The organism is Citrobacter sp. CK181, from assembly GCF_030333595.1.
Taxonomy (GTDB): domain Bacteria; phylum Pseudomonadota; class Gammaproteobacteria; order Enterobacterales; family Enterobacteriaceae; genus Citrobacter_B; species Citrobacter_B koseri.
This window is the reverse complement of sequence record NZ_JAOWFN010000014.1, coordinates 653,989-709,675: the sequence shown is the minus strand read 5'-3', so window position 1 is coordinate 709,675 and position 55,687 is coordinate 653,989. Positions and strand designations below refer to the sequence as shown.

Annotated in this window: 62 protein-coding genes (2 of these 62 running past the window's edge); 30 read left to right on the top strand and 32 right to left on the bottom strand. The window is 52.1% G+C overall.

All coding sequences use genetic code 11. The annotated features are described in order from the left end of the window. The 15 genes from OGW17_RS16875 to OGW17_RS16805 all read right to left on the bottom strand — a co-directional run. On the bottom strand, positions 1–266 hold the 5' end (the start) of the coding sequence (locus OGW17_RS16875; RefSeq protein ID WP_071260031.1) for a phosphate/phosphite/phosphonate ABC transporter substrate-binding protein. Its footprint begins 541 nt before the window's first position; the window shows 266 of its 807 coding nt (coding positions 1–266); the start codon lies at positions 264–266; the stop codon falls past the left edge of the window. Then, on the bottom strand, positions 263–1,267 hold the full coding sequence (locus OGW17_RS16870) for an ornithine cyclodeaminase family protein (RefSeq protein ID WP_071260029.1): 1,005 nt from the start codon (positions 1,265–1,267) through the stop codon (positions 263–265). Before OGW17_RS16870 ends, OGW17_RS16875 begins: the two co-directional genes overlap by 4 nt. Beyond that, positions 1,264–2,235 (bottom strand): ABC transporter ATP-binding protein, encoded by a 972-nt coding sequence (locus OGW17_RS16865; protein ID WP_071260027.1) that lies wholly within the window; start codon positions 2,233–2,235, stop codon positions 1,264–1,266. Before OGW17_RS16865 ends, OGW17_RS16870 begins: the two co-directional genes overlap by 4 nt. A gap of 12 nt (positions 2,236–2,247) precedes the next feature. Next, on the bottom strand, positions 2,248–2,880 hold the full coding sequence (locus OGW17_RS16860) for an ABC transporter permease (RefSeq protein WP_071260025.1): 633 nt from the start codon (positions 2,878–2,880) through the stop codon (positions 2,248–2,250). After that, a complete protein-coding gene (locus OGW17_RS16855) occupies positions 2,877–3,500 on the bottom strand; it encodes an ABC transporter permease (protein WP_071260023.1) in 624 nt (207 codons plus the stop codon). The genes OGW17_RS16860 and OGW17_RS16855 overlap by 4 nt, the downstream gene beginning before the upstream one ends. After that, on the bottom strand, positions 3,500–5,044 hold the full coding sequence (locus tag OGW17_RS16850) for an HAL/PAL/TAL family ammonia-lyase (RefSeq protein WP_081353226.1): 1,545 nt from the start codon (positions 5,042–5,044) through the stop codon (positions 3,500–3,502). Before OGW17_RS16850 ends, OGW17_RS16855 begins: the two co-directional genes overlap by 1 nt. A 9-nt stretch (positions 5,045–5,053) precedes the next feature. Continuing rightward, positions 5,054–5,935 carry a glycine betaine ABC transporter substrate-binding protein gene (locus tag OGW17_RS16845; RefSeq protein WP_071260020.1) on the bottom strand — a complete coding sequence of 294 codons (882 nt, stop codon included), beginning with the start codon at positions 5,933–5,935 and terminating at the stop codon, positions 5,054–5,056. Positions 5,936–6,114: 179 nt separating this feature from the next. Then, positions 6,115–6,702, bottom strand: a complete 588-nt coding sequence (locus tag OGW17_RS16840) for a LuxR C-terminal-related transcriptional regulator (RefSeq protein ID WP_071260017.1) — start codon at positions 6,700–6,702, stop codon at positions 6,115–6,117. A 45-nt stretch (positions 6,703–6,747) separates the two neighbouring features. Further along, the gene (locus OGW17_RS16835; RefSeq protein ID WP_071260014.1) at positions 6,748–7,413 is read right to left on the bottom strand and encodes an EAL domain-containing protein; all 666 of its coding nucleotides are present in this window, start codon (positions 7,411–7,413) and stop codon (positions 6,748–6,750) included. 52 nt (positions 7,414–7,465) lie between these two features. After that, a complete protein-coding gene (locus OGW17_RS16830; RefSeq protein ID WP_123907353.1) occupies positions 7,466–8,248 on the bottom strand; it encodes a hypothetical protein in 783 nt (260 codons plus the stop codon). Positions 8,249–8,565: 317 nt separating this feature from the next. After that, positions 8,566–9,657, bottom strand: a complete 1,092-nt coding sequence (locus OGW17_RS16825; RefSeq protein WP_047458669.1) for a fimbrial protein — start codon at positions 9,655–9,657, stop codon at positions 8,566–8,568. A gap of 15 nt (positions 9,658–9,672) precedes the next feature. After that, positions 9,673–12,111 (bottom strand): fimbria/pilus outer membrane usher protein, encoded by a 2,439-nt coding sequence (locus OGW17_RS16820; RefSeq protein ID WP_071260011.1) that lies wholly within the window; start codon positions 12,109–12,111, stop codon positions 9,673–9,675. Between the two features lie 31 nt (positions 12,112–12,142). After that, complete coding sequence (locus tag OGW17_RS16815; RefSeq protein WP_049009526.1) at positions 12,143–12,841, bottom strand: fimbrial biogenesis chaperone; 699 nt, start codon at positions 12,839–12,841, stop codon at positions 12,143–12,145. Positions 12,842–13,022: 181 nt separating this feature from the next. Then, a complete protein-coding gene (locus tag OGW17_RS16810; RefSeq protein ID WP_024130637.1) occupies positions 13,023–13,601 on the bottom strand; it encodes a fimbrial protein in 579 nt (192 codons plus the stop codon). A 773-nt stretch (positions 13,602–14,374) separates the two neighbouring features. Beyond that, positions 14,375–14,758, bottom strand: coding sequence for a nuclear transport factor 2 family protein (locus OGW17_RS16805; protein WP_225622040.1), 384 nt, complete (start codon positions 14,756–14,758; stop codon positions 14,375–14,377). A 106-nt stretch (positions 14,759–14,864) separates the two neighbouring features. Here OGW17_RS16805 and OGW17_RS16800 point away from each other — a divergent pair, with 106 nt between their 5' ends. Next, positions 14,865–15,620 carry an AraC family transcriptional regulator gene (locus tag OGW17_RS16800; RefSeq protein ID WP_071260007.1) on the top strand — a complete coding sequence of 252 codons (756 nt, stop codon included), beginning with the start codon at positions 14,865–14,867 and terminating at the stop codon, positions 15,618–15,620. A gap of 76 nt (positions 15,621–15,696) precedes the next feature. Here OGW17_RS16800 and OGW17_RS16795 read toward each other — a convergent pair whose 3' ends face one another. After that, a complete protein-coding gene (locus OGW17_RS16795; protein WP_049009530.1) occupies positions 15,697–15,888 on the bottom strand; it encodes a hypothetical protein in 192 nt (63 codons plus the stop codon). A gap of 422 nt (positions 15,889–16,310) precedes the next feature. Here OGW17_RS16795 and cueP point away from each other — a divergent pair, with 422 nt between their 5' ends. Beyond that, the gene (cueP, locus tag OGW17_RS16790; RefSeq protein WP_071260005.1) at positions 16,311–16,859 is read left to right on the top strand and encodes a copper-binding periplasmic metallochaperone CueP; all 549 of its coding nucleotides are present in this window, start codon (positions 16,311–16,313) and stop codon (positions 16,857–16,859) included. Positions 16,860–16,974: 115 nt separating this feature from the next. On the opposite strand, the gene OGW17_RS16785 is transcribed toward cueP, so the two are convergent. Further along, the gene (locus tag OGW17_RS16785; protein ID WP_012133729.1) at positions 16,975–17,505 is read right to left on the bottom strand and encodes a hypothetical protein; all 531 of its coding nucleotides are present in this window, start codon (positions 17,503–17,505) and stop codon (positions 16,975–16,977) included. A gap of 311 nt (positions 17,506–17,816) precedes the next feature. Here OGW17_RS16785 and OGW17_RS16780 point away from each other — a divergent pair, with 311 nt between their 5' ends. After that, on the top strand, positions 17,817–18,161 hold the full coding sequence (locus OGW17_RS16780) for an anti-adapter protein IraM (RefSeq protein ID WP_047458657.1): 345 nt from the start codon (positions 17,817–17,819) through the stop codon (positions 18,159–18,161). Between the two features lie 233 nt (positions 18,162–18,394). Continuing rightward, positions 18,395–19,855, top strand: a complete 1,461-nt coding sequence (locus OGW17_RS16775; RefSeq protein ID WP_175479754.1) for an EAL domain-containing protein — start codon at positions 18,395–18,397, stop codon at positions 19,853–19,855. A gap of 126 nt (positions 19,856–19,981) precedes the next feature. Here the strand turns inward: OGW17_RS16775 and OGW17_RS16770 are convergent, their stop codons facing one another. After that, a complete protein-coding gene (locus tag OGW17_RS16770; protein WP_024130634.1) occupies positions 19,982–20,239 on the bottom strand; it encodes a hypothetical protein in 258 nt (85 codons plus the stop codon). Positions 20,240–20,407: 168 nt separating this feature from the next. Here OGW17_RS16770 and OGW17_RS16765 point away from each other — a divergent pair, with 168 nt between their 5' ends. After that, positions 20,408–21,397, top strand: a complete 990-nt coding sequence (locus OGW17_RS16765; protein ID WP_012133726.1) for a lysozyme inhibitor LprI family protein — start codon at positions 20,408–20,410, stop codon at positions 21,395–21,397. A gap of 60 nt (positions 21,398–21,457) precedes the next feature. Here OGW17_RS16765 and OGW17_RS16760 read toward each other — a convergent pair whose 3' ends face one another. The 7 genes from OGW17_RS16760 to OGW17_RS16730 are packed head-to-tail and all read right to left on the bottom strand — an operon-like array spanning position 21,458 to position 27,753. After that, positions 21,458–23,554 (bottom strand): flagellar biosynthesis protein FlhA, encoded by a 2,097-nt coding sequence (locus OGW17_RS16760; RefSeq protein WP_012133725.1) that lies wholly within the window; start codon positions 23,552–23,554, stop codon positions 21,458–21,460. Then, positions 23,541–24,674 carry a flagellar biosynthesis protein FlhB gene (flhB, locus tag OGW17_RS16755; RefSeq protein WP_012133724.1) on the bottom strand — a complete coding sequence of 378 codons (1,134 nt, stop codon included), beginning with the start codon at positions 24,672–24,674 and terminating at the stop codon, positions 23,541–23,543. The genes OGW17_RS16760 and flhB overlap by 14 nt, the downstream gene beginning before the upstream one ends. Beyond that, complete coding sequence (gene fliR, locus OGW17_RS16750) at positions 24,674–25,447, bottom strand: flagellar biosynthetic protein FliR (RefSeq protein ID WP_049009537.1); 774 nt, start codon at positions 25,445–25,447, stop codon at positions 24,674–24,676. Before fliR ends, flhB begins: the two co-directional genes overlap by 1 nt. A 6-nt stretch (positions 25,448–25,453) precedes the next feature. After that, entirely contained in the window at positions 25,454–25,726 is a 273-nt protein-coding gene (fliQ, locus tag OGW17_RS16745) for a flagellar biosynthesis protein FliQ (RefSeq protein WP_012133722.1), read from the bottom strand. A 2-nt stretch (positions 25,727–25,728) separates the two neighbouring features. Beyond that, positions 25,729–26,481, bottom strand: coding sequence for a flagellar type III secretion system pore protein FliP (gene fliP / locus OGW17_RS16740; protein ID WP_047458650.1), 753 nt, complete (start codon positions 26,479–26,481; stop codon positions 25,729–25,731). Further along, the gene (fliN, locus tag OGW17_RS16735) at positions 26,478–26,876 is read right to left on the bottom strand and encodes a flagellar motor switch protein FliN (protein WP_012133720.1); all 399 of its coding nucleotides are present in this window, start codon (positions 26,874–26,876) and stop codon (positions 26,478–26,480) included. The genes fliP and fliN overlap by 4 nt, the downstream gene beginning before the upstream one ends. After that, positions 26,869–27,753, bottom strand: coding sequence for a FliM/FliN family flagellar motor switch protein (locus OGW17_RS16730; protein WP_071259999.1), 885 nt, complete (start codon positions 27,751–27,753; stop codon positions 26,869–26,871). Before OGW17_RS16730 ends, fliN begins: the two co-directional genes overlap by 8 nt. Before the next feature lie 509 nt (positions 27,754–28,262). Here OGW17_RS16730 and OGW17_RS16725 point away from each other — a divergent pair. The 10 genes from OGW17_RS16725 (at position 28,263) to OGW17_RS16680 (ending at position 38,314) form a co-directional block, all read left to right on the top strand. After that, a complete protein-coding gene (locus OGW17_RS16725) occupies positions 28,263–29,294 on the top strand; it encodes a sigma-54 interaction domain-containing protein (protein ID WP_049009539.1) in 1,032 nt (343 codons plus the stop codon). Between the two features lie 19 nt (positions 29,295–29,313). Then, positions 29,314–29,682 carry a flagellar hook-basal body complex protein FliE gene (gene fliE, locus OGW17_RS16720; RefSeq protein WP_047458644.1) on the top strand — a complete coding sequence of 123 codons (369 nt, stop codon included), beginning with the start codon at positions 29,314–29,316 and terminating at the stop codon, positions 29,680–29,682. 10 nt (positions 29,683–29,692) lie between these two features. Beyond that, on the top strand, positions 29,693–31,375 hold the full coding sequence (fliF, locus tag OGW17_RS16715) for a flagellar basal-body MS-ring/collar protein FliF (protein WP_071259996.1): 1,683 nt from the start codon (positions 29,693–29,695) through the stop codon (positions 31,373–31,375). After that, the gene (locus OGW17_RS16710; protein ID WP_012133715.1) at positions 31,347–32,384 is read left to right on the top strand and encodes a flagellar motor switch protein FliG; all 1,038 of its coding nucleotides are present in this window, start codon (positions 31,347–31,349) and stop codon (positions 32,382–32,384) included. The genes fliF and OGW17_RS16710 overlap by 29 nt, the downstream gene beginning before the upstream one ends. 3 nt (positions 32,385–32,387) lie before the next feature. Continuing rightward, positions 32,388–33,146, top strand: coding sequence for a flagellar assembly protein FliH (gene fliH / locus OGW17_RS16705; protein WP_049009546.1), 759 nt, complete (start codon positions 32,388–32,390; stop codon positions 33,144–33,146). Then, entirely contained in the window at positions 33,133–34,452 is a 1,320-nt protein-coding gene (fliI, locus tag OGW17_RS16700) for a flagellar protein export ATPase FliI (protein ID WP_058668664.1), read from the top strand. Before fliH ends, fliI begins: the two co-directional genes overlap by 14 nt. A gap of 6 nt (positions 34,453–34,458) precedes the next feature. Then, positions 34,459–34,902, top strand: a complete 444-nt coding sequence (gene fliJ / locus OGW17_RS16695) for a flagellar export protein FliJ (RefSeq protein ID WP_071259993.1) — start codon at positions 34,459–34,461, stop codon at positions 34,900–34,902. Positions 34,903–34,907: 5 nt separating this feature from the next. Then, positions 34,908–36,341 (top strand): glycosyltransferase family 2 protein, encoded by a 1,434-nt coding sequence (locus tag OGW17_RS16690; protein WP_058668665.1) that lies wholly within the window; start codon positions 34,908–34,910, stop codon positions 36,339–36,341. Positions 36,342–36,374: 33 nt separating this feature from the next. Beyond that, a complete protein-coding gene (locus OGW17_RS16685; RefSeq protein WP_071259990.1) occupies positions 36,375–37,316 on the top strand; it encodes a hypothetical protein in 942 nt (313 codons plus the stop codon). A 110-nt stretch (positions 37,317–37,426) separates the two neighbouring features. Then, the gene (locus tag OGW17_RS16680) at positions 37,427–38,314 is read left to right on the top strand and encodes a glycosyltransferase family 9 protein (protein ID WP_175479753.1); all 888 of its coding nucleotides are present in this window, start codon (positions 37,427–37,429) and stop codon (positions 38,312–38,314) included. 99 nt (positions 38,315–38,413) lie between these two features. Here OGW17_RS16680 and OGW17_RS16675 read toward each other — a convergent pair whose 3' ends face one another. From OGW17_RS16675 to flgA, 5 genes are all read right to left on the bottom strand, one after another. Then, positions 38,414–39,487 carry a glycosyltransferase family 2 protein gene (locus OGW17_RS16675; protein ID WP_071259984.1) on the bottom strand — a complete coding sequence of 358 codons (1,074 nt, stop codon included), beginning with the start codon at positions 39,485–39,487 and terminating at the stop codon, positions 38,414–38,416. Positions 39,488–39,505: 18 nt separating this feature from the next. Further along, the gene (locus tag OGW17_RS16670) at positions 39,506–40,753 is read right to left on the bottom strand and encodes a class I SAM-dependent methyltransferase (RefSeq protein WP_175479752.1); all 1,248 of its coding nucleotides are present in this window, start codon (positions 40,751–40,753) and stop codon (positions 39,506–39,508) included. 73 nt (positions 40,754–40,826) lie between these two features. Next, positions 40,827–41,264, bottom strand: a complete 438-nt coding sequence (locus OGW17_RS16665; RefSeq protein WP_071259981.1) for a flagella synthesis protein FlgN — start codon at positions 41,262–41,264, stop codon at positions 40,827–40,829. A gap of 2 nt (positions 41,265–41,266) precedes the next feature. Continuing rightward, a complete protein-coding gene (gene flgM, locus OGW17_RS16660; protein ID WP_012133704.1) occupies positions 41,267–41,539 on the bottom strand; it encodes a flagellar biosynthesis anti-sigma factor FlgM in 273 nt (90 codons plus the stop codon). A gap of 131 nt (positions 41,540–41,670) precedes the next feature. Beyond that, the gene (flgA, locus tag OGW17_RS16655) at positions 41,671–42,462 is read right to left on the bottom strand and encodes a flagellar basal body P-ring formation chaperone FlgA (RefSeq protein WP_081353224.1); all 792 of its coding nucleotides are present in this window, start codon (positions 42,460–42,462) and stop codon (positions 41,671–41,673) included. 78 nt (positions 42,463–42,540) lie between these two features. On the opposite strand from flgA, the gene flgB reads away from it, so the two are divergent. Genes flgB through OGW17_RS16595 form a run of 12 tightly spaced genes read left to right on the top strand, consistent with a single transcriptional unit; the run spans position 42,541 to position 52,322 of the window. Beyond that, positions 42,541–42,891, top strand: coding sequence for a flagellar basal body rod protein FlgB (gene flgB / locus OGW17_RS16650; RefSeq protein ID WP_012133701.1), 351 nt, complete (start codon positions 42,541–42,543; stop codon positions 42,889–42,891). A 23-nt stretch (positions 42,892–42,914) separates the two neighbouring features. Then, positions 42,915–43,340, top strand: coding sequence for a flagellar basal body rod protein FlgC (gene flgC / locus OGW17_RS16645; protein WP_012133700.1), 426 nt, complete (start codon positions 42,915–42,917; stop codon positions 43,338–43,340). A 2-nt stretch (positions 43,341–43,342) separates the two neighbouring features. Then, positions 43,343–44,026 carry a flagellar hook assembly protein FlgD gene (gene flgD, locus OGW17_RS16640; protein ID WP_071259978.1) on the top strand — a complete coding sequence of 228 codons (684 nt, stop codon included), beginning with the start codon at positions 43,343–43,345 and terminating at the stop codon, positions 44,024–44,026. A 34-nt stretch (positions 44,027–44,060) separates the two neighbouring features. Next, complete coding sequence (gene flgE / locus OGW17_RS16635) at positions 44,061–45,251, top strand: flagellar hook protein FlgE (protein WP_012133698.1); 1,191 nt, start codon at positions 44,061–44,063, stop codon at positions 45,249–45,251. Next, the gene (locus tag OGW17_RS16630) at positions 45,251–45,982 is read left to right on the top strand and encodes a flagellar basal body rod protein FlgF (RefSeq protein ID WP_012133697.1); all 732 of its coding nucleotides are present in this window, start codon (positions 45,251–45,253) and stop codon (positions 45,980–45,982) included. Before flgE ends, OGW17_RS16630 begins: the two co-directional genes overlap by 1 nt. 21 nt (positions 45,983–46,003) lie before the next feature. Beyond that, complete coding sequence (flgG, locus tag OGW17_RS16625; protein ID WP_012133696.1) at positions 46,004–46,789, top strand: flagellar basal-body rod protein FlgG; 786 nt, start codon at positions 46,004–46,006, stop codon at positions 46,787–46,789. Between the two features lie 26 nt (positions 46,790–46,815). Continuing rightward, positions 46,816–47,481: a flagellar basal body L-ring protein FlgH gene (gene flgH / locus OGW17_RS16620; protein WP_012133695.1), complete on the top strand. Its 666-nt coding sequence runs from the start codon at positions 46,816–46,818 to the stop codon at positions 47,479–47,481. Next, positions 47,481–48,584 carry a flagellar basal body P-ring protein FlgI gene (locus OGW17_RS16615; RefSeq protein ID WP_012133694.1) on the top strand — a complete coding sequence of 368 codons (1,104 nt, stop codon included), beginning with the start codon at positions 47,481–47,483 and terminating at the stop codon, positions 48,582–48,584. Before flgH ends, OGW17_RS16615 begins: the two co-directional genes overlap by 1 nt. Positions 48,585–48,593: 9 nt before the next feature. Further along, positions 48,594–48,983, top strand: a complete 390-nt coding sequence (locus tag OGW17_RS16610) for a rod-binding protein (RefSeq protein ID WP_071259975.1) — start codon at positions 48,594–48,596, stop codon at positions 48,981–48,983. A 3-nt stretch (positions 48,984–48,986) separates the two neighbouring features. Continuing rightward, positions 48,987–50,372: a flagellar hook-associated protein FlgK gene (gene flgK, locus OGW17_RS16605; RefSeq protein WP_012133692.1), complete on the top strand. Its 1,386-nt coding sequence runs from the start codon at positions 48,987–48,989 to the stop codon at positions 50,370–50,372. A 22-nt stretch (positions 50,373–50,394) separates the two neighbouring features. Next, a complete protein-coding gene (gene flgL / locus OGW17_RS16600; RefSeq protein WP_071818870.1) occupies positions 50,395–51,312 on the top strand; it encodes a flagellar hook-associated protein FlgL in 918 nt (305 codons plus the stop codon). A gap of 5 nt (positions 51,313–51,317) precedes the next feature. Beyond that, positions 51,318–52,322, top strand: a complete 1,005-nt coding sequence (locus OGW17_RS16595) for a hypothetical protein (protein ID WP_049011795.1) — start codon at positions 51,318–51,320, stop codon at positions 52,320–52,322. A 40-nt stretch (positions 52,323–52,362) separates the two neighbouring features. Here the strand turns inward: OGW17_RS16595 and OGW17_RS16590 are convergent, their stop codons facing one another. Continuing rightward, entirely contained in the window at positions 52,363–52,833 is a 471-nt protein-coding gene (locus tag OGW17_RS16590) for a hypothetical protein (protein ID WP_012133689.1), read from the bottom strand. Beyond that, positions 52,805–53,758 (bottom strand): winged helix-turn-helix domain-containing protein, encoded by a 954-nt coding sequence (locus tag OGW17_RS16585; protein WP_071259973.1) that lies wholly within the window; start codon positions 53,756–53,758, stop codon positions 52,805–52,807. Before OGW17_RS16585 ends, OGW17_RS16590 begins: the two co-directional genes overlap by 29 nt. Before the next feature lie 743 nt (positions 53,759–54,501). Between OGW17_RS16585 and OGW17_RS16580 the strand changes: the two genes are divergently transcribed. The 3 genes from OGW17_RS16580 to OGW17_RS16570 form a co-directional block, all read left to right on the top strand. Next, positions 54,502–55,380, top strand: a complete 879-nt coding sequence (locus tag OGW17_RS16580) for a flagellin N-terminal helical domain-containing protein (RefSeq protein ID WP_024130628.1) — start codon at positions 54,502–54,504, stop codon at positions 55,378–55,380. Between the two features lie 43 nt (positions 55,381–55,423). Next, positions 55,424–55,558 carry a hypothetical protein gene (locus OGW17_RS16575; RefSeq protein ID WP_258525368.1) on the top strand — a complete coding sequence of 45 codons (135 nt, stop codon included), beginning with the start codon at positions 55,424–55,426 and terminating at the stop codon, positions 55,556–55,558. A gap of 69 nt (positions 55,559–55,627) precedes the next feature. Beyond that, positions 55,628–55,687, top strand: the 5' portion of a protein-coding gene (locus OGW17_RS16570; RefSeq protein WP_071259971.1) for a flagellin N-terminal helical domain-containing protein. It continues 834 nt past the right edge of the window; the window shows 60 of its 894 coding nt (coding positions 1–60); the start codon lies at positions 55,628–55,630; its stop codon lies off the right edge, out of view.

Below are 55,687 nucleotides of genomic sequence, written 5' to 3'. Positions count from 1 at the left end.
TGCCCTGGAATCCCTTCCCTGGCGGCCTCTTCCGTAACCGGCGCGGCCACCGGGCGTACCGGAAAGCGCCGCTGCGCGAAGGGCCAGCCGCACATGAATACCGCCAGCAGATCGGAACGAGCCCATAGCCCCTCCAGTCTGGCCGGGGCCGGGTAGTCAACAATCTCTGCCGTCAGCCCGGCGCGGCGCACGGCTTCGGGCAGGAGTCTTTTCCACCCCTCCGCCGCTGCCGGAGTTACCGAGTACATTCTTGCGTTAACAATCATCGGTAACGTAGCTCCTGACCAATACCCAGCGCACGCGCTTTCTTCAGCATCGTATGCCCCAGTGCAATATCGCTTAGCGACAGCCCCCGGTGCCAGAAGAGGATGGTTTCATCATCATTTTCACGGCCTGGCTTCGTGCCCGCGACAATGTCGCCCAGCTCGGCATGCAGGGTATGCTCACTTAATTTTCCCGCTTCTACGTGGGCTCGCAGTGAACCAAACATGCCGCCTTTGCACTGCCCCCAGTCGTCCACCACCAGCTTGTCCATCATGTCGGTGAGCGACAGCTCCACGGCGCTCATGGTGCCGTAGGGCACAACAAAGGTGCCGGGCTTTATCCATTCTGTTTTTAACAGCGGCGTCGGCGCATTAAGACGCGAGGCTTCGACCACAATATCCGCGCCGCGCACGCAGCTTTCCCAGTCATCGGTAACGATGATTTTTTTGCCGAGATCCTGCTCCAGACGGCGGGCAAATGCGGTACGGCTTTCCGGGCGACGCGAATGAATGCGGATTTCATCAAAATCATAAATGCTGTTGAGCAGACGAACGTTCCACCAGGCGGTTCCCCGCGCGCCGATATGTCCCAGCACTTTACTGTTGCGGCGGGCAAGGTGGCGTGCGCCCAGCGCGGTAAGCGCGCCGGTGCGCATATCGGTGATCGCTGACGCGTCCAGAATGGCGACCGGCATCCCGGTGCGCGGATCGAACAGGTTCAGCAGCGCCATTTCCGAGGGCAGCCCGAGCGTATAGTTATTGACGTAATCGCCGACGATTTTTACCCCGGCGAGTCCCAGCGGTTCGATATAACCGCGCAGCACGTTAAAGTGGCCGTTAAACGCTTTATCGGGAATTAAATGCATGCGCGGTTCAATGACTGTTTTTTTCTCTCCCTGTGCCCGCAGCCCGTCCTCCACCGCCGTGAGGATTTCTGTATCCGTGAGCTTCAGTTGGTCAACGTCGGGGCCGTTTAGCCAGGTTAAATGGATGGGTTGAGTCATAAATTTCTCTCACTGGTAGCATGGTTCGCATCGGGTCGTACGTGGGTGAAAAGCCGCTGGCGAGTTAATACGCCAACGGGCGCGCCGCATTTGGTGACGGTGATGCTGTCGGCGCGCCGGGAAAGCATCAGCGCCAGCGCATCTTTCAGAGTAGCGTTGACGTCAAGCCGTTGTGGATGGTCAGCGCTCAGAGACGTTTCCATCGCCTGGGCTACCGGGGTAATAGCAAGAAGTTTCAGCGCCGCATCGCTGCCGACAAAAGCCGCGACGAACTCATCTGCCGGGGCTGAGAGCACTTCAGCGGGCGGGGCATACTGGCACAGGCGTCCTTCGCGCATAATGGCGATGCGATCGCCCATTTTGATGGCCTCATCAAGATCGTGAGTGACGATAATCACCGTCTTTTTCACGCGTTGCAGAATCTGCTTAAACTCGGTCTGTAATCGCCCGCGAACCAGCGGATCGATGGCGCCGAACGGTTCATCCATCAGCATGACCGGCGGGTCCGCCGCCAGTGCGCGGGCAACGCCGACCCGTTGCCGCTGACCACCGGAAAGCGCGGCAGGAAATCGGCTGGCGTATTGCCGGGCATCCAGCCCGACCAGTTCCAGTAATGTTTCCACTCGCGCCTGAATACGCGAGGCGCTCCAGCCCAGCAGGCGCGGCACCGTGGCAATGTTGTCCGCGACGGTCATATGCGGGAACAGTCCGACGTTCTGAATAACGTAGCCGATATGCCGACGCAGCATCACCGGATCTTCCGTTGCGACGTCGCGCCCATTTACCCGGACACGCCCGGAAGTGGGTTGTTCCAGCCGGTTGATTAAGCGCATGGTGGTGGTTTTACCGCAGCCGGAAGGGCCAATCAGGGCCGTGGTGGTTCCCTCTTCAAACGTCATGGAGAGATCGTCAAGCGCTTTACGCGGCGATCCAGGATAAATTTTGCTAATATTTTCCAGTGTAATCATTGTATTAGCCCTTTACGCCGGCTGAGAAAACAGGCGCTCAAGCAGGGAGAAAAGCGCTTCGATAGCCATAGCGAGCAGAATAATCGGCACCGCGCCGACCAGCAGGCGCGACATGTCCATGATGGCAATGCCGGTGGTGACAAAATCCCCCAGACCGCCGCCACCGATAAATGACGCCAGAGCCGCGCCGCCGACAACCTGTACGGCGGCGGTACGGCAGCCGGCGAGAATGCCGGGAGCCGCCAGAGGCAGTACGATTTTGCCTGTGACCTGCCAGGGCGTGAGGCCCATGCCGTGCGCCGCTGAGAGCGTATCCGGGTTCACGGACTGAATGCTGGTGCAGGTGTTGAGCAAAATCGGCGGCACGGCCAGCACCACCAGCGCGACGACTGAAGGCAGCAGGCCAATACCGAGAAACGGCATGACCGCCGCAAGGATCGCCAGACTTGGGATCGTCCGCAGCGTGCTGGCGCCGCTGGTGATGATAAAAGCGAGGCGAGGGATGTTCGCGATCAGCACGCCCGTCGGGATAGCAATAATCAGGGCGATGCTGAGCGCCAGCCCGCACATCATCAGATGCTGCCACACTGCCTGCCAGAACAGCGGCTGGTTATCCAGCACCCATAGCCATGCCTGGATTATCATTGGTCTCTCCCCTGTAAAACGCGCCGCTGTAGCCGGACAAAAAACAGATCCGCGCCGATCGCCAGCAGCGACGTCAGGCCGCCGCCGATAAATATTTTCTCTGGATAGCGCTGATCCAGCCCGGCGAGAATAATTGCGCCAAGTCCACCGGCGTTGATATATGCCGCGACCGTAGCGATGCCGATAAGCGTGGTAGTGGCAATGCGCAGTCCGGTGATGATGAACGGTAGCGCCAGCGGCAGTTCCACTTCGCGCAGATTGCGCCAGGCGCCATATCCCATTCCGCGCGCCGCTTCGCGGACGTCCAGCGGAATGGCATGAAAACCGGTGGCAATATTGCGGGTCAGGATCATCAGCGCATAGGCTGTCAGCCCGACAATCGCCGGGAGCATTCCGATGCCGAGCCACGGGATGAGCAGTGCGAATAGCGCCAGCCCTGGAATGGAAAAAATCATGCCGGTGACCGCCATCACCAGCGCATACAGTCGCGGGCGGCGGGCGGTGGTAATGCCGAGAAACAGTGAAATAGTGAACGCCATCAGCATTGCGGCGCCGACCAGTACCAGATGCTGCCAGAGCGCCAGCAGAATGTCGTCATAGTGTCGCGTCGCCCAGCGCATCAGGAGGTCTCCAGCAATACGGTCTGGCCTGCAAGCCATTCCGGCTGCATTATCGCGTCGGCCAGAACGGAAATATCGCCAGCGCTGGCGCGATCTTCATCCAGCGGCGCCACCCGAGCGCGAATCTTGTCGTGTAATGCCGTTGCATAGCGTCCTGGCCGTGGCGACGCCTGAAGATCCAGCGCCTGCGCGGCGACCAACAGTTCAATGGCCACCAGATAGTGCAGGCTTTCCAGTAGTCGTGTGGTTTTGGCGACCACCCCCATTGCCTGCGAGGCGTAATCTTCAATCCGATCGGCTACCGGCATCGTCAGCGGGGAGAGCGGCTGGGCATGATGGGCGATATCGCTGACCAGCGCGGAAACCGTCTTTTGCAGCGTGGCGAAGCCTGTCTGCCCGGCGTGGCGGGTGAGAAAACGCGGCAGGCCGCTGGCGGCGGGTGACATCAGTTTCATGATGCGTTCGCCGCTGCATGCGGCATGGCGGGCGAGAGCCAGCCCGAGGCTTTCCAGTGCCAGTGCCAGATGCGTGGCATCAAAATTGGCATTTGCCAGGACCTGTTCAGACTCAGCCAGCAGGCCGGGATTGTCGTCGGCGCTGTTGAGTTCCAGTTCCACCGCCGCGCGGGCATTCAACCAGGCATGGCAAACGCAGGCCAGCACCGGCGCGACGCAGCGGAAGCTGAGCGGGTCCTGCAACGAACGCGCGCTGCCGGGCTGGAGTAGCGGGCTGCCTTCCAGCAGCGCCAGCAGATACGCGGCGGTCTTAGCCTGTTGTGGTGCGGGGCGCATCCGCGCCGCCCAGGGCGTCAGCGGCGAGATATTAGCGCGAAACGCTTCAAACGAGAGCGCGATAGCGCCCGCGTGGGCGTTCATAAGCCGGGCGGCGTCGTGCAGCAGCAGCGCGGCGAGGCCGACGCTGGCGGCGTTAGACGACACCAGCGCCAGCCCGTCTTTTCCACGCAGCGGCGCAGGCGTCAGACCCGTCTGGTTCAGCAGTGCGGAGACCGGCGCCACCGTACCCTGATATTCCGCTTCGCCATCGCCGATGAGCGCGCGTCCGATATGCGCCAGCGGCGCGAGATCCGCTTCGCCAATAGATCCGATAAGCGGAACGCGCGGATGGATGCCTTCGTTGATAAAGGCCAGCAGCGTCTGCGCCACGGGCAGAGAAATACCCGATGCGCCCTGCACGAAACCCGCAAGACGCGCCAGCATGATCGCGCGAACCTGTGCGGGCGTTGCCTGCTGGCCGACGCCGACCGCCCGCGCCAGCGGGATTCGTCGCTGAATCGCCTGTAGCAGATCCTCATCGTGACGGTCATTTTGCGTGTGCAGCAGCGTCGTATCGACATTAGCGCCAAGCCCGGTGGTGACGCCATAGATATGTTTTCCGGCGCTGATGCTGTGCAGCAGAAAATCAAAGGACGCGCTGATGGCCTGCTGCGCCTGCGCCCCCAGCGCGACAGTCTGGCCGCAGCCAGCGACAGCTCGCATGTCATCAAGCGTGAGCGGCGCGTCGCCCAGAAAAAGTGTCGTTGTCACGGTCGTACCCTATTTAATTACGCCTTTTGCGCGCAAAAAGTCTTCCGCCACATCGCGCGGTTCTTCTTTATTCTTTTCCACTTCCGCATTCAGTTTTTGCATCGTGGCGTTATCAAGCAACTGGCTGATGTTATTTAAAATGTCGCGAACCTGAGGATGTGCCTGTAGTGCTGTATCGCGCACGACCGGCGCAACTTCGTAGGGAGGGAAGAGTTGTTTGTCGTCTTCCAGTGCGACATACTGGTTTTCCGCGATTTGCCAGTCGGTTGCGAAGCCGTTTGCGACGTCTATTTGCCCGGCAGCAAGGGCGTCGTAGCGCAGGCCGACTTTGGCAAACTGGCGGAAGGCTTTAAATTTAATGCCGTAGGTCTGCTCCAGCCCTTTCAGGCCGTCCTGACGGTCGCCAAACTCCGCACCTGCGCCGATGGTCAGTTCCGGCGCGGCTTTGGCGAGATCGGAGAGCGTTTTCAGGTGGTATTTCTCTGCGGTTTGTTTGCTCACCAGCAGTGCGTAGCCGTTGTTCACGCGGGCTGGTTGCAGCCAGGTGAGATGATATTGCTGCTGGTAGGCGTCGCTGACCTGCTTAAACACCTGTGCGGCATCGGAGGAGGGCTTTCCTTTGACCACTGCGCTGAGCGCCGTACCGGTATATTCCGGGTACATATCAATTTCGCCTTTCAGCAGCGCGGCGTGGGCGATTAGCGTCCCGCCCAGGTTTGTTTTGCGTTCAACGGAAAGACCGGATTGCTCCAGTGCCTGGGCATAGATTTCCGCCAGAATATATTGTTCGGTAAAGTTTTTGCTGCCCACAACGAAATCCGCTGCCTGCGCCTGCGCTGCGAACAACCCCAGCGCCAGCCAGGAGGCTGCCAGTTTGTTTTTTATGCTCATCCCCGTTTCCCCGCAAAGAAATGCATGAATTTACTTGTATATACAAACCAGCGAAGCTAGCAGCATATTGACGGCGCATGAAATAGGGATTCGTTCTTTCTTATAACGAAACTTTAAATGTTTACTATTTGGCTGACTTCTCCTCGTACCAGCATCGCCAGACAAGTTTCAGACGGGGCTCAGTGCCGTTGAATGGTCTTAACGGCGGAGAGTGCCGGGTGGATACATAAGTAATTTTGGCTGCTCAGTAATCCCATCTTTTTTAATGCCGACCTCTTGTAGTAAGAGACCGTTTTTTCAGAGATGTTTATTGCGCTGTACATTCGTTTCACATTCCCGGCGCGGACTAACTCACTGAGAATAAAAAACTCTTTGTCAGTGATGGTGTTACTTTCCGTATTTTTTCTATTTGAAATAGCTATCAGAATATCGTTTAATTCTGATAATGTTTTGTTTTTATTGAAGTAATATACACCGTACTGGCAAAAGAAATGGCGACGGGAATGCAGGCCTGACGGTGATATGCACAGCGTAACCTTACTAAAGAAAAAGGTTATTAACCTGTCGAGTAAACCCGGCTCTCTGACGGAGAGCAACACAACGGTATCTTTTGATAGCGAAAAAGAGGTGGTTAGTGTGAAACGTTCAAACTCGGCAGCATCGCTTAAAAAAATGCTTTCAACACGCGTACCTGACTCTTTCATCCCTTTCGATATACCCGTCAGATAATAGACGTCATCAGACACTATCACTATTTTCGACTTCATTTGAATCCCTTTTTTATATTTGAAATATGCTGGTTTCCTTAATATTTAAATCGTTATTACGAATGATTCTCGCTCATCAACGGGCCAGAGAAATCCCTGGGCATAATGTACGTCGCTCTCCGAAATAAAGCGGTGCTGGTATTCATTTTCAACGCCTTCCACCAGAACATGATCCGTCAGATATTCCACCTGCTTTACCAGCGTTGTCATTGCTGGGGTATCCTGTTCAGCGGATATTCTCCAGAGTTCATGTTTATCAATCTTAATCCCATCAAAGCGAAAGGGGAGTTGCGCAATTAACGGAATATGCCTGACATAGAGATCGTCCAGCCAAAGTTGAGTATTAAAAGCGCGCATTAGGGTCAGAATTGCATCAATATGCGGTACAAGTCGCGGAAAATAAGACTCGCTTTGCTGGCAATCAATTTCAATGACCTTTGGGCCGGGTAACATGGCAAGAATCGATCTGAGCCACATCAGATTCATAAGCAATGGAGTCGTAATATTCAAAAATAAAATGCCATTGCGATCGTGCTGATTTGCTACTCCCGTGCATATCTGTTCCTGAACAATATGTGACAGGAGTTCTGGCGAAACAGAGCGGAAAAATAGCTCTGGATCTGCCCCTTCCGGCTGGCAGAGCACCTCACCGCCAATCCGTCTACCGGTCTGGACATGAATGATAGGTTCGATACGGCACATGAGTTTCATAATAATGGCATATCCTTTTTAATTATAAACGGTGCATCGGGCTTTTCTGGGATTAATTAAATCGGTCGCGATAAGATATGCTTGCACTTTTTAGTGGATTACTGTTTATCGCTTTCAGCATTTTTATGTGTTCATTTTTAGTGCTTAGATGCAGCTTTTTATTGATCTTTTTGATGTAGTAAAAAAGCGTGTGATAGCGTTTATTTATTATTTTTGCGATGTCATGGGTAGGCGTGCTGTGGGCCAGTTCGGTCAGCACGGTCCATTCAATGTCGTCAAAAGAATCCGGCTGTTCTATTTCAGCCATGAGATCGTTAATGTACTGGCTGTAAAAAGCCTCATCCAGCCAGCAGGCATGAACGGCATGATTAAGCTCAGACATGGGTTCATACTTAGAAACGATATTGATATAATGAAAACTTCGCAGAACCTGAAGCAGGTAACTGTTACGCGTAAAAGTAAACACCGTTAAGCGAATGCCAGGATAGTTTATCTGCATATCATAAATGAAATTAAGCGCCTCCAGCGCACTCTCCTCCAGAGTAAAAACTTCCATGACGACATTATCAATAATATGGTTTTCTATTTTGTATTTTGCTTCTCTGAATGTCGGGCTGGTGTGTAGTACTAAAGGGTTGATCAGGTGTTTGCAAAGAAAATTAATCATATAGTTATCGGTATCAATAATTAACGTTGAATGGAGCGGCTGCGTAACGCTATTTAATGACTTGACAGAGTTTTCTATCATGACTAAATCAAATCTTGCAGTGGAAGGATTACAGGGGGAGTCCTCACTGCTGAGATAAAGAAATTGATCGTTCTGTAGTGTACGCATTATATTTTTCGATCCGCATATCATTTACAATAATGACAAGATGTAAAATTTAACTGTAACTATTTATAAAATAAGAAAATAATAGTGATGCTATTAAAACACACCATGATAAGGTGTTGATATACACTTCATCCTTCAGGCTGCCTCTTTGTTGGCTGCGCTCATTCACCCCGGTCACGTACTACGTGTACGCTCCTGGGGGCTCATTCACTTGCCGCCTCGATGCTTCTCAAATGATTTTGTGTATAAATATCTTTCTTTTTTTGTTGAGGCTTCTGATTATTTCAGTAGATGACTATTCTGTTTCTCGCCTTTTATCATGGGTAAATGATATTTACTTTCGCTGTGGTCTGTATTCTGCCTTCCGTCGGTTTTGCACCATAGATGTAATAATATGCTCTCAGTGGAATATCAAAATTGCTTCCCCACTGCGCAATCTTATAGAGCTCATACTCGCTGGTAATATTACCTGCGGTAAGCTCTGTCTGGCTGATGGCAATTTTTTTACTGGTATCGGCACGCATAATTCGCACTCCAATATTCCTTGCCGTTCCCTGGGTGTTTTTCAGGGTGTATTTATCCGTATCGACGCTGGCGCTACTGAGATAAAACTGAATGGTGCGTGTGCTCATGCCTTCTAACAGGTCGCTACATTCGGCATGCAGAGTGAAGTTTTCATAAAACTGCGCTTCCTTTCCTGCGGATATCAGGCTGGTAAGATCGGTTTCCGGTAGCGTGACCGTCGTATCCGGGATGCTACAGGTGCTGACATGAGGACGATAATTGATCGTGATATTCTGGTAGAACAGGCGTTTCTCTTCGTCAGAACCGATAAGGCCTAATATCCATTTAATGAATTCAGCTAAATTAACGCCGGGAAACCAGAAATCGATACCTGAAGCATCAACAACGGATATAGCGTGAGCAAGAGTAATACTGGTTGCGTCCGGGCCAACGTTATAGACATAGGCCGGGTTGGCGCCGCTCGGTACGCTTTTGAGTAACTTAGCCTTATAGGTATAGACCACGTTATTCAGCGAAGTACCGGGAATATGACTTTCTCCAGAGCGACTATAGTCTTTTTTCGTGGGTACAATATTGCCGATGGTGAATTGCAATACATAGTTACCATAATTGATATAGGCCGTGCTGTTGGCCATTTCAGAGATAATGGCAACACGGTTAGCATAACCAATCCATTCGCCGGTACAGCTAAACGTACCGGATGACAGCGACAGGTTCTGCGAACCTGTGGTTTCGCTGCTGAGGGAAAGTGAATCCAGGTTGAGCACCAGATTGCTCTCTTTTTGCGCGCCGGAATCGCTTTTACAGGAGGCCTGTACGCCATAGCTTATCGATCCCAGTAGCCAGGCAAGAATTAACGTTATTGTACGGATAGTGATTTTCATCCTCTGCTCCTGCCATTAGCGGCAAATATTTATCTGACCATCGTGGGTCGGCTGGCTAATAACACAGCTTTGGCGGCCGTCACTGCTGGTTTTGATATGTAAACGTGACGGGAGCTGTTCCGTTTTCAGGTACAACATTCCTCCCTGGGCGACATATCCGACGCTGGCGCCAGCATCGTCAAAAATTTCGGTGCCGAAGGGGAGAGGGCGCCCGTTAACGGCCCGTGCTGGCAACATGAACTGCCGCCGTTGGTCGGTATCGAAGCGCACATAGGTGACGGAACCCGCATAAGGCACCACTTCCTGGATATTGCCTTTCAGCTCAACGCCTTCCTTCATATGGGTGGTATCTAACTGGATTCGGTTTTTACGGTACGGGGACAGGTAAGGAACCAACGCTTTCCCGGCGGTATTCGTGGTGCGTGTGCCGTCGCCGCCCAGCGTGGCCCCTTGAGCGCCTGGCGCGTCGATAATTGCGAAGGTATCGCCCAACTGGCTGGACGTCAGCAGGCCGCCCCGATAAGCCACCAGGCTACCGCTGGCTCCCGCGCCGATCTGACGATAGTCTCCTGACTCGCTATAGCTACCGTTTAAGGTGGTAAACGCAGTGCGATAGCTCAGGCTGCTGCTGGCCGAGTTATTTCCACCGCGACGGTTGCTGCCGCTGACGCTATAGGTCGCCTGATTAAATTCGCCTGCGGTTCCGCTGATCCCCACGTTCGTGTCGGAATAGCCGTCACGATTAAATGTAACGCTGCTGTTGAGGAAAACGGGCCGTTCAAAGAGACTCAGGGGCACCGAGAATGTGAGGTAATAACGTCGCTCTTCGCGCTGATTATCGTTACGCATGCTGCTGGCTGAGAGGGTATAACTTACGGCGCCAACGTGGTTGGAATACCCCAGTTGATACTCTTTTGTTGTGCCATGACCATTCCAGTAGTCCCGCCAGGTTCCTGATAAGTAAAGGGAACCCAGTTCCTCACCCAGAGACTGGCTCAGGTTGATATTAAAGGTGTTTTTCTGGCGCATATATCTGGCATTAGGGCTGTCAGCGTTCTCTTTTTGCCAGTTATGCAAAGCGATTGCATCATTGAAGCTGTAATAGTTTTTCGTGGAATAGCGATACGCCGCCAGCGCAAAGTTCGTCCCGGTGACATTAAAGAAACGACTAAAGGCGACTTTGTAACTTTGCCCGCGGACTTTTTTATCTGCCGGAATTTGCGTTTGTGACTGTGTGACGTCAAAAGACAGCGCGCCAAACGGGAGGTTAAGGCCGCTCCCGAGAAGAAACGCGTTATAGTCTTCGCTGTAAATTACCCCGGTATAACCGGTGATCAGGTTATTGATCCCGTATTGATAGCTGCCCTGGGCAAACTGGGGACGATAGCGGCTTTCTTCCGTGCGCGCTTCCCCCAGCAACAGACCATATTTCCCAATCCCTTCTTGCAGCATGTTTGGCACCGAAGAAAAGGGGACGATGAAACTGCTGGTGCGCCCGTCTGCTTCAATGACTTCGACATTCAGATCGCCGCCTGAGCCGGTAGGAAGGATATCCGCAATTTCAAATGGGCCAGGCGACATGTTTTTCTGATAAATAACCTGCCCGTTCTGACTAATTTTAACCAGCGCGTTAGACTGTGCGACGCCGCGTACAATCGGGGAAAAGCCCTGCTGAGAATCGGGTAACATGCGCATATCCGTGCCCATGCTGACGCCGCGAAAACGCAAAGAGTCAAAAAGATCGTTGCTGGAATAGCTGTCACCCATGCGGATGATCGATTTAAGCGCAGCGATCCCGCGCTCAACGTAGCGTGTATTGTTTGTCCATGATCCTTCCACGCCCTTGCTTTTGTTATAGCTGGAGCTATCGCGAAATTGCCAGCCAAACGCATTCAGCCCGCTGTTTAACTGGAAATAGGCGTTTTCCTGATTGCGTCCGCCGCCTTTGGCTTCGTTGTAGTTATAGTTGGCATTGTATCCCAGCATCAGCGCCGGAATGCCTTCATCCCAAAAGACGGGATCGACATAACCGCGCAGCGTCTGGCGAATATACGCCTGGGGAATGGTCAGACGCAGCGACATATCGGCCGCATTGACTTTCATACTGCCTCCGTGCAGTAACGTATTCACATCCACTCGCTCGCTGGCGCTATTTGCGGCAGGGACTATTGAGGGAAGAAGCCCAAGCTGGGCAATATTCTCATGCTGGAAAAACGTTCCTTTATCCGTGATATAAACGGGAAGGCGGCCTTTCCACTCCTCGTTAATAAAAACATCAAACGGGTATTCACCAGGAGGAAGCGCAGAGGCACGATAAAAACGCGACATATCGGCATTTTTAGAGTCACCGGCTAAAAAGTCAGTATTGAAAGCCACGGCATACGCCCGACTATAAATAGACATCATCGCCAGTATTGGCAATAAACATGCGTATTGACTCTTTTTACCAGCCATTGCCATCCCCATTCATTTGGACATTATTATATTATTTTGTGGTGAATGAATATTTTTGATATGAACCGTAATCATCAACTAACAGAATATCCAAAGCCTGCCCCGATAAAACCGCCCCTGTCGTGGGTATTGTCAGTGTTGACAATGGCGCAATCATTTTCGGTTCGCCAGTAAGAGATTTACCTCGTGAACTCATTGTGGCAATCGATGCGAAATAAGGAGCCCGGTTTGTGGCGACAAGTTGATTACCCTGCGCGCTAAACGATAAATACTTATGTAAATCGCTGGCCGGAATCGTGAGTTCGGTCGGGCGATAAAATAATTTGATGCGCGACTTAATGGCGATTTGCATCGTGTTTTTGCCATCAAGATTTTCCTGTTTTGGCGGAATATCCAGCACATTCAGGTAATAAACGGATTCCCTGTCCTGAGGCAGCGCGTTGGCTGAACCGGTATAGCGAATGCGCAGCTGCTGGCCGCTACCGCCTTCAACTTTCACCACTGGCGGCGTCAGCAAAAAGGGAACCTGAGCGGTTTCTGGCGTAGAGTCTGGATTACCTTCGTCTATCCAGGCCTGAATTAACGCCGGACTGTTGCCACGGTTAATCAGCTGAACCGTTGTTTCTTTTTGTTCTTCAGGATAGATAACCCTGGTATTGCTAATAATAACATTCGCCAGACTGCTAAAGCTGAAGGCAATAAGCGTTAGAAAAATGAGAGAACGTTTCATATTAACCTGAAAAAAGAGAGCCTAATCTAATCAATATACCTGGTCGCGTTTATTTTCTCTCTTCCCTCCTGAATTGCAGGTATAAGAATACCTCACCAGAAGGTGAAAATAATTCGCGAATACAATAAGTCAATAATGACGGATCAGGCTCTTTATTTATATGAGTAAATTAACCCGTTGCTTATAAATACGCGACGGTATAAGTCAGCATGGTGTTAACGGCACCGGTATCGGCAGCGTCTGAACCGACTTTATAGTAGTTCGCATACAGATCGACAGTGGCGCTATCACCTTCAACATTCGTATCAAGGTTAGTATGCAGGTTCAGCGGCGTCTGGCTATTGGCCAGCGTACTGAGTGCGATACCCACGTTTTTCTTCGTGCCGTCGGTTCTCAACTGTGTGTTGTTCAGATACAGACCATCGTTAGAAATACTGTCTGAACTCAGGATCAGATTCAGGGTATTTTTATTTCCCGCGCCATCGTCCTGCCCCAGGGAAGCAGAAGTACAGCCGGTAAATTCCAGAGTAAATTGTTTACGGTTTTTCTGGATCAGACCTGCGGTAGATGCATCGCTAACGGCGATGGGATCTAATGGAATCGTCAGGTCAGCAGAGTTTCCGCCGTTAATTGTACAGGTTGTATCAGTAACCTGGCCGGTAAAGGTGATAGTACCGCCAGAAGCCTCGGTTGCAGCGCTGACATTAAAGGCTGCGAAGGATGACGCGATAACGAAAGAAGAGATAGCGAGCTTTTTCATTGATATTAACTCCAGTATGTTTGCTCCCGTCCTGGGGACGAACATTTCATGTCACAAAACCGTCCTGGTCTTGCTGTCTACATCCGTAAAATCCCTGAAAACGGAAAAATGGAGCCTGCATCATTATTTCCATCAGGTTAGGTGATGATCCTAATTGATGTAACACAATCTTAAAATACCAGTTTAAGAATTTACTTAAATTAAGTGTATAAGTCTGCTGTTTTGGTTTTTTTTCTTGTTTATCAGCATATGGCACTGATCGTGTAACTGAGATGTAACTTTAAATTTTAAAATTCTTATAAAACGAAAGGCAAAATGGAAAAAATCTGATGCTTACATTCAGTAATATTGATTTACACAATCAGGTAACGACAAAAAAAGAGAATATTTTGCGCGCTAATGTTATATTTATAAAGAAAAGTAGTTAAATGTTCTTTGTTTGTTTTATTTTTGTTTCATTATTCAGGGTGGATTATTTTAATTAATAAGATTTATTAAAATGAAAGTGGGTGAAGAGGATGAGCAAAAGGGATAAAAACGCCCAGGCATGCAATATAAAATGGCGTTTTAATAAAAAGGAGAGTGGAGGGGGATTGCTGCTTATTCTTACAGGTACGCACTGACGCTAACTAAATAGTGCAATGGCAGGGGAGCAGAGTGTACGGCTTTGCCATATGGGGACTGTTATATACCGCAAACTCCGTATTTTTATAGGCGGGGCTGCGTTCTGTCGTTGCATTCCGGCCTTTATCTGTCCCTTAATTCGCTCCCGATCACCGCAGACTTCCCAGCATTTTATCTTCTTCGGCGCCGCTGATTAACCGGGTTAATTCCTGACAGGCAGCAATACGGCCATTTTCTAATGTGAAACAGGCAAAGACTTCGGTTTGTGCCTGTTCGCCGTTCGTTTTGATGACGGTCACCAGGTGATGGGTCAGAACGTGATTGCCCTGCTGAGCGATGGCCAGAATGTTCACCTTCATGGTACGAGTAACCTGTTTTAGTTTTGCCATGTGCGTGACGAAGTTATCGTAATCAAGGTCGATGCCATTTACCGTCTGGCGATAATCGGGCGTGAAAAATGATTCGATAGTGTGTTCATCGTGCCCGGGTCGGGAAATAACGGCATCAAGCGCCTGAGCAACGCGTTGCATCATATTTTTCAATGTTCTCTTCCTCATCGTGATTGTGTACAGGGAAGATTACCCTCAGACTGAAGTGGCAAAGTAACCGTAGTAAGACAATAAATACGTTAAATCGGCCATGATGATAGAAAGCATTCAACCTTTACATCACTCCTCTAAGCATACGACTCAGTGGCACCATCACCCTGGCGGGCAGTTGTACTGGATCACGCGTGGCATAGTGATGGTCGAAACGGAGCAAGGACAGTGGGCGTTGACGCCCGGTTCGGTAGGGTGGCTTCCGCCGTCGTTACCCCATTGCGCGTGGATGCCGGTGAGTGCATATGGCGCCAGTCTGCACTTCAGCGCGGAATTTTGCGGGGTCTTTCCCTCCTCGCCGTGCGTTCGGGCAGCGTCGCCTTTTTTACTGCTGTTGCTTGAGAAAATTTGTGGGGAGGGAACCATCGGAGAGTCTTCAGAGCGGCTGGCCCACCTGTTGCAGGTTATGGTCGATGAGATTCGCTATGCTGATGCGCTCTCTTCACAATTGATCCTTCCCGACGACAGAAGGGTCAGACAGATTGCGCAAAAAATACTGGCCGACAGGGCCTGTACGCGGAGTCAGGCAGAGCTGGCGAAACAGGCCGGGCTGAGCGTCAGGACGTTGAGCCGCCTTTTTATACAGCAGACGGGATTAACATTCGGTCAGTGGAAGCAAAAAGCGAAAGTCATTTTGTCTCTGGAATATTTACTGCGCGGAGAGCCTGTCAGCCTTGTCGCGCAATTAGCGGGTTATGAGAATGTGAGTGCATTTATTGCCGTGTTCAGGCGTTTTATGGGAATGACGCCAGGGCAGTTCTATCTGCGTTTCGGTCATGGTACGAATGTGGTTTAAAAAAAGGTCGCATAAATAGAGTCACTTATGCGACAAGGCACACGGAGTCAGACATCCCTGCCTGTATAATAGAATCTTATGATTTGTTCTTCGTTTTCTCCAGAATGACGCCTTCCAGAAAAATAATTCTGTTTTCCAGCAGATTAATATAATCCTTCATCAGGACATTTTCTTGTCGCAACGTTTTAAAGACATTAATTTTTAAGTTAAGGTCGTGGTCTATTTTATTTCTTCCTGTTTTTTTTATGTTTAACAGTTCCCTTTCCATAAATATTCCTTATGCTTATAAGGTTATGCCTTTATTTCTTGTTGCTCATATTTATGCTGTGTAATTATCTTGTCAAGATTATTATTTTTTCTCATTGGATTTAAGATGCAAGGACAATGTACCGGAGAGAATAAATGAGACTCTGGACTCAGGCGGTTCTGTTTACATTGATGTATTACGCTTTTATCAGTGTTGACATGTTATCAGTTAGTTGTTTATATAACATATATTTTACAGGGAAAAGTTCATAATTGTGATATGGTCACTTGAACTCTTTTTTATTAGACTGCATGTCTTTCATTTTTTTGCTTATTTAGCACGCTCATACAGATCTTTTCTAAACTTTACCTGATGTGCGCCTGTCTTCTTCTTCCTGAAAAGACGTATAATTGTGAAACACAATTCGTACAAGGATAATAATTATGCCGAAAATCATTCAGTCTTTATTATTATTTATTGCACTAAGTAATATCTCAATGGCATCGACGCAGGAAACGGCGTTTTTGGCTGAACGCGGGCTGGCGGGAAAATCGGTTGAGCAAATGGTGGATGCTATCGATCAAAACCCTCAGGCGCGTCCTTTACCGTATACCGCTTCTGTGACCAGCACGGATCTGAAACTGTCGGCGAATGGCGAAACGTACACCTTTCCGCTGGGTGAGAAATTTTATCTCTCGCTGGCGCCTTATGAATATCAAACCCATCCCTGTTTTAACCACAGTCTTTCAGGTTGCCAGGGAGAAATGCCGGACAGCTGGTTTGATGTGAACGTGACAGATCGGAACGGTACGGTGTTGATACATAAGAAAATGAAAAGTTATCAGAATGGCTTTATCGGGTTATGGCTGCCGCGTAACACTGAGGGGATGATTGAAATCAGTCATGAGGGGAAAAAAGCGGCTTATTCGTTTAAAACCGCGAATGACAGTCAGACTTGCCTGACCGACCTGCAATTACGCGCTGCCTCGTAAAGGGATAAACAGCCTGAAGAGATGACTGACGATGTGCTGCATTCTTCGCCAGTCTCTATCTTCAGGGCGATTCCCTTGCCGGTGACTCAGCCCCGCATCGGGTGCGAATCACGTATCATGTAATGGTGACTTCTTTTCGGATTTTGTTTTGAAATTCCGTAGACAGCGATTTAAATTGCGCTCGCTTTTCTGTCAGTGTGGTAATGACTTTATTGCTGCTGGTACATCTGCCGTAGATAAAGTCAAAATAGATAGAGCAGTTTGAAACTTTACACAGCGTATTATAATCATCCTGTAGATGCGGAAAGTAAATAGATATTAATGCTTTTATTTTGGAGTAAAGTTTGCTGTCGCCGCTTATTGTCGGTTGTGTTATCGGCGTTTCTGTGGCGCTTTTACTCTTCACTTTTGTAATGAAAAACTCAATGGTGGATATTCGATACGTATGCCATTCGATTTCCATTGCTAACAGCTCCTCATATTTTTGCAGAATTTTATTATTCTGATCCTCTTTCCTTTTGAGTTCCAGCCCATCCATTATTTTTTGTTCTATTTTAGCTTCGGCTTTCAGAATGAGTATCCATCCTCCAGACAGCGCCAGGATGCAGCCAATTATGATTAAGGAGATAATAAATATTATGTCCATACATCAGACTCCTTCATTTGTTATTTTGCTCAAATTGCCTGAGTACCATTGCGACACAATCCGGCCTGTACTTAAATCTTATGTTGTATGATTGCTATAAATTCTGTTGATATTTTAAAAAATAGATGCAGGGTTAGCTGATATGTTTCATTAAGTCAAATCAGATCGCCTTGTCAATGTGTAAATAAAGTATTTGTTTTCTGTTCAAGCGTAAGGTTTTTGATTTTTCTTATTTCTGTTAGACATGAGGCAGAGTATTAGTAATTCTCTTAGGGCGTTAATGGACGAACATACAACAAAAGGAGTTTGTTATGGAGTGGAGCGTCGAAAATAACCTGGTGTGCCCGACAACGGGAACCGCCTTTGCGCTGACCAGCGGAGCGGAAAATCTTAAGTTCATTCTGTGGTATAAGGGCGATTATTTTTTACGCACAGGTTCCGTTATCTCCCCGGAGGATTCAGGCGTCCTGGCGAACGGGAAAAAAAGAAACATCAAAATCCTGCACGTTTTCCCCTACAGCAATGCGTTATGGGCCTCTTTTCATAACCGAATTGATTGCCCGGGAAATGGCGTTGTTACCATCAATCACTGTGCGCGACAGCAGCGGTGCGTATTCACGCTTTGTCCGTATGGCGCGAGGACTGTCACCGGATAAAATAATTTATGGCGTGACTATTCTGGCATCGCAGAACGTCGTCGTTACATGCAGATTGGGTATCCATCCTTTGTTATTGCTGTCATTTAAGACGGGCCGGTTTTGTGTCGCCTGAACACAGAGTGCCCTGAGTAGAAAAGAAGCGACCTGATATGTCTTTAAGGTTTATAACAAAATCAGATAAAAGAATCCTTACAGCTTCTGTCTTTCTGTTTTTTCTGGTATTTGCCAGCGTGCTGTGGCTGGAGTTAACGAGCGTACAGCAAAGTAAGCAGGCGCTGCTGCAATCTGAGGTCAAAAGTCTGGCTTTTGTCGTCGATAAAGTATTAGGCGATGCCCGACTGGCGATTGCGCAGGCGCAACCGTTACTGGGTCAGCCCTGTAATACGACACTGGAAAAAAAGCTCAATATTATCCCCACACGCTACCCGCATCTTCAGTCGCTTAACTTTACGCAGGGCAATACGATTTATTGTTCCTCGCTACTCTACAACAAAGGGTACACCCTGAGTCCTGCTCTCTCTTTACAGCAGGGCATAAGGGTTGATCGGGTGATCACCTCTCCGCATGATTTCATCATGATGCTTTATGTTTCTTATCCGGCGGGAAGAATATTTGCGGCTTCTGATGTGCGCATTATTGTTGAGCGCATCAAAAATATGGCGTTCAGCGATCGTATTGTTTTACGCATGAACGATAAAATTTTAACCGCCTCTGGCGTTAAACCGGGGAGTTTGCAGGAGTCGCATTTTTCACACTATATAAAAGCGGAAAGTAATAACAAACTTTATACGATTGCCTGGCGAAAAACCGAACTGGGGGATGCGCTGGTCGTGATCGCCCACTCATGGCGCTATATTGCGATGATTATCGCCAGTGCGCTCGTATCATCCATATTGCTCTGGTTACTGTTATCGCATCGGGCATCATTACCTCATCACCTTGCGGTGGCCATCAGAAGAAATGAAATCCAGCCTTACTACCAGCCGATTGTATGCGCCAAAACAAACCGCGTGATTGGCGCGGAAGTTCTGGCCCGCTGGCAACATTGTGAAGCGGGTTCTGTTTCTCCCGATATCTTTATCCCGGTGGCAGAACGTGCCGGGTTGATTGCCGACCTGACGAAAGGATTACTGGATCTGGTGGTCATCGATATTCAACGCTCGGTCACGGTATTTAAACCGGGTTTTAAATTTAACCTGAACATCAGCCATGCTCATCTGGTGAAGGACTCTTTTTATTCATTCATCGGGACGTATTCAGGCGTGTTTCGCGAACAGAACCTGCAACTTGTTTTTGAAATCACCGAGCGTGGAGAGATCGAAGTGAATGATGATATCTCCAATAAAATTGATTATATGAAGATTCATAATGTCGGGCTGTCGCTGGATGACTTTGGCACGGGATTTTCTAACCTGTCTTATATCACTGACCTGCGGCCAGAGAATATTAAAATAGGTCGCATGTTTATTAATCTGATTTCGGAAGGGAAAAATACGCCGCTTGTTGATTGTGTGGTCGAGATGGCACAAAGAATGCGTATTCAAACGACTGCGGAAGGGGTGGAGCATAAGTACCAGGTTGATTATCTTCGATCTAAAAATGTTGATTTCTTCCAGGGCTATTTCTTCTCCCGGCCACTTTCATTCGCGAATTTTATCCGCTTTATCAGAGGTTATCAGGTTGTCACGTAACATACTGATTATAGGAATTATATCCTGAAGGACTCTGCGCGGGGGAGGGGGCGTGATATGAACGATAAGCTATCTCAAGTGCGTGACAGATTACCGCTCATAATAATTATGCTGTATAGCGATGATTCAGACTGGCGTCTCTTTACCTAAATCATACTGAATTAACTGCCATTGCACGGGCGAGCCCTGATAATAAGGCATCATTTCCCCTTTTTTTAGGTTCACTACAGCCGATACCGCGGTGCTGGACAATTGCCAGTAGCCGCTTTGTGGACTGGCCTGCCCGCTGTTACGCGTGATGCCGAGAGGTTTGCGACTGGCATCGTTTTGTGACGAACCTGAGGAGAGTGTCGAAAGCATGTAATTACTACTGTCTATCTTCATAACCTAACAATCCATGAGGAACACATATTGTTATCAAGCGACATTTACCGGCAACAACTTAAATCAGGGAGGTGATTATTCATAATGTGAATAAAATCTTGTGACTTATTGCAAATAAAACATAATTTAGCCAAAATAAGCCCCTGTATTGGTTAAAGATTATTCATAATGATTGGTCGCCTGATTAACTGTCTGATACTCCTTGTGTCATTCTCCGCTGCCAGCGCTTATGCGGTTAACTGTCAGCGTGCTTCTATGCCTTTAGAAAACACCATTTGTAACAACGACAATCTTCATTGGCTGGACAGCACGATGACGGTTATCTATCACACGATGTTGGTCAGAAACCCTTCTCAACAGGTTCACAAGAAGTACCAGGAATGGGAAAAGTCGCTACAGGCGTGTACCTCCGACAGCTGCATTGAGCGCGCCTACTATCAGGGCATCAGTTCTATTTCAGACGTTGCCCCGGATTTTGACTGGGAAGGGCTGTGGTGGAACACCAGTGTGTCCAATTTAAGTGGCGGAATGATCCAGTTCAGCCGGAGCGCGGAATGGTCAGTCACGACGGATATTCGCGTCTGGTCGGGATTGAATAAAGATGAGTTTACGGCTGAAGCCCGAAAACTGTACGGCATGGCGCTGGTCGAACGTATTGCCGATACCAGTAATTGCAAACTGCTGTTTATCCCCCGTAAAAGCGGCGCGCTTCAGGTCTACAGCAACGCGGACTGGGGATGCCGGATTTCGATGCCGACGGGGGCATTTATTGATGGGCGTTATCTGCGCTCGGATCACGATCCTCGCCCGAAGGCGACGCTGTACTCGCTGGGAATTTTCTCCGACCCCAAAATGGATGAGCGCTTCCGCGCGCTGGTGGGGGATGATTACCAGAAGTTTGTGGATACCGCCAACGTTTACATTTATCAGGATGATATAGATAACATCGGCGCAACGGTCGTCTCTATGTGGGTGCGTGGCGCGGCGAACAACCATACGGCCATTATTATGTACACGCAAAGCAATATCTGGGCGGCGAGGGTAGAACGCGACAGCGCCGGAAAAATGCAGTTGTACTACTTCAGCACCAGAGGTAACGATATCAAGAAAATGCCGCGTACGCTCGCTGGCTGGAAACTGCGTTACCTGGATCAATAAAACCTGTCGTTATGGGAAAGGAGATCGTCATCGCGATCTCCTTTGTCGATCTCCTGCCGGTTATGCCAGCGTCCCTACGACGTTCAGATCCGCGTCATCCGGTACTTCATTATAAGAAAGAATATGCAGCCCGCTGGCGAACAGTCGGCCATAGCGGGAGATCACCGGACGTAGCTGCGGCGTTACCAGCAGCAGCGGCGGCAGCCCTTTCGCCTTCATCTGCTCGTAAATCATCGGCATTGTCGTCTGCAACTGAGTCAGAATGTTCGGATCGACAGGGAAGCTATCCAGCGCCACTTTTCCGGCCTGCTGCGCCTGGTTGAGCGCGCCCAGCAGCATATTCTCCAGCTGGCTGTCGATGGTGTAGGCCGCGAGTTGTTGACGATCGCCGTTAATGGTGTGAACGATGGCGCGGCGCAGAGCATAGCGCACGTCGGAGGTCAGCAGCACGGGATCTTTCGTCACGGTGACGCTTTCCAGCAATGTGGACGCGATGGTGACGATATCCTTCAGTGAAATCTGCTCCAGCAATAACTGGCGATAAATGCGCAGCAGCAGACTGTAGTTAAACGCGGCATTTAAATCCTCCGCCAGCTTTGGCGCCTGGAGCGCCAGGCGCGCATGCAGGTGGGTAATATCGTCATAGTTAAACAGATCTGGCAGATGTTCGCGGGCGACCTTGTTGACGTGCGTCGCCACCACGCTCGCGCAGTCAACCACCTGATAACCAAGATTCAGCGCTTTCGCCTTTTGTTCCGGGTCGATCCAGACAATCGCCATGCCGTAAGCGGGGTCGGTATCCAGTATGCCGTTGATCTCCCCGTACAATTCAGTGCCGGGAATCGCCATCAGTTTTTCAGCCTGGACTTCGCCGAGCGCGGTACGAATGCCGTTGATATGAATCGCGTATTGCGCCGGTTTCAGGCGGAAGTTTTCCCGGATGCGGATCTCCGGCAGCAGTACGCCGCAGTGCTCGGAAATGACCTGGCGAACGCCGCGTATACGTTGTGACAACGGACTGCCCTTCGACTCATCCACCAGCGTGACCAGTTTATAGCCGAGATTCAGGCCAATGGGCTCCACCAATGGAATGCTTTCCCAGGAAACGCCTGGCGTCGCATCCGGCGCGATGGCTTCGGTGATGGCCTCCATATCCGTCTCTTCCTGGGCGGGCTGCACCGCTTTGCTCTGCCGCCAGGCGGCAAACAGCAGCAGGGCGGTGAAGCTCAGGAAGGCGATGTGCGGCATTCCCGGCACAATCGCGAGAATAAACATCACGAAAGCGGCGGTATAGAGCACCTTCGGGCGAGAGAGAAGCTGGATTTTAATCTCATCGCTGACGTCATTGCCTTCGCTGACGCGGGTCACGATAATCGCTGCGGCAGTCGCCAGCAGCAGCGACGGGATCTGGGCGACCAGACCGTCACCAATGGTCAGCAGTACGTACTGGCGGAACGCGTGGCTGGCATCGAGATCGTATTTAAAAATACCGATACAGATACCGCCGATCACGTTGATGATCAGCACCATGATCCCGGCGATGGCGTCACCGCGAACAAACTTCGACGCGCCGTCCATCGCACCGTAGAAGTCTGCTTCTTTCGATACTTCCTGTCGGCGGTTTCGGGCCTGCTGCTGGTTAATCAGACCCGCGTTCAGATCGGCGTCGATAGCCATCTGTTTGCCCGGCAACGCATCCAGGGTAAAGCGCGCGGAAACCTCGGAAATACGTTCCGCCCCTTTGGTGACCACCACGAAGTTGATGATCATCAGGATGATAAACACCACGAAACCGACGACGAAATCGCCGCCGATGACCACCTGACCAAAGGCTTCAATGACCTTACCCGCCGCGCCTTCGCCTTCATGACCGTGCAGCAACACCACGCGGGTAGAGGCGACGTTCAGCGTCAGACGCATTAACGTCGTGATCAGCAACAGCGTCGGGAAAATCGCAAAGTCCAGCGGACGCTGCATATTCACCGATACCAGCAGCACGATGACCGCCAGGACGATATTAAAGGTAAACAGAATATCCAGCATCAGCGGCGACAACGGCAGAATAACCATTGCCAGCACGCAGAGAAGCAGAATAGGCACACCGACTTGCCCCTGACGGAGCACGCTCAGCGCGTTGCGCAATTTACTGTTCGCCATTGGCTTTCAGTACCTCTTGAGGAATGTTGATTTGCCTGTTCAGGCGGGGCTTTTGTTCTACGTTGCCTTCGCGCCAGGATTTTAATTGCATGACGTAGGTCAGTACGTGGGCAATAGCGCGGAAAAGCTGCGTGGGAATCTGTTGGTTAACGCGGGTGGTGTAATAAACTGCCCGCGCCAGCGGCGGAAATTCCACCACCTCGATATTGTGATTAGCGCCCACTTCACGGATCCAGAGCGCAACATCGTCGATTCCTTTAGCAACGATGTAAGGGGCTTCGGCACGCTGTGGATCATATTTCAGCGCAACGGCGTAATGCGTCGGGTTGGTGATGATAACGTCTGCCGTTGGTACGGTTCGCGCGATTTGCCCCATCGCCATCTGACGCTGAAGCTGGCGGATGCGTCCTTTAATCTGTGGATTACCGTCGTTGTTTTTATACTCTTCTTTCACTTCCTGTTTGGTCATGCGCATTTTTTTGGTGAACATGAACTTACTGAGCGGTACATCCAGCAGGGCGAAAATGACGATAACGGCGATGAAGTAGCTGAAGACGTGACGAAAAATGGCAAACCCTTGTCCGATCGCCTGACGAAGATAAAGCTGTTGCAGGTGCAGCAGAGCGTGCATGGAGTCATGCACCATCATGTACAACACGGTAAGAATAATGCCGCACTTGAGCAGCATTTTGCCGACTTCCGTGTAGTGGCTGGCGGAAAACATCCGCTTGATGCCGCTGATGGGGCTGAGCTTTTTAAAATCCGGCTTCAGTTTTGTGGGGGTAAAAATCCAGCCGCCAGGCACCAGGCTTGCCACTATGCAGCACAGCGGAATCGGAATCAGCGTTGCGATAAAGCGCAGTACAACCCAGACGTTCAGCAGCATAAACTGATTCAGCGCCGTGGGATCGTCGAGCCTGCCCGCCATTTCACCGACAGCGGCAAACGATTCACGGATTAACTGCTGGTAATAGGGCAGAAATGCGGCGAGGGTGAAAAACGACGCCAGCAGTCCCGCCGCCATCGTCAGATCTTTTGAGCGCGGGAGGTCGCCTTTTTCACGCGCTTTGCGCAGTTTTCCGGGGGTGGGTTTTTCGCTTTTGTCGCCGCTGGAGGACATTACGGCACCCTTATGGCGTCGAGCTTCGCCAGTATTTCATTGGTGAGATTGAGATAGTGATCAGGAATGTTGGTCACCATCATCGAGATACAGAGCAACCCAAACAGCATACTGATCGGAAAACCCAGCGAGAAAAGGTTCAGCGTCGGTGAAACGCGGTTTAACAGGCCAAATCCGCCCTGCACAATCAGCATGACGAACGTCGTTGGCAGCGCGATAAGCGTCGCGGATGCCATAATCCAGCCCAGTCCCTGAACAATCAGCGTCAGCGTTGGCTGGTTAATCGCCTGACCAATAGGCCAGTAGCTAAAGCCTTTGAACAGAATCGTGACCAGCAGCAGGTGTCCATCCATGATGAAAAAGAGCAGTGCGCAGAAAACATAAATGATCTGCGAAATCACCGTAGTGGAGCTGCCGTTGACCGGGTCGTTCATCATCGCCATCCCCAGCCCCATGTTCATCGACAGAATATGCCCGGCGGTTTGCAGCGTGACAAAGACGAGCTGGAGCGCCATGCCGAACAGGAATCCCCACAGGAGCTGCTCGCCGATCAGCAAGACGGTGCGCATCGAAAGCAGTTCGCTGAGCACAACATTATTGGGCAGCATAGGGGTGATAATGATCGACAGCGCCAGCGCTGCGGCAATCTTAATGCGACGGGAAAAAGCCCGGTTGTCCAGCACGGGCGCGAACTGCAAAAACGCCAGGATGCGGAAAAAGGGCAGCACCAGAGCCATCAGCGGCGTGAACAGCGCCTGTATATCGATTCCCATCGCCGCTTAACCGACCAGCGCCGCCGCCTGGTGAAAGATCTGGATCGTAAAATCCACCAGTTGCGTCAGCATCCACTTACCGGCGAAGATCAGCACGCCCAGGGTGACGACCAGTCGCGGCAGAAAGCTCAGCGTCTGTTCGTTAATTTGCGTGGTGGCCTGAAAAATACTGACGCACAGCCCGACAATCAGGCTGGGAATAATGGCGACGGCGGAAATCAGCAGCACCAGATGGATGCCGGTCGCCATGATGTCGCCTGCCGTGTCCATGTTCATCATCGCTAAAGACCCTGAACGCTGGAGGCCAGCGTACCGACGATCAATGTCCAGCCATCGCACAGGACGAACAGCATCAGCTTAAAGGGCAGCGAGACGATCAGCGGCGAGAGCATCATCATCCCCATCGCCATCAGGATACTGGCGACAATCAGGTCGATCACCAGGAAGGGGATATAGATCATAAAGCCGATCTGGAAGGCGGTTTTCAGTTCGCTCAGCAGATAGGCCGGAGTCACGATCGTGAGATCCTGCTCGCGCGCATCGCCCTCGATCCCGGCGATGCTCATCATTTGCGCCATCGCTTTATTGTTCGTCTGGGCCAGCATGTAGTTCTTCAGCGGCACTTCCGCCTTCGCCAGCGCCTGTTTCAGCGTGATTTCATCTTTTTGAAAAGGGTCAATGGCGTCAGTATAAATCGTGGTCCAGACCGGGCGCATCACCAGCAATGTCAGCGCCAGCGCAATCCCGGTAAGAATTTTATTGGGTGGACTTTGTTGCAGCCCGAGCGCCTGGCGCAGAATCGCCAGAACGATAATGAAGCGGGTGAAACAGGTCATCATCAGCACCATGATCGGCAATAAGCCGAGCAGGGTCATCAGGATCAGGATCTCAATTTTAACGTTGTAATCCTGACCTGCGCCGTTGGCGGCGGTGCTAAAGAGGGTAATGTCGCCATTTGCAGCCAGTGCCGGTTGTGCGACAAGCAGACCCAGGAGCAGCAGAGCGATGCCGCTTCTGTTAAACAAGCGGTTCATCGCGTGAGCTCACCGAGTTCTTTGGCGTTGAATTCAATGATTCGCAGGCCGTATTTATCGTTGAGCACCACCACTTCTGCTTTACCAAACAGAATGCCGTTCACTTTAATGTCCAGCGGCTCGCCCGCCATCTTGTCCAGTTCGACCACCGAATCGCTGTTGACTGACATTAATTCAGCAAGCGAGATATTTACGGAAGCGACTTCCAGCGTCAGCGTCACGGGAATGCGGCTAAACAGCGCCATTTTACGGATATCCGTCATCGCGGTGTTGCGCGTTTCAGGCTGCAAATCCAGGCGGATATTCCCTTCGACGGTGTCTTCCTGCGTCATATCGCTAAGGTTCAGGTCATCCAGGTCAAGAGACTGGCTTAGCTCGTGTTGCAAATCACTCATATTGCTTCTCGGTTGTCTTATCATAGATATCGCACAAAAACAGCTTGCTACGATCTTCAACGATAGCAGCCTCAAAAATCTGTTCTTTGCCGATAAATACCGGTAAAGGTTCGTTAATGGCGATGGGGATGATATCCCCGGGTTTAATATCGGAAATCTGGGCGACGGTCAGGTTCAGGCTGGCCAGACGCCCGCTCAGTTTTAACGGCAGACTGTCGAACAACCGTTCTATCTGCGCAGGGCTCAGCGGCACGCTTTTCACGGCGCGGCTATCGGTCGCATCTGGCGAACGGAGTATCGCCAGCATCTGATCAACATGGTGGTGATCGAGCAGAATGGTAAAAGAGCCGTGATCGTACCCTTCGAGGGTAAAGGTAATGCACCAGGACCAGTGGCTAATGACCGTTGAATAATCGACCTTAATATCGAGATTTTCGCCAAAGGTTTCTTTGCAAATCACCAGTTGCGTGAGTTCCTGACCCAGTTTACTTCTCAGGCGTTCTTCTGTTTTTGTCACGCGCAACGATTCATCTGGCGCAACATGGCTGCTGTCTTTACTTAAACCGTAATAATCATGAAGGATGTTCAGCAATAAGATGCGATCAATAACAAAGGCGACATTTCCGTAAGGCGTCGAAAAAACCTGCGCATTCTTATATTGCTGGTCGATTGCGAAGGTCATCGACTTCAACGCGGCATTAACACGGAGTTTCTTCAGAAAATAAATGCTCAGGCGTGCATCAAGTATGTCAAAACTGTCATTCATCAACTTGGGTAACTTGTGCCACGGCCGACCGAGTTTACTGGTGTCGAGCTTTACCAGAGAAGGTAAATCCTTTCTCTGATGAATTCTGACTCGCTGTGATGCAGGGTTCATGATTATTCCGGGTTACCAAAAGTTTAGATGAAAAATAACGCCACTTTTTGGTTGTTGTGTAGCGTGAACCGTAAAATTTCCTGGAGGTATTTGAGTTTTAAAAATTATGTGTCGCTCTTGAACAACACAGAAGAAACGTCGCTGTCGAAAACTCTCACACATTACGTCAGGATGTAGATTAGACAATCTTAACCCTGCTATTGCAAGCATCCAGGGGTTATTAATCCATTATTTCTCTAGGAATTTTCTCATTAATAACTTTTTTAATTTATTGATTTTTATAGATTAATATTTTAATACCCATTAAAAACAAGACAATTCCTATTCGCTACGTATACTGCCTTTACTTTATGAAAGTTGCCTGATTCATGAGTTAAAAAACTGTTTATTTTTATTAACATCTTATAAAGACCCATTAACAAACTGGGTTTGTGATGTTTTTAAAAGATGCTTTGAATAATGGCTGAACAGCATATTTCTTATTTTGTTTTTTCTGTTGGTACACCTAAATGAGTATTATCATTGAATGCGAAGATCGTAATAGAAATGGCTTTATCGCCGTTTCTCCTGCCAGCGTTAGCGTAATGTCGTTAGCGCGTCGCGTTGCTAAGTATAATGTATCAGTACTGATTACGGGCGAAACGGGAACAGGGAAAGAGTGTATCGCCAAATACATTCACGAGAATGCCTGCGGCAGTGACGCCCCGTATGTCGGCGTTAACTGTGCAGCTATTCCAGAGAGTATGCTGGAAGCCATTTTATTTGGTTACGAGAAAGGCGCGTTTACCGGCGCTGTTGCGAGCGTCGCCGGTAAATTTGAGCAGGCTAATGGCGGCACGCTGCTGCTTGATGAGATTGGCGATATGCCGTTGGCGTTGCAGGCAAAATTACTGCGCGTATTGCAAGAGCAGGAAGTTGAACGTCTGGGAAGCCATAAGCGTATTCCGTTGGATATTCGCCTGATCGCTTCTACAAATAAAGATTTGCAGCAGGAAATTGCCGAAGGCCGTTTCCGCCAGGATCTTTTCTACCGTATTTCCGTCGTGCCTATTCATATTACGCCGCTGCGTGAACGCAGGCAGGACATCCTGCCATTGGCCCAGCGTTTTATCACTAAATACCGCGCTTTTCATAAAGGCGATCTGCGTCTGAGCGATGAGGCGCGTACCGTCCTGCTCAGATACGACTGGCCGGGTAATGTCCGTGAACTGGAGAATGTGATTCAGCGCGGCATGATTTTGTGCAACGGCGAAGAGATTCACGCCGCCGACTTTGGCCTGGCCGTTCGCGCTTCCCAGCCTGAAGCGGCGGTTATCGAAATGATGCCTGCCTATCGCGAGCAGGAGACGGGCAACCCGTCGATCCGCGATGTCAAACTGCACGGACGGCTGGCGGAATACCAGTACATCATCGATCTGCTTAAACGCCATAAAGGCAACAAATCCAAAACCGCAGAGTTTTTAGGCATCACCCCACGCGCTCTACGTTATCGTCTCGCCTCCATGCGCGACGAGGGTATTGATATTGAATGTTATTCCTGAGGCCAGGAAGGATTGATGAATGGATAAGATTACTGCCGCAGGCATTAACACGACACACCAGGCGTTGCTGAACAGAATGCAGCAAACCGCTTCATTAGCGTCAGCCGGTTCGGTTGACGCCTCTTTAACTATTGCTCCCGCCAGCAACGCGTTTGGCGTCAGTGAACCGATTTCCTTTGCGGGCGCGCTGAATAACGCTATCGATAACGTCGATGCGATTCAACACAGCGCAGGCGCAAAGCAAAAAGCGATTGATATGGGGCTGAGCGACGACTTAGCCGGTGCGATGATCGAAAGTCAGAAAGCCAGCGTGGCTTTTTCGGCCATGATGCAGGTGCGTAATAAGCTCACCACGGCACTGGACGAAGTAATGAATATTCCGCTCTAAGGTTTTAACCGTGCTTACTAAGATTAAAAGTCGTCTCCCTTCCGTGTCGGTGCCATCCGGTCTGAATAAGCCCCAGCTCATGGCGATTGTGGGCGGCGTGGTGCTGGCGGCCGCGATTATTCTGTCGCTGTGGAACCGCAATCAGGGTTATGTCGCGCTCTATGGTTCGCAGGAACATCTGCCGGTGTCACAGGTGGTGGACGTTCTGGGGGCAGAAAACATCGCTTACCGCATTAACCCGGACAATGGCCAGATTCTGGTGAGCGAAAGCAAACTGCCGCAGGCGCGAATGGCGCTGGCGGCAAAAGGCATCAGCGCGGCGACGCCCGATGGCTACGAGTTGATGGACAAAGAAGAGATGCTCGGCAGCAGCCAGTTTATTCAGAATGTCCGTTACAAACGCAGCCTGGAAGGGGAACTGGCGAAGAGCATTATGGCGCTGGACCCCGTGGAAAACGCGCGCGTCCATCTTGGGCTTAACGAGTCCAGCTCCTTTGTATTGACCAACAAACCGACCAGCAGCGCATCGGTCATGGTGCAACTGCACTATGGCAGAAAACTGGATGAGCAGCAGGTCGCTTCTGTCATTCAACTGGTGGCCGGAAGCGTACCGGGTATGCAACCTGGCGCGGTGCGGGTGGTCGATCAGAGCGGTAATTTGTTGTCTGACGGCATCGAAGGCCCGGATGGCGGCATGACGAGCAAGCGCATGGGCGATGACGTCATGCAGCGCATTCGCGAGGATACCACGAAAAATATCACCAGCCTGCTGACGTCGTTAGTGGGGCCGGGCAACTTCCGTATCAGCGTCGCGCCGACCGTAGATTTAAGCCGTGTGGAAGAGACTCAGGAACGGCTGGGTAAAGATCCGCGCGTCAGCGATGAACAACTGAGCCAGGAAAACACCACCAATGAAATGGCGTTTGGCATTCCCGGCTCGCTGAGTAACCGTCCGGTCAACCCGACGCCGCAGACTCCCGCCAACCCGGCGGAGGGCAATCCGCCCGCTGCAAACGCCGCGAATAACACCGATCCGCGCTCGCTTTCCAGCCGCAGTCAGGAACAGCGTAAGTACGCGTTTGATCGTGATATTCGCCATATCCGCCACCCGGGTTACAAGCTGGAAAAACTGAGTGTCGCGGTGGTGCTGAACCAGGCCGCTCCTGCGCTGGCGAAAATTACGCCGGAACAACTGACGTCGATGACGCGCCTGGTGGAAAGCGCGGCGGGTATCGAAAAAGCGCGCGGCGATGCCTTAACGCTGGATGTTCTGACCTTCACGGCCCCGGCAGACGATGTCATGCCAGACCTGAAATGGTGGCAGGACCCTTCCATGCAGTACTGGGGACAGAATGGCGGAATTGGGCTGCTGGCCTTGCTGACATTGCTGTTTGGCGTTCGCCCGCTGGTACAGCGCTTTGGACGTCGCGACCCGATCACCCTTGATGGCGAGGCGACGAAGAAAGAGCTGGAAGCGCCTGACAATGGGGTGGTGATGAACGATGACGAGTTCGCCAGCCTGTCGAAAGCGGCGTTCAACAATAATGAAGATCTGCTGCCGCCGCAAAGCTCCGGCCTGGAAGCCAAAGTGGAATTCCTCCAGCTGTTGGCCCAGAGCGAAACCGAGCGCGTAGCAGAAGTACTGAAACAATGGATCAACAGCAATGACCGAAGCAACAGTAAGCCGGAATGATAAAAACCACTCAGCCTCAGCCGGGCGCAGCCGTCTGGAGCAGGCGGCGATCCTGCTGATGAGCGTAGGCGAAGAGGCCGCCGCGCAGGTGATGCAGAAGCTGAACCGCGAAGAGGTTATGTTGTTGAGCGAAACGATGGCGCGTCTCCATGATGTGAAGGTGCATCAGGCGCGTCTGGCAATGAACAATTTTTTCTCTGATTACCGCGAACAAAGCGGGATCAACGGCGCCTCACGCACGTATCTGCGCAGCATTCTGGAAAAAGCGTTGGGCGGTGAGATTGCCCGCAGCGTGATCAACGGTATCTACGGCGATGAAATTCGCTACCGTATGGCACGCCTGCAATGGGTCGATATCCCACAGCTGGCGGCATTGATTGAGCAGGAACATCTCCAGCTCCAGGCCGTTTTTCTCGCCTTCCTGCCACCGGATATTGCCGCCAGCGTGTTAAGCGTTCTGCCGCAAGAACGGCAGGATGAAATTATCTATCGCGTCGCGCGTCTGGACGACATCAACCGTGACGTTATCGACGAACTGGACAGACTGATCGATCGCGGCGTCGCGGTGCTTTCCGAGCATGGTTCAAAAGTGATTGGCCTCAAACATGCCGCCAACATCGTTAACCGTATCCCCAGCAATCAGCAACAGCTGCTGGATCAACTGCGCGAGCGCGACGAGAAAGTGGTCGAAGATCTGAAAGACGAGATGTACGAGTTCTACATTCTCAGTCGTCAGACGCCGGTGACGTTGCAGCGTCTGATGGATGAAATCCCGATCGAAGAGTGGGCGGTAGCCCTGAAAGGGACGGAGCCGGTTCTGCGTCAGGCCATCTTTAACGTGATGCCAAAACGCCAGGTCACGCTGCTGCAAAGCACCACGACCCGCCTGGGGCCAGTGCCGATCAGCCGTATAGAGCAGGTGCGCAAAGAGATCATGCAGGTTGTGCGCCAGCTGGCTGAAGAAGGTGAAATTCAGGTGCAACTGTTTGCCGAGCAGACGGTGGAGTAAACCATGTTCAAGAAACGGAGTTTACCGCTGGATGCCCTGACCGCCAGCCGCCAGGCGGTGGTTAAGCCGCGCTTATACCGCTTCCCGCCCCTGCGTAATCGCAGGATGCCTGCCGGTGTTGTCGCTGATGAAGACGCCGCACCGACGCTGGACCCCGCCGACTACCAGTTACAGGTAAAAGAGGGGTTCCAGGAAGGGATGAACCGGGGGTTTGCCCAGGGGATGGAAGAAGGCCGGGAAGAGGGCTACCAGGAAGGCATTCGTCTTGGTTTTGACGAAGGGATGCGCAAAGGGCTGATTGAAGGTAAACAGCAGGCGCGTCAACAGTTCCTGGACGCCGCCGCCCCGTTTGAGCGCCTGACCGCAGAGGTGCAGAACTACCTGGAGCGTTACGAGCAGCGTCGCCGCGAAGAGTTGCTGCAACTGGTGGAAAAAGTGACCCGCCAGGTGATCCGCTGTGAACTGGCGTTGCACCCGACGCAACTGCTGGCGCTGGTGGAAGAGGCGTTGACCAGCCTGCCGCATCAGCCGGAGCAGGTACGTGTTCAGCTAAACAGCGAAGAATTTATGCGCATCAGCGAGGCCGAACCGGAGAAAGCGCGTGAGTGGGGACTGGTTGCCGATCCTTCTCTGGAGCCGGGAGAGTGCCGCGTTATCACCGATACCACGGAGATGGATGTGGGCTGTCAGCACCGTCTCGATCAGTGCGTAGATGTACTGAAAAACAGTTTGCTGCCGGAATCGCCGCATGAGCAGCCTTGATTTTGAAGAGGCGCTGCGCTCTATCGAGCAGATCGATCTGGCGCGCGTCGCCGGGCGGTTGGTCAGGGTCAACGGCATTCTGCTGGAGTGCGTCGGTTGTCGTCTGGCGGTAGGGCAGATGTGCCATGTTGAAAGCGTCGATCAGGAGATGATGGATGCGCAGGTGGTTGGCTTTGATCGTGACGTGACCTACCTGATGCCCTTCAAGCATCCCTCTGGCCTGATCGCTGGCGCCCGCGTGTTTCCCGCAGGCAAAACTGAAGGGGTTATGATCGGCGATCAGTGGCTGGGACGCGTGGTAAACGGTCTTGGCGAACCCCTTGATAATAAAGGAAAGCTCGGTGGCGATACGCTGTTAGCACAGCAGCTTCCGCAGGTGCATCCGCTTAAGCGTCAGCCTGTTCATGCGCCGCTGGACGTTGGCGTTCGCGCCATCAACGGCTTGCTGACTATCGGTAAAGGCCAGCGCGTCGGGCTGATGGCGGGCAGCGGCGTCGGTAAAAGCGTTCTGCTCGGCATGATCACGCGTTACACCCGGGCGGAAGTCGTGGTGGTAGGGCTGATCGGTGAGCGAGGCCGTGAAGTCAAAGAGTTTATTGAAAATGCTTTGCAGGCTGAAGGGCTGGCGAAGTCGGTGATTGTCGCCGCGCCAGCGGATGAATCGCCGCTGATGCGCATTAAAGCCACCGAGTTATGCCACACCATTGCCGGCTATTACCGCGATAAAGGGAAAGACGTTCTGCTGCTGGTGGATTCCCTCACGCGTTACGCGATGGCGCAGCGTGAAATCGCCCTGTCGCTTGGCGAACCGCCTGCGACCAAAGGCTATCCGCCGTCGGCGTTTGGGATGATCCCGCGGCTGGTTGAAAGCGCCGGAAACAGCGAAAGCGAGGGATCGATGACCGCGATCTATACGGTGCTGGCGGAAGGGGACGATCAGCAAGATCCGATTGTGGACTGCGCCCGCGCGGTGCTTGACGGGCATATCGTGCTTTCGCGCCACCTTGCCGAGGCCGGGCATTATCCGGCGATTGATGTCGGCCAGTCTATCAGCCGCTGTATGAGTCAGGTGACGGAGCGTGAGCACCAGCTCGCCGCCCGCACGCTGAAACAGCTGTATGCCGAATACCAAAGTATTAAACCGCTGATCCCGCTGGGGGGATACGTTGCAGGCGCCGATCCGCTGGCAGACAGAGCGGTACGCCTTTCGCCCGCGATCAATCAATTCTTACAACAGGAAGTCCAGGATGCCGCGCTGCTTGAGCCGACAATCAGCGATCTGTGCGCCCTGGCGCAGGCAGGGTAATGCACGATGAGCAAACTGATTTCTACGCTTGAGCAACTTCACCTGCTGCGCACCCGCGCGGTAGAAGACTTAAGCACGAAGCTGGCATCGCAAAACCAGCTGTGCCAACGGTTTGAGAAAAATATCGATACGCTGACGTCGCTTGCTGCGGGTCTGGTGTCCCAGAGCGCCAACAGTGCGGCCATGATGATTAACCAGTCGAAATATAAACATAACATTCAACGCATTATCGACTGGCAAAAACAGGAGCAGGCGCTGGCGCGCCTGGAAGCGCAAAAAATTCAGGGCAACCTGCTGGCGGAGGCGAAGCGGGAAAAAAGCATTGAGCTGGTTCTCGACGCTAAACGCGCTGACCGGCAGGCTGAAATCAACCGTCGGGAACAGAAAATGACCGATTCACTCTCTGCCCAGTGCTGGCTGCGTCAACAACGTCTGATTCGTCAACGATAAGCGCTATGAAAAGAAACAAACCGGGTTTCCCGAAAACGTCTTCGCGTTCTCTGATGGGGACGCTGATTCACCGTCAGCAGACGGCACGCGTTCACAGCACGCCGTTCGTTAGCGTCGTCTGCCCGACGTATAACCGACGCGAGTTCCTGCCGTATCTGCTGTATATCTGGCAGTACCAGGACTATCCGGCCGACAAACGCGAACTGATTATTCTGGATGATTCTCCGGTCAGCAATGCCGATCTGATCGAGATGATGACGGACCCGTCGCAGCCCAACGTGCGTTATGTTCACAGTGAAGCGCGTCTGGTACTGGGGCAAAAACGTAACATGCTCAATGCGATGGCGCAGGGAGAGTACATCCTGTGTTTTGACGATGACGATTATTACCCGCCGGATAAAATTTCCTGGCAGGTGGCGCAGATGCAGGCCAGCAACGCGTTGTTCTCCGGCAGCGATCAGATTTATATCTGGTACAGCCATCTGGACAAAATCTATATCACGCACCCTTTCGGGCCGAGACATGCTCTGAACGGCACTTTTGGGTATCACCGCAATTTGTTGAAAAAAAATCGTTATGACGACGATGCGACAAAAGCGGAAGAAACGGGATTCCTGAAAGGCTTTACCACGCCGGTTCACCAGATAGATCCGAAGCGTGCCATTCTCTGTATTTCGCACAGCAGCAATACCTATGACAAAGATTTCATCATGGGCAGCTCCACGCCGGTGGATCTGACGCTGGAAGACATTGTCGATGACGCGAACTTGCTGGCGCACTACCGTCGACTGAGTCATGCGCCGCTAAATGTTCAGGTGAACTGGCAGGCTTTTGAAAAGGTGGCGGTGCTCTACGACCCGGCAAAAGAGGCGGAGCTGGCCCGTCGCTGCGAGGCTTTACTGGATTTTGGCCTGCGCGGCGAACAGATCTGGCCGGTAGCGAAAAACGCGGAGGCGTCGGCGGAACGGGCGGAACTGGCAACGCACTGCCAGGTGCTTGAGCGGGCGCAGAAAGAAGGCTGGAAAAATGTGCTGCTGCTGGATGCCGACGTGCAGTTCGTCAAAAAAGAGAACGCCGTTAACGACATCAACAAGCTGCTGAATGGCCTGAACCAGCTTAACTGGCAGGTGCTTCTGCTCGGCGGGCGCTATGAAAACTTTACGCTCACCCAGTCATTGAAGGGCGTAGCGCGGATCTATAACGCGGGCTGCGGCTGCGCGTATGCCGTTAACGCAGGTTATTACGATGCCCTGCTGGACGCCTATCGCCAGGCGATGGACTATCCGGCAAGCCTGGATCGCTGCTGGGCGGCATTAATGAATAAGGGGGATTTGTGGCTGGGATTCAGCCCGAGCTTTGCCTTCCTGCAACATCACCCGGACCCTAAAAGTGGCGAAATCATCGATTGTACGCACTGGTTTTTCCGTAAACACCGCTAACCGCAGGCCAGAATACGCCTGGAGAGAGCAAACATGGAACTGATAGAACATTACCAACCTGAATTTGTGTCACGCTTTGATGCGCGAGAAACCCCGTGCCAGTGCCCGGCTTGCCAGCATGCGCAGCAAAACTGGCCGCGTATTAGCGTGAAGCTGAAAAACCAGCAGCGTGAAAGTCTGGATATCACCTGTGAAGCGGCGGCCAGAGAGATGCTGCTTAACCCGGAGGCCTTTATCCTGCACACCTCGCAAGGGGAGGCGCAGGGCGAAGATGAGTTATCCGCCTGGAGCGAAACCCTGAACCAGCAATGTATTAACCTGGCGGTACATCCTGCGCTGTCGCTGGAAGGCAGCCTGTATGCGATCGGCGTTTTGCTGAGTAAGGCGCAGCAGTATCTGGACGGCGGCGAGCACGATCCGGCCCTGCTGTCCTCTATGGGAGAGCAACTGGCGATGCTGGCAGAGCAGGGCGTGCTGACACAGCAGTTTGCGCTGTTGCCTCCGATTGCTGAAAACCGCATTGCCGCGCTAAAAGAGATGGGCCGGGTACGCCTGAATCTGAATCTGCCGCTGACTGAAAAAATGAGCGTGGCGCTGAAAATGAGCGAGCTGTCGGTGATGCAGCCAGCGCGGTTGGCGGATCGTCTTCAGCAACTGGAATCGCTCTGGTCAACCATTCCGCTGTTTGATGAACAGCCGCACATCCTGCGTAATGCGCTGATTTATCAACTGTATAACGATGTATTCCCCGGCATTCAATGCACCAATTACGGAGAGGCGCTACTGGGGCTGGCCAACCAGTTCTTCCAGATCAAAATGCTGTGCGCAATCCGCCGCGAACAGGGAGCGCTGACGCAGGATGATGTCGTGCTGCTGATTAACGCGCTGAAGGGGTGGCAGCAGCAGAATCCGTTCTCCGCGAATGCGGCGCATACCTCTGACTACAGCCTGCTGTGCGGGTTGTCGCTGTTGTAATAAATCATATGGATACTGTTTATTTACACCTTAACGCTGCAATGGGAGATACCCTGTATCTCCTGGCAGCGTGCAGAGCCATCAAAAATAAAACAGGCGCGAGCATCATTATGTTGAGCCAGCCGCACTTTAGCGCGCTGGCGCGGGCATGCCCGCATATCAGCGAGGTCTGGCCGGTGGACTCTCTTAGTGCGGAGCAGCATCAATGCATTCAGCGGGCGCAGGCGCAAGGGCGACTCTTTGACTTTACGCATTGGGCCCATGCGCTCAGACCGCTACATATGATCGATGCTTTTCTCGCGCAGGCAGGGCTTGAGGCGTCCGCAGCGGATAAACACCTCGATTTGGTCATTCCAGAATCTGCCCACAGTGCCGTTGACGCGTTCTGGCAGCAACATAAATTAGAAAACGCGCCGGTGTTATTAATGCACCCTAATATTGGACACCCAAACCGGACCTGGCCGCAAAATAACTGGCATGAGCTGGCGCAAATGTGGCTGCAAACGGGGTGGCAAGTTGTGTTCATTGGGAGCAATAACAACTCTGAGGCGGGAAAATCGATGGCGGAAGCGTATCCGACCGGGGTTATCAATGCTATTGACCGCTTTTCAGCGCTGGAAACGGTTGCGCTTATGCAGCGAGCGAACATGCTGGTTTCCTGTGATTCAGGGCCGGTCATGCTTGCGGCGGCAACAGATATCCCTGTGGTAGCCCTCTATTCAACCGTGGCTGCGGAACACCGGTTGCCGTTTCGCCGTGGGGAAGCGGGCTGGCGTTGTATGGGAATTGATCTCGCCTGTAGCCATGGGCCATGTGCGCGTTTGCTGATGAACGATGTCATTTTCACCACCGTGCTTAAACGCCCTTTTGATGTGCCGACGACTCAGGAATTTGCAAACTGGTGCGTTCATAAAACCCCTTTCCGTTGTCTGCGACAATATGAACCGGCGATGCTGTATACCCAAATGGTCAGTTTTGTTTTATCGCTCCAGGAATAACGTTATTTCTTGTCGTGCCGGTTCCTGAAGGAATATCTGGTAAAAGCGATTGGCTATGCGGCATAGCCAATCGTATTGCTAAATAGCGTGGTATGAAGACTAAAAACCTTCGGCTAATATTCTTCTTTTGTTCTTTATCGCCAGTTCAATTCTGCCTGATAGCGCGATGAATTCGCTCTCATCAATAATATTGCTGTCGCGAGCAATTTGGTTAATCAAGGCATGCAGCAACACAAGCCCATTCTCTGTTGGCGTGTCTACATACAGTTCATGAAAAATGGATGCCAGATAGTGAATCATCTTCTGTGCGGAAAATAAAGGCAGCGTTTCGGGCAAATTACGGATTATCGCATCCTGATATAGCATACCCGTATATCGGTTTAAACATTGTACGGTTTGGGGATTGCTGATATTTCCGGCCCGGGGAAGCAGCAGTCGGAAGGTATCAAGGATAGCCAGCGCGCGTTTTGCTTTGCTGCTGGAAGTGGTGATTGAGCCGTTACGAATGGTATGGAAATACAGTCTGTCGGCAAGGCACCTTACTTTTGCGTCGGGCACGCTGAGCAGCAATTCGGTGGTGAAGTATTCATCCTCAAAAAACGGTGTCTTAAACCGCATATGAGCATACGTTTTTCGCCGCCAGGCATATCCCCAGACCACAACGGAGTAACCGTGTCCTGTTCGGGCGCGTTCGGTAATGCAGTGATTAAAGAACGTTTCGGCATGAAATGTTTTATTAATCAGATTACGCGGCCGTTGATAATACCCGGAAACCATATTGTTGCTGATATGGTGCAGGTGAAATTCCAGATGGGTGGAGAAAAACAGGACATCCAGGTGATGCTTTTCCATTTCGCACACAATGGTTTCGATACCATCCGAAGCGATATGATCGTCAGAGTCCAGGCAATAAATATATTCACCTGATGCGCTTGCTAACGCGGCGTTGCGGGCCTCGGCGAGTCCTCTGTTTTCCTGGTCAACAATACGCATACCCGGCAGACGGCTCTGATAACGCGCCAGAATATCCCGGGAGTTATCTGTCGAACCGTCATTAACCGCGATAATTTCCAGATGCCGCCAGGTCTGCGCAACGAGTGAATCAAGGCAGCGCTCAAGGTATGCGCTGACATTGTAGACCGGCAAAATAATCGATACGACAGGGTGATTCATTGGCTACTCTCCCTGTTGCTATGATTTCAGCTTTTGGATGATTATCTCAATTGCGGATTCAGCAAACGCCGTCCGCGTTTGATCGAATCGAGGCATACCTTTTAAATGGCTATGATTCAGCCTCTCTATTTTCTCAATACTAAAGTTCCCTGGCAGGGTTTGTAATAACGATAATACGTTGACGGAAACAGGTGACCAGCTCCGATGCTTAAAGGGCGTAAAAGTATGTTTATGATCGTCGTTGAAGGTTGATGGCCAAACGCCTTGCTCGTATAAATCTTCGTCTGGAATGGTTAAAACCAGATGACCGCCGGGTTTTACGACCCTTAACCAATGAGGCAGCGCGACATAGGGGTCCATAACATGCTCCAGGCAATGCCCTGAATAAACGAAATCAAATTCGTTATCCGGTACTCTGGCTAAATACTGCGCGTCACCTTGTTGAAGATCGAATACGGTTATTGATTGGATTAAAGGAAACAGACTTTGATACAACGTAATACTGTCATCGCCGCCGCCAATATCCAGACCTTTTCCTGACAGCCAGCGAGTACTGAAACGCGCATCAAGCAATCTCCTGTTAATTGACATACAGGTTGTTCCTGGTATCCCCGTTCGAAATACGGGGGCGGCAGTCCGGTCTCCTGCCAGAATATGGGTGTTAACGCCGAATTCTCGCCAGCTTTTAGGCCAAAGTACAACGTAGCCCTGGTCATCGGGGTAATGTTTGATGATATGCGTCCCGCTATAGGCCTCAAGCGCTTCCAGAAACGCGTTCTCAGCGTCTTCTGTGGGAGGAGGGAGCGCTTTGCAGCCGGTGGCCTCATGCATGACGCGAAGATAGATACGGCTATCGTCAATAATAATCAGCGCATTATCCGCAAATTCTTTTAGCTGGCGTAACTCATTGAGCAGAGGAAGGCGCGTTTCCTCATTGTATTTATTGCTCTGGTAGTCCTCGAATTTAAAATCCGCGCCGGGGAAGTGTGCATCCAGAAAAACAACGGCGCGCTTGATGAAAAGAGTGCGTTTAATTTCTTCATGGGACAAAAATGTCAGGCTGTCTTCATTGTACAGATGCAGATTGTCTATTTTTGGCGCGGCATCAAATAACGGTTTATAGATTTCACAGGAATAAACTTCTTCAGCACCTGAGCGTAAGGCATATACACTTGATGCACCTTTACCAAAACCTGTTTCAATCACATGAGTAACACGATAGTGACGAATCAGGTGGGGAAGGTTGAAGCGTCGTAATTGCCCCATAATATTGGCCTCGATGAAAATTACGGATAGAACGCAAACGGAACAAAGCTACAAATCAATAAATTACAGTGCATTACCCCTGCTGATACAGCCAGTTTTCGGGTTCGCTGATATTCAACAGATTGGTCAGAATCTCCTGCTGCATATTCATCAGCATGGCGTTGTATTCATTGGTGGCCTGACATTGCGCGACCTGTTGCTGGAGACTTTGCCAGAGAGCGGAAACGGAAGGCTGGTGGGCGGCAGGCAGGCGGGAAATGAGCGTTTGCATGCCCTGCGCGTTGGCGTTAATGCCTAACCGTTCAAGCAGGCGATAACGTTGCTGACTGTGCTGCGACAAGTGCTGGTAGCACGCCATGATTTGCGCGTTCAGCACGTCAAGCTCTGCGGCGCGGCGCGCAATAATGTGGTCGCGCTGCTGTATGAGTAAATCATTCAGGACATGGTAATGCTTACGGTCTTCGGCCATGTCCTGTATCAGTGTTTTAACGCTCTGAGCGGCGTTAGTCATAATTACCTCTGGAAATACTTCTGCATCGCATCCGTCAGCGAATCGAGGTTAACCGCGATTTTACCGCTGCTGATAGCGTCTTTCATTTCAGCTACGCGCGCCATATCCACTTCCGGCAGCGCAGAGAGTTGTGTTTGCGCATCGCCCAGTACCGGATCGATCGCGGCGCTGCGCTCAATTTTCGTGCCTTCCTGAGCGACAGTGCGGGTCTGTTCTGCGGCGCTGCTCTTGTTGATTGCGGTTGCCAGATTGTATTGATTCGCTACTACTTTCATCGCTTCGCCTCTTTTTCATCTTTTCGTTATGGTTGCGGATGAATCCTGCCCTGCGGAAGGAGGACTTCCGATGCCCTCACCGTTAAAGAGCGGCCTGTTGCCGGTAAAACTTAAACCGCGAATGAATATTTTTAGTTTCCGCTGGCGTAGACCATTTTGACGACGCCAGCGTCCGCGACAATCGCGCTGACCACCCGCTCGCTGCTCTCATTTTTCACCTTAATCATTTCGCCTTTACGTCCCTTTTTCATGGCTTCCCCCATCGTACGGGCCTCTACGCCTCCCTGTTCGGCGATCATCAGAACGCGCTGACCGCGTTCAACCAGCACCGGAGATTCCAGTTGCGTCAGGGTGATCGGCTGTAGTTCACGAATGCGGCGCTTCACGGTCAGCCCAATGGCCTCATCCGGGTCGGTGAGGTAGTTGCCGCGCGTGCTGCTGATGTTGAGCTTTTTGATGGATACGTCGCTGGCGGATAACACCTGGCCGCGCTCCAGCGAATTTTTGGCGATCACCACCGGAAGATAGACATCCGGTTTGACGGTGACGGCGACATCCCAGCCTTGCGGCCCTTCACAGCGCACATCAAAACGCAGGCGGTTGAGATCGATGCGTTCGCCGCCGGGCAGCGACACGGTTAGCGCGTCAGGGCAGGGAGCGTACCGGGAGACGTCGGAAGGGATAAACAGGTTCATCTTCGCCTGGTACTCGGGCCACTTGCGGCGCCCGGCCTCCTGGCGAAGGGCTTGCGCTGCGTGATGTTGAACGGCGGCAGTGACCTGCTTACGCGCGCTCTGCACTTTTTCCGGGGCGGCGAAGGATGGCAGCGCCGTAAAAAGCATCAGTAGGAAGGATAACGTTCCAGGGCGGAAACAACGCTTCACCCGCGAAGGGATAAAACCAATAAAGCCATTAAAAATCATGATGTTAAAACCTTGGCATGAATATTGCTATACAGGAAAGCAGATCATTGCAGGTTTAGCATCACGAGGGTGTGAGTTGTGAGTATTACTTTTGACAAAGCATTGGGCGTTCATCCACAGGCTGTAGCGCTTCGACTTTCCCGAGCAGAGTTGCTGTCAGCCAATCTGGCAAACGTCGATACCCCCAATTTCCAGGCTAAAGATATTGATTTTGCCGCTGAGATGCAACGTTCATCGTGGAGTTTTTCGAATCCGTCAGCGCCGCAAGAGATGTACCGCGTGCCTTATCAGCCCTCTTCCGATGGCAACACCGTTGCGCTGAACGTCGAGCAGGCTGAGTTTGCGAAGAATACCCAGGATTATCAGATGAGCCTGGCATTTTTAAACATGAAATTCACGGGCCTGAAAAAGGCCATTGAAGGTAAGTAATCCTACGCAGGTGATAACGGAATATGGCTTTTACCGATATTTATCGCGTTTCGGGGTCGGCGATGACGGCGCAAACCGTTCGTCTGAATACCATCGCCAGTAACCTCGCTAATGCGGAAACCGCCTCCGCCACCGAAGACGGCGTCTATAAAGCCCGTCGTCCGGTGTTTGCTGCGGTTTATAAGAATGATGAGTTAATGAATAGCAGGGCGTTAACCGGCGCGCGCGTCCAGGTGATGGATGTTGTCGAAACCGGCAATGCCGTACAGCGTTATGAGCCGCATAACCCGATGGCAAATACGGATGGCTATGTCTACTACCCGGATGTCAACGTGGTGGAGGAGATGGCGGACATGATGTCGGCGTCGCGCGGTTTCGAAACCAATGTTGATGTTCTGAACAGTGTTAAAAGCATGCAGCAAAGTCTGCTGAGACTCGGAGAGGTATAAGGATGAATGTAGACGGCACGTCCACCAGAAGCCAGACAGGAACGTCGGATAGCAGCATTGCCAGTAACAACAATAACAGCAGCGCAGCCGGCATGAACACGCTGTTCATGCAGCTTCTGGTCGCGCAGATCCAGAATCAGGACCCGCTGAACCCTACCGATGGCACCGAGTATGTCAGCCAGCTGGCGCAGCTGGCGCAGGTTCAGTCAATGGAAACCATGTCGCAACTGATGGCGAACAGTTCCGTATTGATGGACAACCTGCAAACGCTCACCACCGGCAACCTGGTCGGGCAGCATGTGATGGTGCAGACCGACGCGATCAACTCTGACGGCGAAACGACGATTAACGGACGTCTGACGCTGGATCACGCTTCCGGTGTGACGACGGTCATCGTCAAAGACGCGGCCGGCACCGAGCACAAAATTGAGCTGGGGAAACAGGACGCCGGGCAGGTGGACTTCACTATTGACCCGCAGGAGCTGGGCCTGAGCGAAGGGAAATACACCCTTAGCGTTGTGACCGATACGGGCGAAGAAGGCATTCCTGTTGAAGTGGGCGGTATCGTCAACAATGTGCGCATCCCGCTTGATGGCAGCGCCATCCAACTGAATATCACCGGAATCGGTGAGATTGCTTACAACAATATTACCCAGTTTGGCAGCGACCCGCAGAAACGTGCGTAAGTCGGGTTAAGCGTTGAGTTAACAGGAATTTATTATGAGTTTTAATATTGCGACCTCCGGTCTGAATGCAATTACCGAGCAGTTGAACGCCATTTCCAACAACATTGCGAACTCCGGCACCGTAGGATTCAAATCCGGCCGTGCGGAATTTTCCTCACTGTATGCGGAAAGCCAGCCGCTGGGCGTAGGGGTTTCTGGTGTGACCCAGAGTATTACCCGAGGCGGAAACATTTCTACCACCGGAAATGCGCTCGATCTGGCGATCAGCGATAGCGGATTTTTCATGGTGCGCGACAGCACGGGGACCACGGCATATACGCGTGCGGGCTACTTCGGCACCGACAGCAGCGGCAACCTGATCAACAACCTGGGGATGTATCTTCAGGGCTACCCGGTTAATGCTAACGGCGAGATAGAAGTGGGGACGATCGGCAATCTGACGATCAGCAGCGGCTCTATTCCGGCGAAGGCGACCGACAGCCTCGACTTCACCGCCAACCTGGACGCGCGCGCCGCCGAACCGGAGACGGCGCCTTTCAACCCAAAAGACAGCACTTCCTATAACAATACCTACACCACGCAGGTTTTTGATTCCCTGGGACGCGAGCACACGCTGAACCAGTATTTTGTGAAAACCGGCGAGAACACCTGGCAGGTTCACTATTACATGGACGACGTGGAAATCCCGGACAGCAGCCAGGCGATAGAATTTACCGAGCAGGGCGTCCTGAAAAGCCCGGTTGGCCTGACGAACCTGACCACATCGATCTCCGGCGCGGCGGATCTCTCTATCGATCTGAGCTACAACGGCACCAGCCAGTACGGTTCTGACTTCTCCGTCAGCAAAAACAACAGCAGCGGCTACGCGTCTGGCGAACGTACCGGTCAGGCGATTGATGAAGACGGCAGCGTTTACGCGACCTTCTCCAACGGCGAACGGATGTTGCAGGGGCAACTGGTGCTGGCGAACTTTGCGAACCCGAATGGTCTGGCGTCAAAAGACGGCACGACGTGGGTACAAACCGCCAGTTCCGGCGCGCCGCTGACTGGAACGCCGGGCACCGGTTTGCTGGGTTCTGTGAAATCCGGCGCGCTGGAATCCTCAAATGTGGATTTGACCTCTGAGCTGGTTGGTCTGATGACCGCGCAGCGTAATTACCAGGCGAACACGAAGGTTATCAGCACCAACGACAACATGATGAACGCTCTCTTCCAGGCGGTGTAATGGATCGTTTGATTTTTACCGCCATGAGCGGCGCATCGCGCAGTTTGTCGCAGCAGCAGATCCATGCAAACAACCTGGCGAATGTGAATACCCAGGGGTTTCGTAGCGATCTTGATAATGCGATTTCTCAGCAGGTTAACGGCGAGGGATATGCCTCGCGTTATATGGCGCTGCCTACTCAGGGCGGCGTGGATATGACGCCTGGCGCGGTACGTGAAACGGGGCGCAATCTGGATATCGCCATTAAAGGCGATGGGCTGATTGCGCTGGCCAGCGGCAACCGTGAGGTTTACACCCGCAACGGACAGATCGACGTCAGCCCGGAGGGCGATCTGTCGATCAACGGCCTGCCGGTTGAAGGTGACAACGGCCCGATCGTTTTACCGCCGTTCTCGTCCGTCAGCATCGGTGAGGACGGTGTGATCACTATCGTGCCTGACGACGGCGATATTGCCGCGCCGGTTGATGTTGACCGCATCAAGCTGGTGAACATTCCGGTAAGCGACCTGAGCAAAAATGTGGATGGCTTTCTGGTGAGCAACACGGCGATTAACCCACGCGATGAAGAGGTGATGGTGGCGTCCGGGCATCTGGAAACCGCTAACGTCTCGGCCATTAATGAGATGGTCGCCAGCATTGCGCTGAATCGTCAGTTTGAAGCGCAAATCAAGATGATGAAAGCCGCTGAAGATCTCGCTAATTCAGGCAACCGTCTGATTCGTGGCACCTGATAACAATAAGAAGGAATAAAGATGAATCCCGCTTTATGGATCAGTAAAACCGGCCTGGCGGCGCAGGACGCCAAAATGACCGCGATTTCCAACAACCTGGCGAACGTCAACACCACCGGGTTTAAACGCGATCGCGCGATGTTCGCCGATCTGTTTTATCAGAATCAGCGCACACCAGGCGGGCAGCTCGATCAGAACAATATCGCGCCGACCGGCATTCAGTACGGCACCGGGGTGAAGATCGTCGGGACGCAGAAAGAGTTTACCGTCGGCAGCATCCAGAACACTGGGCAAACCTTCGACGTGGCAATCACCGGGCAAGGGTTCTTCCAGGTGGAAACTGCGGATGGCGATATCGCGTATACCCGCGCCGGTAATTTCCAGAAAACGCCAGATGGCGTACTGACGAATGCGCAGGGGCTGCCGCTGGTGCCGCAGATTGAATTGCCGGAGAACGTCAAAGATTTGCAGATTGGTAAAGACGGCACCATCACCGCGACGGTGGCAGGTGAAACCGATCCGGTGGAGCTGGGGCAGTTGACGCTGGTGAACTTCGTCAATCCGGCCGGTCTGGAGGCGATAGGCGGCAACTTATACCGTGAAACGGCGGCCAGCGGCGAAGCGGTTGAAGGCGTACCCGGCGAGGACGCGCTCGGACAACTGGAGCAGGGCTCTCTGGAAGGTTCTAACGTACAGGTCGTTGAAGAGATGGTCGACATGATCACCGTTCAGCGTGCCTACGAAATGAACGCCAAGATGGTCTCTGCCGCCGATGACATGTTGAAGTTTGTCACCCAGTCGATGTAACGACAGGGCTTTAAAGTGAAAGAGAAATGAAAAAGCAGTTAGTTATCAGTCTACTGGCGCTGTTTTTGTCGGGCTGCGAAAGCCCGGCGTTGCTGGTGAAAAAAGACGATGCGGCGTATGCGCCGCCGGAAGATATCGTGGTGCCTGAAACGCAGGTGCGCGGCGGTGGGTTATATAACGGCAACTACAACTGGTCGTTGACCCAGGATCGCCGGGCTTATCGCGTAGGCGACATCCTGACCGTTAAGCTGGATGAGTCTACTCAGGCCAGCAAGCAGGCGCGCACTAACTTTGGTAAGAAAAACGATGTTTCCCTGGGGATACCGGAAGCATTCGGCCATTCAATCGATAAGCTTTCCGGCTCGATTGACGGCAACCGAAACTTTAACGGTAATGCCACCTCGCAGCAGCAAAACAGTCTGCGCGGCGCGATCACCGTTGCGGTTTATAAAGTGTTGCCAAACGGCGTGCTGGCGATTCGCGGGGAGAAATGGCTCACCCTCAACCAGGGGGATGAGTATATGCGGGTGACGGGCCTGGTGCGCGCGGAAGATATCGAACGCGACAACTCCGTCTCTTCACAGCGAATCGCCAATGCCCGTATCTCCTATGCCGGACGCGGCGCGCTCAGCGACGCGAATGCGGCAGGCTGGCTGACCCGCTTCTTCAACCACCCGCTGTTCCCAATTTAATGGAGGCCATGATGCGTAAACTGGCACTCTTTTTCCTGCTGATTTGCAGCATGAACGCGGCGGCGCAGCGTCTTGGCGATGTGGTCGATATTCAGGGCGTACGCGGCAACCAACTGGTGGGCTACAGCCTGGTTGTGGGGCTTGACGGTACAGGGGATAAAAACCAGGTCAAGTTCACCAGCCAGTCCGTTACCAACATGCTGCGCCAGTTTGGCGTGCAGTTGCCTGCGAAGATTGATCCGAAGGTGAAGAACGTCGCGGCCGTGGCGATTAGCGCCACGCTGCCGCCGGGCTATGCGCGTGGGCAAAGTATTGATGTAACCGTCTCCTCGATTGGCGATGCGAAAAGCCTGCGTGGCGGTACGCTGCTGCTGACTCAACTGCGCGGTGCCGATGGCGAAGTGTATGCGCTGGCACAGGGGAATGTGGTGGTAGGCGGCGTGAAAGCCGAGGGCAACAGCGGCTCCAGCGTGACCATCAACACCGCGACCGTTGGCCGTGTGCCAAATGGCGGCTCGGTGGAGCGCGAAGTGCCGAGCGATTTCCAGCAGGAGCCGGTGGTGATGCTGAACCTGAAACGTCCCAGCTTTAAGACTGCCAACAGCGTCGCAGTCGCGCTGAACAACGCCTTTGGTTCCGGCACAGCGACCGCGCAAAGCGCGACTAACGTGGCGGTACGTGCGCCGATGGGCGCGGGCGATCGGGTGGCCTTTATGTCCTCTCTGGAAGATGTGCAGATTAACGCCGGTAAACAGCCGCCACGCGTGGTGTTCAACGCCCGAACGGGAACGGTGGTCATTGGCGATGGCGTAGTGGTGCGCGCTGCGGCGGTATCACACGGCAACCTGACCGTCACCATCCGCGAGTCGTCGAACGTCAGCCAGCCTGGCGCATTCAGCCAGGGAAGAACGGTTGTCACGCCGGAAAGCGACGTCAACGTTAATCGTGGCCGGGGTCAGATGGTGACTATTGCGGCGGGAACCAGCCTGCGCAGCATCGTGAATACCATTAACAGCCTTGGCGCGGCGCCGGACGACACGATGGCTATCTTACAGGCGCTGCATGAAGCCGGCGCGCTGGATGCTGAACTGGTCGTGATTTAAGGAAATACCATGCTGAATGCCATTAACCGACAAACCGCGATTCTGCCCGGCGATCTCTCCGGGCAGGTAAAGCCGCAGAATCTTGAACAGGCCGCCGAACAGTTTGAGGCGCTGATGCTGCGTTCCATGCTGTCGCAAATGCGCAAGGCGTCCGATGTGCTGGGGGAAGACAACCCTTTCAACAGCAAACAGCAGCGGATGATGCGTGATTTTTACGATGACCGACTGGCGTCTGACCTGGCGTCTCAGCGCAGCACCGGGATTACCCAGATGATCATCAACCAGCTTTCGCCGCAGGTGAATACGCCGCTTAAGAAAACGGATGAAATGGCCGCTTTAGAAGAGCAACCGAAAGAACTTAAAACGCCTGTGGTTCCGGTAATGCGCGGGCAGGAGTAAGCCATGAGTATGATTAATATTGCCTTCAGCGGTTTGCAGGCAGCCCAGGTGGGCATGAATGTCACCTCGATGAACATCGCTAACCTGCTGACGCCGGGGTACAGCCGCCAGGGCATTATCCAAAGCTCCATCGGCCCAATGGGGGAAGCGGGTTTTACCGCCGGGAACGGGGTACAGGTCGACAGTATTCGCCGCATCTCCAGTCAGTATCTGGTTAATCAGGTGTGGCAGACCAACTCGAAAGCCAGCTATTTCGAAACCGGAAATCAATATATTGGCGCGCTGGAACAGGTGATCGGCACCGACTCTACCAGTCTTGGTAACGGGCTGGATGATTTTGTCAGCGCCCTGAGCGCATTGACCCAGACGCCGGAATCCCCGGCGCTGCGTCAGCAGCTTATTAACCAGGCGGGCGCGCTGGCGACCCGCTTCAATAACGTTAACAACTTCATCTCCAGCCAGAAAGAGTCGATCAACACCCAGCGCAACGCGATGGTTGACCAGATCAACACCCTGAGTACCAGTATTGCGGACTACAACAAAAAAATTACCGACATGGAGTCAACCGGCGGTAACAGCAGCGTACTGCGCGATCAGCGTGATGAACTGGTAAAACAGTTAAGTACGCTGGCGGACGTGAAGGTGACGGACGATGGTTCCAGCGGGTACACCGTCTCAATGGCGAACGGTCAGCCGCTGGTGAGCGGTAAGGTCGCCGGGCAGCTCAGCGCGGGGCAGGACGCCAACGGCAACTCCACGCTGACGCTGAAATTTTCCACCAGCGAGTTCACGCTGAACCCGTCGGCGGGCGGTCAACTTGGCGCGCTGTATGATTATGAAACCGGCACCCTCCAACAGATGAAAGATTCGGTGCAAGGGATGGCGGAATCGGTGGCAAAACTGTTTAACGATCAGCTGGCGAAGGGCTATGACCTGAATGGCAATTCAGGCAAGCCGCTGTTTACTTTCGATCCGAGCAATCCTGCGGGCATGTTGCAGGTGACGGATCTGAAGCCTGAAGAACTGGCGCTGTCCGGCATCCAGGCCGACGACGGCACGGGCGTACCGGGCAACGGCGATAACCTGAAGGCGCTGATCGAACTGAAAAACCAGAAAACGGATATTCCGGGTCTGGGAAATATGAGCCTGAGCGAAGGGGCTGCGGCGATCATTTCCACTATCGGTATTGCCAGTAAGCAGAGCAAAACAGAAATGGAAGCGGCGTCGACGGTGCGCGACCAGGCGCAGAATCAGCGCGATAACCTGAGCGCGGTAAACCAGGATGAAGAGGCGATTAATCTACAGATCTACATGCAGGCTTACCAGTCAAACATGAAGGTGATCTCCACCGGAAATCAGATCTTCAGCGACCTGCTGGGGATGTTTTAAGCGCCATCAGAGAATTTAAATTATGCGTATTAGTAGTCTTTACAACTCAAATGCCATGCTGGCGCAATTAGGCGTTAACGGCACGCGTATCAGTAAGTTGATGGAGCAGATGTCGACGCAAAAGCGCATTAATGTGCCGTCTGACGATCCTGTTTCCGCAAGTCGTCTGGTGCAACTGAACCGTGAGCAGTCTGCGATTAAACAGTATCAGAGCAATATTTCCAGCCTGAGCGGCGCGCTGTCGATTCAGGAGTCGAACATCACCGCGCTCAGTAACCAGATGCTGGCGGTCGGCGATAAGCTGAAGCTGGCGAATAACAGTACGCTCAGCCAGAAAGATATGGCGGGTTACGGCATGGAGCTTTCTTCAATGCTGGATTCGCTGGTCGCCACCCTGAACGCTAAAAATGAAAACGGCAGCTATCTGTTTTCCGGCACGCAGACCGACAGCCAGACGGTAACGTGGGACGAGGCGAAAGGGCAGTATGTGTATGGCGGCAATGACAGCAGCCGCGAAACGATTGTCGCGAACGGCGTCTCTATTACGGAAAACACCCAGGTTGCTCAGGCATTCTCCGGTTCAGGAAACGACCTTGAGATGCTGAATAAATTGAAAGCGCTCAGCGACAAAATGCAGGACCCGAACGCGAATTACGCTGACTATAAAGACGAACTGGAGGAGATGATCGGTGTCGCGCAAAATACCAGCGATAACATCTCCAGCCTCTTCACCGATCTTGGCGGCCGTCAGAACCGCCTGACGTTGCTCAGCGATGCGCACAGCGATGTCAGCCTTGCGAACGATCAGGTTGTACGGGACCTGTCCGAAACGGACTGGGCGACCACCAGTATCAACCTGCAACTGTATACGCAGTCGGTGCAGATCACTAATAAGGCTTACAGTATGGTGAGTCAGCTTAACTTGTTTAGTCTGTTGTAATTGTTATGCAGGTAGGTTTAAAAACAACGTCCCTTACGACTTCTGCGCCCGCAACCGGGCGCGGAAGCATTGATGCGCCGCAAACGGTCGGCCGCGTCAACGCGCCAGAAATCACCGCGACCCGCAATGCGTTCCCCGAATCGGCGCTGTTGTCCCGCCGTCCGATGCGCTACAACGTACAGCTAAATCAACAACTCACGGCAGTGCAGCAGGCTGACAGCTATCTGGCGCAGACGGAAACGCAATTGTTGCAGGTGCGTCAGTCGTCGCTTCGCGGCGATGCGACGCAGCCGGCGAATACGCTGCAAAAGCATTTGATGCGTCGGACGCAGCTTTCCGGCGGCACTGTCGATCGCCATCTGACCGCGTCGCTGGAGCAAAAAAGCACGGTTAACTTTACGCTTCCCGGCAGTGAGAAACTTCTCAGCCAGCCGGGGGGAGAAACGCTGGTATTTTCACTGGGCGGGCGGCAGCGTGAGATGACCGCCATTTCGTTGCCGGAAGAGGCGACGCCGCGTCAGACGTTGACCCAGTTGAATGTGGGGCTGGGTCGTCTGGGGATTCATGCGCGTCAGACGGCAAACGGGCAACTGATGTTCAGCGTGGATGAAAGCCGTTGGGAGCGGGTCAGCCAACAGCTCACCGTGCGCGGAGAGGGCAGGCATTTCCCCGCCGATGCGTTTACGTTGCTCACGCCACAGGCGGAAACGGCAAGCAGCGATGAGGTTGTTTCGCTGGCGACGCGTCGGGAAAGGGAAAGCCAGGTAAAGCTGCAAAATACGCTGGAGCACATTACCACCCAGCGCAGCAGGCTTCGCCAACAGCAGGAGCGCGTGGCGTCTCGCATCAATGATATGGCGACGGTATACAGCCCGGCGCAGGCCCGGGAAACCGCGCGCGGCCTGGGGGAAGCGCTGGCGAGCAGCGCCAGCAGCTACAGCACCCTCTCCAGGGCGCTGGGCGCGCAGGCAAACGTCAGGCTGGCGACGGTAAAAAATTTGCTGGGGTGATTATCGTAACCGGAAGCGGGCCTCCGCCTCCGGTTTTGACTTACTGCTGGATGGGGTAGAGAAAAATCGACCCGCTTTGCCCTACCACTAGCGGTTGCCCGTTAAATGCCAGCGGCTCCATCCAGAAATTGGTGTTCATCAACATATCGACCAGACCATCTATCATCAGCCCCTTGTGCGTGGTGGTGTAGTAGATGGGCGTCAGGTAAAAATAGAGTTTGCCGTTTTTCCCTGACGTCGGCGTAAATTTTTCCTTTAGTACGAAACGATTGTCATCAGGGCTGGTAATGGTCGCCAGAATGGTGCCTTTCGTTGTTTTCATCCGCGAATTATAAATTTCTTTCGTCTGCGACATCAGGTCATAGAAACCAAGCTGGAAAGTCCCTTCCACATCCGTATTGGGTCGCTCTGCGCCGCCTGTGAGGGTGCTGGTGCCGAATGCGATGGCGAGAAGCACGGAAATACTCAACAAAATCACAAGATTAACTTTCTTTGCATGTTGCCATTTCATTCAGTTTTCTCCGGGTTTCACGCATAATCAGGTTGTTCAGCCGTGTCGGATCGATACGCCAGTGATAAATCGTCATCGCTAACTGCTTTTTGTCGCACTGGCTGGTAAGGGCGAACGTGTAGTTCAGCGATGAATTGGTGATGCTAAAGTAGACGCTCATCCTGACTGACTGCATTTTGATCTGCTGATTAATGGTATAAAAAGTGTCTTTCAGCTTGGTGTACAAGTTATTGGCGTCATAAGACGGCTCGCTGCTCGTCCCAATGGAATACAGGTTGATGTTGCTGTAAACGTTAGGCTGTATCTCCTGGGCGACCAGATGCTCATGGCCTTTCAGTTTCATGTACCAGCCGGTAAAGAGTATGCTGCCGATCGCCGTCAGCGCGAGCAGTAAAAACACGGTGGTCCAGTGGATGGATTTTTTCACTGGCCTGGTCGTTGCAGGCGGCGTGACGCGGACGATATCGTTCACTTGTTCCGCGACAGGAAGTGACGTCTCGTCGACAACCTCATATTCCCCGGCTAAATCGGAGGGGGCGTTTTCTTCCAGCAGAAGATGATTTTCTTCGGGGTCGCGAACCTCGCTCTCTTCTTTTTCGATAAAGCAACAATAATCAGGCTCAAGCAAATACCCTTTTTTAGGGATGGTTTTGATGATTTTTTGCTTTTTGCCGTCGTCTTCCAGTGCCGTACGCAGCGCGTGGATGGCATTGGGCAGACTGTTATTACCGATGACGCGGCGTTCCCAGACCAGCGTGGTGAGTTCTTCACGCGTAAAGATCTTTCCCGCATCTTGCATGAGCGTTTCAAGGAGCTTGAGTTGATATTCTCCCAGACGTTTACGTTCCCCTGTTGTTAAATGGAGAATAGATCCCGAGGGGATATCAACCAGCCAGTTATTAACGGAGTAATAGCGTTTATTCATTTATTCATCGATGGATATACCACCCCAGTAAATGCAACGGCTAAATATCGCAAGAAAATATAGCCTGAACACGGATGTTGACTATCTGTTAATTCCATTTGAAATTCTTAATGAATGCCGCTTGCCTGCGGGAGGTGAGGAAACGAAAAGCGCTTTTGCCGATGGCTGAGTTTGTTTTTCAGCCTGAACAGCACTCAGAAACAAGACACCAGCGGCCTGCTGTTGTTCTGATTATCGCGGAATCATCTTTTCCTGGCGCTCTTTTTACGCGATAAAAATGTGATGTGCAACCTCATTTGCAGTGAAAGATTCGCCTTATTATTAATTCTTCTGATTAAAAGTTAATCGAAATAGTTAAAAGATCCTTATGTAAAATCAGGCCATGCGAATGTGAAAAATTTGTGTTCATCAATCTCCTTTCATGGGGTGTGGGTATATTTTTTGGCAGATTAAAACAATAAACAAGAAAAAATAAAGGAGCGGAGTTAATTTTTTTATCGTTTGTGTCGCCTGATTGCATAATTATGGGGTTGGTTTTATTGCCGGGCTAAAGATGGTTTATTGAGGATGGTATAATAAGAATAATTAATTGGATATTTTTCGTCTTGAAAAAAGAGGGTGACAAATCTTTAAATAAATTTTCATTAAATGAATTTAATTTTTCGTTGTGGTGGGTCGTTTTTATCAGTCAGCAACGACAAGAACCTGATAAAACAGACAGGTAATCCAAGGAGAAATATATTATGTCGCTTTCGATTTTCACCAGTGCTTCTTCTATGGCATCCACCAATGCCCTGAATAAATCCAACAATCTGCTGTCTACCGCAATGGAGCGTCTGGGCACCGGCAAACGCATCAACTCCGCAGCGGACGATGCGGCGGGCTTGCAGATTGCCACTCGCCTTCAGGGTCAGACCAACGGCATGGCCGTTGCGCAGCGTAACATCTCTGATGCCACCGCACTGCTGCAAACCGCAGAAGGCGCGTTCGACGAAGTGAGCAACATCATGTACCGCATGAAAGATCTCGCCACCCAGGCAGCGAACGACACTAACACCACCAAAGACCGTGATGCCATCAACGCTGAAATGAACGACCTGAATGCCGAACTGAAAAACATCATGGGCAACACGTCTTATGCAGGCGATAAATTATTCGGTACTGGCGGTAAATTTGCCGATTCCCTGAACTTCCAGATTGGTTCTTCCTCTGGAGAAACCATGACCGTGAGCCTGGGTGATGAACTGGGCGGTACAGCGAGTGGCCTGTTTAGCGCTTCTGGTTTCTCGGGTATCGGTGACTGGAACAATACCGCTTCCGGTATCAACATCGGGAGCGCCTCCGACGCTACGGCGATGATGAACTCTCTGGAAACGGCGCTGAATGACGTCGGCGCCGTGCGCTCCAAAATGGGTGCGAGCATTAACCGCTTGGGCCACACCGCGGCCAACCTGGCAAACATGAAAGACAACACCGATCTGGCGCTGAGCAATATTCAGGATGCGGACTTCGCCAGCGAAGCCTCCTCCATGACGCGTAACCAGATGCTGGCGCAGACCAGCATGTCCATGCTGAAACAGTCCAACAGCATGTCCAGCATGGTGATGTCTCTGCTGGGTTAACAGTAAGCCGCCGCTTGCCTGGAAAGGCAGGCGATGTGTCCTTATGACGCTGCATCCTGCACGGGGTGCGGCTTTTTTTGTGTCTGCTGTTGCCGTGCTGCTCCTTTTTGCCGTCTTTCTTCGCCATTTTTTCCCCGGGTTGCCTGAAAAATGGTCATTCGAACGTCGTCGGATTTAATTTTCGAAATGGATGTGTCGTTTTGAGTCAGTACAACGAATGAATGACCTGAATGAATAAGGAATATCTATGTCGCTTTCTATTTTCACCAGCGCTTCTTCCATGGCATCCACCAATGCCCTGAATAAA

Coding starts and splice junctions, on each gene's coding strand:
- fliP (WP_047458650.1), bottom strand. CDS start 26,481: ATGAACCGCTTGTTTAACAGAAGCGGCATCGCTCTGCTGCTCCTGGGT.
- OGW17_RS16630 (WP_012133697.1), top strand. CDS start 45,251: ATGGATCGTTTGATTTTTACCGCCATGAGCGGCGCATCGCGCAGTTTG.
- OGW17_RS16595 (WP_049011795.1), top strand. CDS start 51,318: ATGCAGGTAGGTTTAAAAACAACGTCCCTTACGACTTCTGCGCCCGCA.
- flgK (WP_012133692.1), top strand. CDS start 48,987: ATGAGTATGATTAATATTGCCTTCAGCGGTTTGCAGGCAGCCCAGGTG.
- OGW17_RS16815 (WP_049009526.1), bottom strand. CDS start 12,841: ATGAAACGTTCTCTCATTTTTCTAACGCTTATTGCCTTCAGCTTTAGC.
- OGW17_RS16580 (WP_024130628.1), top strand. CDS start 54,502: ATGTCGCTTTCGATTTTCACCAGTGCTTCTTCTATGGCATCCACCAAT.
- OGW17_RS16795 (WP_049009530.1), bottom strand. CDS start 15,888: ATGGAAAGGGAACTGTTAAACATAAAAAAAACAGGAAGAAATAAAATA.
- OGW17_RS16820 (WP_071260011.1), bottom strand. CDS start 12,111: ATGGCTGGTAAAAAGAGTCAATACGCATGTTTATTGCCAATACTGGCG.
- OGW17_RS16590 (WP_012133689.1), bottom strand. CDS start 52,833: ATGAAATGGCAACATGCAAAGAAAGTTAATCTTGTGATTTTGTTGAGT.
- OGW17_RS16825 (WP_047458669.1), bottom strand. CDS start 9,657: ATGAAAATCACTATCCGTACAATAACGTTAATTCTTGCCTGGCTACTG.
- OGW17_RS16870 (WP_071260029.1), bottom strand. CDS start 1,267: ATGACTCAACCCATCCATTTAACCTGGCTAAACGGCCCCGACGTTGAC.
- OGW17_RS16675 (WP_071259984.1), bottom strand. CDS start 39,487: ATGAATCACCCTGTCGTATCGATTATTTTGCCGGTCTACAATGTCAGC.
- OGW17_RS16860 (WP_071260025.1), bottom strand. CDS start 2,880: ATGATAATCCAGGCATGGCTATGGGTGCTGGATAACCAGCCGCTGTTC.
- flgH (WP_012133695.1), top strand. CDS start 46,816: ATGAAAAAGCAGTTAGTTATCAGTCTACTGGCGCTGTTTTTGTCGGGC.
- OGW17_RS16585 (WP_071259973.1), bottom strand. CDS start 53,758: ATGAATAAACGCTATTACTCCGTTAATAACTGGCTGGTTGATATCCCC.
- OGW17_RS16785 (WP_012133729.1), bottom strand. CDS start 17,505: ATGGACATAATATTTATTATCTCCTTAATCATAATTGGCTGCATCCTG.
- fliI (WP_058668664.1), top strand. CDS start 33,133: ATGAGCAGCCTTGATTTTGAAGAGGCGCTGCGCTCTATCGAGCAGATC.
- flhB (WP_012133724.1), bottom strand. CDS start 24,674: ATGTCCTCCAGCGGCGACAAAAGCGAAAAACCCACCCCCGGAAAACTG.
- OGW17_RS16865 (WP_071260027.1), bottom strand. CDS start 2,235: ATGATTACACTGGAAAATATTAGCAAAATTTATCCTGGATCGCCGCGT.
- cueP (WP_071260005.1), top strand. CDS start 16,311: ATGCCGAAAATCATTCAGTCTTTATTATTATTTATTGCACTAAGTAAT.
- OGW17_RS16810 (WP_024130637.1), bottom strand. CDS start 13,601: ATGAAAAAGCTCGCTATCTCTTCTTTCGTTATCGCGTCATCCTTCGCA.
- fliQ (WP_012133722.1), bottom strand. CDS start 25,726: ATGATGAACATGGACACGGCAGGCGACATCATGGCGACCGGCATCCAT.
- OGW17_RS16725 (WP_049009539.1), top strand. CDS start 28,263: ATGAGTATTATCATTGAATGCGAAGATCGTAATAGAAATGGCTTTATC.
- OGW17_RS16690 (WP_058668665.1), top strand. CDS start 34,908: ATGAAAAGAAACAAACCGGGTTTCCCGAAAACGTCTTCGCGTTCTCTG.
- flgL (WP_071818870.1), top strand. CDS start 50,395: ATGCGTATTAGTAGTCTTTACAACTCAAATGCCATGCTGGCGCAATTA.
- fliN (WP_012133720.1), bottom strand. CDS start 26,876: ATGAGTGATTTGCAACACGAGCTAAGCCAGTCTCTTGACCTGGATGAC.
- OGW17_RS16765 (WP_012133726.1), top strand. CDS start 20,408: ATGATTGGTCGCCTGATTAACTGTCTGATACTCCTTGTGTCATTCTCC.
- fliH (WP_049009546.1), top strand. CDS start 32,388: ATGTTCAAGAAACGGAGTTTACCGCTGGATGCCCTGACCGCCAGCCGC.
- flgC (WP_012133700.1), top strand. CDS start 42,915: ATGGCTTTTACCGATATTTATCGCGTTTCGGGGTCGGCGATGACGGCG.
- flgG (WP_012133696.1), top strand. CDS start 46,004: ATGAATCCCGCTTTATGGATCAGTAAAACCGGCCTGGCGGCGCAGGAC.
- OGW17_RS16680 (WP_175479753.1), top strand. CDS start 37,427: ATGTTGAGCCAGCCGCACTTTAGCGCGCTGGCGCGGGCATGCCCGCAT.
- fliR (WP_049009537.1), bottom strand. CDS start 25,447: ATGGGAATCGATATACAGGCGCTGTTCACGCCGCTGATGGCTCTGGTG.
- OGW17_RS16730 (WP_071259999.1), bottom strand. CDS start 27,753: ATGAACCCTGCATCACAGCGAGTCAGAATTCATCAGAGAAAGGATTTA.
- flgE (WP_012133698.1), top strand. CDS start 44,061: ATGAGTTTTAATATTGCGACCTCCGGTCTGAATGCAATTACCGAGCAG.
- OGW17_RS16575 (WP_258525368.1), top strand. CDS start 55,424: ATGACGCTGCATCCTGCACGGGGTGCGGCTTTTTTTGTGTCTGCTGTT.
- OGW17_RS16830 (WP_123907353.1), bottom strand. CDS start 8,248: ATGCGTACACTACAGAACGATCAATTTCTTTATCTCAGCAGTGAGGAC.
- OGW17_RS16670 (WP_175479752.1), bottom strand. CDS start 40,753: ATGGGGCAATTACGACGCTTCAACCTTCCCCACCTGATTCGTCACTAT.
- OGW17_RS16800 (WP_071260007.1), top strand. CDS start 14,865: ATGATGATAGAAAGCATTCAACCTTTACATCACTCCTCTAAGCATACG.
- OGW17_RS16685 (WP_071259990.1), top strand. CDS start 36,375: ATGGAACTGATAGAACATTACCAACCTGAATTTGTGTCACGCTTTGAT.
- OGW17_RS16760 (WP_012133725.1), bottom strand. CDS start 23,554: ATGGCGAACAGTAAATTGCGCAACGCGCTGAGCGTGCTCCGTCAGGGG.
- OGW17_RS16805 (WP_225622040.1), bottom strand. CDS start 14,758: ATGATGCAACGCGTTGCTCAGGCGCTTGATGCCGTTATTTCCCGACCC.
- flgM (WP_012133704.1), bottom strand. CDS start 41,539: ATGAAAGTAGTAGCGAATCAATACAATCTGGCAACCGCAATCAACAAG.
- fliE (WP_047458644.1), top strand. CDS start 29,314: ATGGATAAGATTACTGCCGCAGGCATTAACACGACACACCAGGCGTTG.
- OGW17_RS16710 (WP_012133715.1), top strand. CDS start 31,347: ATGACCGAAGCAACAGTAAGCCGGAATGATAAAAACCACTCAGCCTCA.
- OGW17_RS16835 (WP_071260014.1), bottom strand. CDS start 7,413: ATGAAACTCATGTGCCGTATCGAACCTATCATTCATGTCCAGACCGGT.
- flgA (WP_081353224.1), bottom strand. CDS start 42,462: ATGATTTTTAATGGCTTTATTGGTTTTATCCCTTCGCGGGTGAAGCGT.
- OGW17_RS16840 (WP_071260017.1), bottom strand. CDS start 6,702: ATGAAGTCGAAAATAGTGATAGTGTCTGATGACGTCTATTATCTGACG.
- fliJ (WP_071259993.1), top strand. CDS start 34,459: ATGAGCAAACTGATTTCTACGCTTGAGCAACTTCACCTGCTGCGCACC.
- OGW17_RS16770 (WP_024130634.1), bottom strand. CDS start 20,239: ATGAAGATAGACAGTAGTAATTACATGCTTTCGACACTCTCCTCAGGT.
- OGW17_RS16610 (WP_071259975.1), top strand. CDS start 48,594: ATGCTGAATGCCATTAACCGACAAACCGCGATTCTGCCCGGCGATCTC.
- OGW17_RS16855 (WP_071260023.1), bottom strand. CDS start 3,500: ATGCGCTGGGCGACGCGACACTATGACGACATTCTGCTGGCGCTCTGG.
- flgD (WP_071259978.1), top strand. CDS start 43,343: ATGAATGTAGACGGCACGTCCACCAGAAGCCAGACAGGAACGTCGGAT.
- OGW17_RS16780 (WP_047458657.1), top strand. CDS start 17,817: ATGGAGTGGAGCGTCGAAAATAACCTGGTGTGCCCGACAACGGGAACC.
- OGW17_RS16615 (WP_012133694.1), top strand. CDS start 47,481: ATGGAGGCCATGATGCGTAAACTGGCACTCTTTTTCCTGCTGATTTGC.
- OGW17_RS16845 (WP_071260020.1), bottom strand. CDS start 5,935: ATGAGCATAAAAAACAAACTGGCAGCCTCCTGGCTGGCGCTGGGGTTG.
- OGW17_RS16665 (WP_071259981.1), bottom strand. CDS start 41,264: ATGACTAACGCCGCTCAGAGCGTTAAAACACTGATACAGGACATGGCC.